The 57,671-nt window shown below is 67.9% G+C and carries 50 protein-coding genes (1 of these 50 running past the window's edge); 22 read left to right on the top strand and 28 right to left on the bottom strand.

Annotated elements, in window-relative coordinates:
- From F6Q13_RS02525 to F6Q13_RS02490, 8 genes are all read right to left on the bottom strand, one after another.
- On the bottom strand, positions 1-241 hold the start of the coding sequence (locus F6Q13_RS02525; protein ID WP_293051773.1) for a type I polyketide synthase. Its footprint begins 5,846 nt before the window's first position; only the first 241 of its 6,087 coding nucleotides appear in the window; its start codon is at positions 239-241; the stop codon falls past the left edge of the window.
- A 343-nt stretch (positions 242-584) separates the two neighbouring features.
- The gene (locus F6Q13_RS02520; RefSeq protein ID WP_293051770.1) at positions 585-1,904 is read right to left on the bottom strand and encodes a carotenoid oxygenase family protein; all 1,320 of its coding nucleotides are present in this window, start codon (positions 1,902-1,904) and stop codon (positions 585-587) included.
- Positions 1,905-2,127: 223 nt separating this feature from the next.
- Entirely contained in the window at positions 2,128-3,378 is a 1,251-nt protein-coding gene (locus F6Q13_RS02515) for a uroporphyrinogen-III synthase (protein WP_293051767.1), read from the bottom strand.
- A gap of 176 nt (positions 3,379-3,554) precedes the next feature.
- Positions 3,555-4,100, bottom strand: coding sequence for a GNAT family N-acetyltransferase (locus tag F6Q13_RS02510; protein WP_293051765.1), 546 nt, complete (start codon positions 4,098-4,100; stop codon positions 3,555-3,557).
- A 10-nt stretch (positions 4,101-4,110) separates the two neighbouring features.
- A complete protein-coding gene (locus F6Q13_RS02505) occupies positions 4,111-5,016 on the bottom strand; it encodes a 5-oxoprolinase/urea amidolyase family protein (protein ID WP_293051763.1) in 906 nt (301 codons plus the stop codon).
- A 10-nt stretch (positions 5,017-5,026) separates the two neighbouring features.
- Complete coding sequence (locus F6Q13_RS02500) at positions 5,027-5,647, bottom strand: carboxyltransferase domain-containing protein (RefSeq protein WP_293051819.1); 621 nt, start codon at positions 5,645-5,647, stop codon at positions 5,027-5,029.
- A 129-nt stretch (positions 5,648-5,776) separates the two neighbouring features.
- On the bottom strand, positions 5,777-6,766 hold the full coding sequence (locus F6Q13_RS02495) for an ABC transporter substrate-binding protein (protein ID WP_293051761.1): 990 nt from the start codon (positions 6,764-6,766) through the stop codon (positions 5,777-5,779).
- A gap of 32 nt (positions 6,767-6,798) precedes the next feature.
- A complete protein-coding gene (locus F6Q13_RS02490; protein ID WP_293051758.1) occupies positions 6,799-10,398 on the bottom strand; it encodes a hydantoinase B/oxoprolinase family protein in 3,600 nt (1,199 codons plus the stop codon).
- A 112-nt stretch (positions 10,399-10,510) separates the two neighbouring features.
- Between F6Q13_RS02490 and fadD2 the strand changes: the two genes are divergently transcribed.
- Entirely contained in the window at positions 10,511-12,190 is a 1,680-nt protein-coding gene (fadD2, locus tag F6Q13_RS02485) for a long-chain-fatty-acid--CoA ligase FadD2 (protein WP_293051755.1), read from the top strand.
- A 32-nt stretch (positions 12,191-12,222) separates the two neighbouring features.
- Here the strand turns inward: fadD2 and F6Q13_RS02480 are convergent, their stop codons facing one another.
- The 6 genes from F6Q13_RS02480 to F6Q13_RS02455 form a co-directional block, all read right to left on the bottom strand.
- Positions 12,223-12,672 (bottom strand): DinB family protein, encoded by a 450-nt coding sequence (locus F6Q13_RS02480; protein WP_293051818.1) that lies wholly within the window; start codon positions 12,670-12,672, stop codon positions 12,223-12,225.
- 50 nt (positions 12,673-12,722) lie between these two features.
- Positions 12,723-13,022 carry a hypothetical protein gene (locus tag F6Q13_RS02475; protein ID WP_293051753.1) on the bottom strand — a complete coding sequence of 100 codons (300 nt, stop codon included), beginning with the start codon at positions 13,020-13,022 and terminating at the stop codon, positions 12,723-12,725.
- Between the two features lie 1,087 nt (positions 13,023-14,109).
- On the bottom strand, positions 14,110-16,299 hold the full coding sequence (locus F6Q13_RS02470; protein ID WP_293051751.1) for an acyl-CoA dehydrogenase: 2,190 nt from the start codon (positions 16,297-16,299) through the stop codon (positions 14,110-14,112).
- 296 nt (positions 16,300-16,595) lie between these two features.
- Positions 16,596-17,027 (bottom strand): TA system VapC family ribonuclease toxin, encoded by a 432-nt coding sequence (locus F6Q13_RS02465; RefSeq protein WP_293051748.1) that lies wholly within the window; start codon positions 17,025-17,027, stop codon positions 16,596-16,598.
- Entirely contained in the window at positions 17,024-17,266 is a 243-nt protein-coding gene (locus tag F6Q13_RS02460) for a CopG family transcriptional regulator (protein ID WP_293051744.1), read from the bottom strand. Before F6Q13_RS02460 ends, F6Q13_RS02465 begins: the two co-directional genes overlap by 4 nt.
- 45 nt (positions 17,267-17,311) lie before the next feature.
- Complete coding sequence (locus tag F6Q13_RS02455) at positions 17,312-18,445, bottom strand: alpha/beta hydrolase (protein WP_293051741.1); 1,134 nt, start codon at positions 18,443-18,445, stop codon at positions 17,312-17,314.
- Positions 18,446-18,672: 227 nt separating this feature from the next.
- Here F6Q13_RS02455 and F6Q13_RS02450 point away from each other — a divergent pair, with 227 nt between their 5' ends.
- Complete coding sequence (locus F6Q13_RS02450; protein ID WP_293051738.1) at positions 18,673-19,248, top strand: VOC family protein; 576 nt, start codon at positions 18,673-18,675, stop codon at positions 19,246-19,248.
- Here the strand turns inward: F6Q13_RS02450 and F6Q13_RS02445 are convergent.
- Entirely contained in the window at positions 19,245-19,889 is a 645-nt protein-coding gene (locus tag F6Q13_RS02445; protein ID WP_293051735.1) for a TetR/AcrR family transcriptional regulator, read from the bottom strand. The two genes, F6Q13_RS02450 and F6Q13_RS02445, sit on opposite strands and share 4 nt — an antisense overlap.
- A 69-nt stretch (positions 19,890-19,958) precedes the next feature.
- On the opposite strand from F6Q13_RS02445, the gene F6Q13_RS02440 reads away from it, so the two are divergent.
- The 12 genes from F6Q13_RS02440 to eccE all read left to right on the top strand — a co-directional run bounded on the left by F6Q13_RS02440 (position 19,959) and on the right by eccE (position 35,239).
- Positions 19,959-20,849 (top strand): oxygenase MpaB family protein, encoded by an 891-nt coding sequence (locus F6Q13_RS02440; protein WP_293051817.1) that lies wholly within the window; start codon positions 19,959-19,961, stop codon positions 20,847-20,849.
- 71 nt (positions 20,850-20,920) lie between these two features.
- Positions 20,921-21,826 (top strand): class I SAM-dependent methyltransferase, encoded by a 906-nt coding sequence (locus tag F6Q13_RS02435; protein WP_293051733.1) that lies wholly within the window; start codon positions 20,921-20,923, stop codon positions 21,824-21,826.
- Between the two features lie 361 nt (positions 21,827-22,187).
- A complete protein-coding gene (gene eccA, locus F6Q13_RS02430; RefSeq protein WP_293051731.1) occupies positions 22,188-24,035 on the top strand; it encodes a type VII secretion AAA-ATPase EccA in 1,848 nt (615 codons plus the stop codon).
- Entirely contained in the window at positions 24,032-25,603 is a 1,572-nt protein-coding gene (gene eccB, locus F6Q13_RS02425) for a type VII secretion protein EccB (protein WP_293051729.1), read from the top strand. The genes eccA and eccB overlap by 4 nt, the downstream gene beginning before the upstream one ends.
- On the top strand, positions 25,600-29,544 hold the full coding sequence (gene eccCa / locus F6Q13_RS02420; protein ID WP_293051726.1) for a type VII secretion protein EccCa: 3,945 nt from the start codon (positions 25,600-25,602) through the stop codon (positions 29,542-29,544). The genes eccB and eccCa overlap by 4 nt, the downstream gene beginning before the upstream one ends.
- 24 nt (positions 29,545-29,568) lie before the next feature.
- Positions 29,569-29,877 carry a PE family protein gene (locus tag F6Q13_RS02415; RefSeq protein ID WP_293051723.1) on the top strand — a complete coding sequence of 103 codons (309 nt, stop codon included), beginning with the start codon at positions 29,569-29,571 and terminating at the stop codon, positions 29,875-29,877.
- Positions 29,878-29,905: 28 nt separating this feature from the next.
- Positions 29,906-30,199, top strand: coding sequence for a WXG100 family type VII secretion target (locus tag F6Q13_RS02410; protein ID WP_293051720.1), 294 nt, complete (start codon positions 29,906-29,908; stop codon positions 30,197-30,199).
- A 15-nt stretch (positions 30,200-30,214) separates the two neighbouring features.
- Positions 30,215-30,505, top strand: a complete 291-nt coding sequence (locus tag F6Q13_RS02405; RefSeq protein ID WP_293051717.1) for a WXG100 family type VII secretion target — start codon at positions 30,215-30,217, stop codon at positions 30,503-30,505.
- Positions 30,506-30,522: 17 nt separating this feature from the next.
- Positions 30,523-31,395 (top strand): ESX secretion-associated protein EspG, encoded by an 873-nt coding sequence (locus F6Q13_RS02400; RefSeq protein ID WP_293051714.1) that lies wholly within the window; start codon positions 30,523-30,525, stop codon positions 31,393-31,395.
- Positions 31,396-31,467: 72 nt separating this feature from the next.
- Entirely contained in the window at positions 31,468-32,862 is a 1,395-nt protein-coding gene (gene eccD, locus F6Q13_RS02395) for a type VII secretion integral membrane protein EccD (RefSeq protein WP_293051711.1), read from the top strand.
- A complete protein-coding gene (gene mycP / locus F6Q13_RS02390) occupies positions 32,859-34,256 on the top strand; it encodes a type VII secretion-associated serine protease mycosin (RefSeq protein ID WP_293051709.1) in 1,398 nt (465 codons plus the stop codon). The genes eccD and mycP overlap by 4 nt, the downstream gene beginning before the upstream one ends.
- Positions 34,253-35,239 carry a type VII secretion protein EccE gene (gene eccE, locus F6Q13_RS02385; protein ID WP_293051706.1) on the top strand — a complete coding sequence of 329 codons (987 nt, stop codon included), beginning with the start codon at positions 34,253-34,255 and terminating at the stop codon, positions 35,237-35,239. The genes mycP and eccE overlap by 4 nt, the downstream gene beginning before the upstream one ends.
- Here the strand turns inward: eccE and F6Q13_RS02380 are convergent.
- The gene (locus F6Q13_RS02380; protein ID WP_293051703.1) at positions 35,236-36,432 is read right to left on the bottom strand and encodes an alpha/beta fold hydrolase; all 1,197 of its coding nucleotides are present in this window, start codon (positions 36,430-36,432) and stop codon (positions 35,236-35,238) included. The two genes, eccE and F6Q13_RS02380, sit on opposite strands and share 4 nt — an antisense overlap.
- A 55-nt stretch (positions 36,433-36,487) precedes the next feature.
- The gene (locus tag F6Q13_RS02375) at positions 36,488-37,399 is read right to left on the bottom strand and encodes an amidohydrolase family protein (protein WP_293051700.1); all 912 of its coding nucleotides are present in this window, start codon (positions 37,397-37,399) and stop codon (positions 36,488-36,490) included.
- 82 nt (positions 37,400-37,481) lie between these two features.
- Between F6Q13_RS02375 and F6Q13_RS02370 the strand changes: the two genes are divergently transcribed.
- Positions 37,482-38,102: a methyltransferase domain-containing protein gene (locus tag F6Q13_RS02370; protein WP_293051697.1), complete on the top strand. Its 621-nt coding sequence runs from the start codon at positions 37,482-37,484 to the stop codon at positions 38,100-38,102.
- A 2-nt stretch (positions 38,103-38,104) separates the two neighbouring features.
- Here the strand turns inward: F6Q13_RS02370 and bluB are convergent, their stop codons facing one another.
- Together bluB and F6Q13_RS02360 are read right to left on the bottom strand one after the other, a co-directional pair.
- Complete coding sequence (gene bluB / locus F6Q13_RS02365; protein ID WP_293051814.1) at positions 38,105-38,707, bottom strand: 5,6-dimethylbenzimidazole synthase; 603 nt, start codon at positions 38,705-38,707, stop codon at positions 38,105-38,107.
- A gap of 84 nt (positions 38,708-38,791) precedes the next feature.
- Entirely contained in the window at positions 38,792-41,188 is a 2,397-nt protein-coding gene (locus tag F6Q13_RS02360; RefSeq protein ID WP_293051694.1) for an ATP-binding cassette domain-containing protein, read from the bottom strand.
- Between the two features lie 164 nt (positions 41,189-41,352).
- Between F6Q13_RS02360 and F6Q13_RS02355 the strand changes: the two genes are divergently transcribed.
- Complete coding sequence (locus F6Q13_RS02355) at positions 41,353-42,009, top strand: L,D-transpeptidase (protein WP_293051691.1); 657 nt, start codon at positions 41,353-41,355, stop codon at positions 42,007-42,009.
- 35 nt (positions 42,010-42,044) lie between these two features.
- Here F6Q13_RS02355 and F6Q13_RS02350 read toward each other — a convergent pair whose 3' ends face one another.
- Genes F6Q13_RS02350 through F6Q13_RS02335 form a run of 4 tightly spaced genes read right to left on the bottom strand, consistent with a single transcriptional unit; the run spans position 42,045 to position 45,610 of the window.
- Positions 42,045-42,545: a nuclear transport factor 2 family protein gene (locus tag F6Q13_RS02350; RefSeq protein ID WP_293051811.1), complete on the bottom strand. Its 501-nt coding sequence runs from the start codon at positions 42,543-42,545 to the stop codon at positions 42,045-42,047.
- A gap of 23 nt (positions 42,546-42,568) precedes the next feature.
- Positions 42,569-43,924 carry a PPE family protein gene (locus F6Q13_RS02345; protein WP_293051688.1) on the bottom strand — a complete coding sequence of 452 codons (1,356 nt, stop codon included), beginning with the start codon at positions 43,922-43,924 and terminating at the stop codon, positions 42,569-42,571.
- Entirely contained in the window at positions 43,924-45,297 is a 1,374-nt protein-coding gene (locus tag F6Q13_RS02340) for a PPE family protein (RefSeq protein WP_293051685.1), read from the bottom strand. The genes F6Q13_RS02345 and F6Q13_RS02340 overlap by 1 nt, the downstream gene beginning before the upstream one ends.
- A 13-nt stretch (positions 45,298-45,310) precedes the next feature.
- Complete coding sequence (locus F6Q13_RS02335; protein ID WP_293051682.1) at positions 45,311-45,610, bottom strand: PE family protein; 300 nt, start codon at positions 45,608-45,610, stop codon at positions 45,311-45,313.
- Between the two features lie 212 nt (positions 45,611-45,822).
- Between F6Q13_RS02335 and F6Q13_RS02330 the strand changes: the two genes are divergently transcribed.
- From F6Q13_RS02330 to F6Q13_RS02320, 3 genes are all read left to right on the top strand, one after another.
- Entirely contained in the window at positions 45,823-47,052 is a 1,230-nt protein-coding gene (locus tag F6Q13_RS02330; protein WP_293051678.1) for a hypothetical protein, read from the top strand.
- Positions 47,053-47,188: 136 nt separating this feature from the next.
- A complete protein-coding gene (locus tag F6Q13_RS02325) occupies positions 47,189-49,003 on the top strand; it encodes an Hsp70 family protein (RefSeq protein ID WP_293051808.1) in 1,815 nt (604 codons plus the stop codon).
- Positions 49,004-49,133: 130 nt separating this feature from the next.
- Positions 49,134-50,000, top strand: a complete 867-nt coding sequence (locus tag F6Q13_RS02320; RefSeq protein WP_293051675.1) for a glycoside hydrolase family 16 protein — start codon at positions 49,134-49,136, stop codon at positions 49,998-50,000.
- A 12-nt stretch (positions 50,001-50,012) separates the two neighbouring features.
- Here F6Q13_RS02320 and F6Q13_RS02315 read toward each other — a convergent pair whose 3' ends face one another.
- The gene (locus F6Q13_RS02315; RefSeq protein ID WP_293051672.1) at positions 50,013-51,584 is read right to left on the bottom strand and encodes a long-chain-fatty-acid--CoA ligase; all 1,572 of its coding nucleotides are present in this window, start codon (positions 51,582-51,584) and stop codon (positions 50,013-50,015) included.
- Between the two features lie 215 nt (positions 51,585-51,799).
- On the opposite strand from F6Q13_RS02315, the gene F6Q13_RS02310 reads away from it, so the two are divergent.
- On the top strand, positions 51,800-52,462 hold the full coding sequence (locus F6Q13_RS02310) for a hypothetical protein (RefSeq protein ID WP_293051669.1): 663 nt from the start codon (positions 51,800-51,802) through the stop codon (positions 52,460-52,462).
- A 36-nt stretch (positions 52,463-52,498) separates the two neighbouring features.
- Here F6Q13_RS02310 and ipdC read toward each other — a convergent pair whose 3' ends face one another.
- Genes ipdC through echA20 form a run of 4 tightly spaced genes read right to left on the bottom strand, consistent with a single transcriptional unit; the run spans position 52,499 to position 55,930 of the window.
- Positions 52,499-53,560, bottom strand: a complete 1,062-nt coding sequence (ipdC, locus tag F6Q13_RS02305) for a (3aS,4S,5R,7aS)-5-hydroxy-7a-methyl-1-oxo-octahydro-1H-indene-4-carboxyl-CoA dehydrogenase (RefSeq protein ID WP_293051666.1) — start codon at positions 53,558-53,560, stop codon at positions 52,499-52,501.
- Positions 53,557-54,300 carry a cholesterol ring-cleaving hydrolase subunit IpdB gene (ipdB, locus tag F6Q13_RS02300; protein WP_293051663.1) on the bottom strand — a complete coding sequence of 248 codons (744 nt, stop codon included), beginning with the start codon at positions 54,298-54,300 and terminating at the stop codon, positions 53,557-53,559. The genes ipdC and ipdB overlap by 4 nt, the downstream gene beginning before the upstream one ends.
- The gene (gene ipdA, locus F6Q13_RS02295; protein ID WP_293051660.1) at positions 54,297-55,172 is read right to left on the bottom strand and encodes a cholesterol ring-cleaving hydrolase subunit IpdA; all 876 of its coding nucleotides are present in this window, start codon (positions 55,170-55,172) and stop codon (positions 54,297-54,299) included. The genes ipdB and ipdA overlap by 4 nt, the downstream gene beginning before the upstream one ends.
- On the bottom strand, positions 55,169-55,930 hold the full coding sequence (gene echA20, locus F6Q13_RS02290; protein WP_293051657.1) for a (7aS)-7a-methyl-1,5-dioxo-2,3,5,6,7,7a-hexahydro-1H-indene-carboxyl-CoA hydrolase: 762 nt from the start codon (positions 55,928-55,930) through the stop codon (positions 55,169-55,171). The genes ipdA and echA20 overlap by 4 nt, the downstream gene beginning before the upstream one ends.
- Before the next feature lie 55 nt (positions 55,931-55,985).
- Between echA20 and F6Q13_RS02285 the strand changes: the two genes are divergently transcribed.
- Positions 55,986-56,765, top strand: a complete 780-nt coding sequence (locus tag F6Q13_RS02285) for an SDR family oxidoreductase (protein ID WP_293051654.1) — start codon at positions 55,986-55,988, stop codon at positions 56,763-56,765.
- Between the two features lie 13 nt (positions 56,766-56,778).
- Positions 56,779-57,671, top strand: an 893-nt coding sequence (locus F6Q13_RS02280) for an SDR family oxidoreductase (RefSeq protein ID WP_293051651.1), incomplete at its 3' end; no start/stop codon positions are given.

Raw genomic sequence — 57,671 nt, 5'->3', positions numbered from 1 at the left:
CGCCCTGTTGGGTGTAGCTGCGTCCCGGGGTGCGACCGGTCGGGTCCAAAAACCACGCCGGATCCCAGCGGTCACCCGGGATGTCGCCCACGCAGTCGCGACCCTGAAGCAGCGCCTCCCACAGACCGTCGGGATCTGCGATGCCGCCGGGCAGCCGGCACCCCACGCCGACGACGGCGATCGGCTCGCGGGCAAAGGACCCGGAAGCGGTCGGTGACGAGGCGGCCGCCCCGCCTGTCATCGGGACGGGCACAGTCGGGGTCGCTTCACCTCAGGGATTCGGAGCCGGGACCTGGGCGGATTGGTGTCGTCGAGGTGGCGTGGCTGCCGAACCAAACCCGCAGTCGTTCCGAAGCTTTGGGCGATCACCAGTTGAATCTGCCGAGCAGGTGCGCCGGCGCGACGGTCCACGGCGACAGCACCCGGGTGATGTAGGACGACCGGCGCAGCTGGTCGACGATGCCGATGCCCACCCTGCGTGCCGCCGGGCCCCGCGGCGCCGCCGTCGGAGGTGACTACGAGCAGCATCTGCATGTCGCCGCGGCCGAATTTCTCCGGGCGGTTCCCACTGGCACGACTGCGGCTCAGGCGGGAATCCAGGTGCCGTGGAATCCGTGCGGTACCCGCTGCGGAAGGTGTACCCGGGCGACGGGCTCACCGGTGAAGTCGGAGGCGTCGATGATCACCAGGTCGCTGCTGTCGGTGGCCGGATCGTAGACGAACAACAGATACCAGCCGGCCAGCTCATCGGTCGCCGGCACCGCCGGGGCGAACACCGCCTCGTCGGGTGCCCCGCCGCGCTCGCCGGAGCCGAACGAATGCTCCTGTGCCGTATCGCCGTCCAGGTCGTAGCGGATCAGCGCGCCGTCGCCGACGGTGACGGCGTAGCGGGCCGGCAACCCGGTCCGGCGGTCATCGACGCGGGGGAACTCCACCTTGCGGTCGTCGATCTGGCGTTCGGTGACGGTGCCCCGGGTCAGGTCGATCGTCCAGCGCCACAACGCGGCGTCAACACCGAAACTGCCACTGTTGCGCCATAACTCGGGATAGCGGACGACGTGCAGCACGATGCTATCGGCGTCGTCGTAGGCGTTGACGACGTGAAAGACGTAGCACGGCTGGACCTCGAGCCAGCGCAGCGGCCCGAACGGATCGTCGCGGCGCATCACGCCCAGGCGCGCGCCGTAGCCGTCGTCCCAGCGGTAGGGCAGGGCGCTCTCGCCGGACAGCGCCAGGTCGAGATCGAACACGACGGGCAGGTCCATGAACACCACGTGGTCGGCGGTGAGCGCGAAGTCGTGCATCATGGTCAGCGCGGGAACGTCGATGCCCTGGTTGATCGTGAGCCTGCCTGCGGCATCGGCGCGATGGTAGGTGACGTGCGGCTTGGTGAGGTTGCCGTACCCGAAGAAATGCAGTTCACCGGTTCGCGGGCAGATCTTCGGATGAGCGGTCATGGCGTCCATCAGTTTGCCGCCGAAGTCGTAGACGCCCAACGTCTCCAGCTCATTGGTGATTTCGTACGGCAGCGAGGATTCCACCAGGGCCAGCGTGCGACCGGCATGACGTACCACGTGGGTGTTGGCCGCGCTGGAACGCAGATTACGGGTGCCGTCGGGCCCGTACACCGGAAACGGGTTCTCGAAGCTCTCCGTGCGCACCCAGCGGTTGCGATACCAGGCCGCACGCCCGTCGCGCAGTCGCAATCCGTGAATCATTCCGTCGCCGGTGAACCAGTGACCGCTGCCGTGCCGCGGGTTCGGGCCGTTGCGGAGGTACCAGCCATCCAGCTCGGGTGGGATCCCCCCGTCGACGGGCAGCTCGAAGGCGGTCAGCTCGTCGGCCACCGGCAAGTAATTACCGGTGCGGAAAAACGGGATCACGGTGTCGGCAGCCTCGGTCACCAGAAACTCCTGGGCTCAGTGTCAGGGCCGGGCCGGTGGTGTGGTCGCGCCCTGATCGCCGGTGCGGGTTGTGTGGCGCGTCGCGAAGATCGGGCAAGAAACTCGGCGATGTCCAACGCTGGCGAGAATACACCGGAGCGACAGCACCGCGTCGCGTAACCCTGGGTCTGGTCGCGACGCTGCCATCGACCGCCTGGCACGAGCACTTCGGGCCGTGGGTGGCTCACGTGGGCCCGCGGCAGACGCCGACCCGCGCCGTCGCCGAAGTCACGCACGAGCCAGGCGGTTGTCCGCGGGGCGGCACCTCTGAGGCGGCCTGACCGATGGCGGCGTCCGGCTCCTCGTCGATGGCCAGGCGGTAGCCGCGCTTGACCACGGTCGCGATGATATTGTGGTCCCCTAGAGCTTTTCGCAGTCGCAAGACCGCGGTATCCACCGCATGGGCGTCGGCGCCGTGACCCGGCAGCGCGCGTAACAACTCGGCGCGGCCGAACACCACGCCCGGACGTTGGGCCAGCACCTGCAAAGTTGCCATGCCGGCGGGCGACAGCTCCTTGATGACACCGTCGACCACCACGCCCGAGCCGCGAATTTCGAGGACATGGCCGGCCGCCCGGACGGTTCGCGTGCGGTGCAACGGCAGCTCGTCGGCGATATGCTGGGCCAGTGCCCCCAACCGCATGAGTTGCGGCGACGACGTCGGAATGCCCTGCCGCATGAGCGGTTGGGCGGTCACCGGCCCCACGCACATCGCCTGGACCTCGCCACGCAACGCGTCGATGACCCGGTCCGCGATCCCTAACTCGCGAGCGCGCAGCAATGTCGCCGCCGCTGCCGGGGCCGAGGTGAAGCTGATGGCGTCGAATTGCCGCTGGGCGAGCTGGCTGAGCAGCTTGTCGAAGTCGCCGGCCGGCGCCGGCCGCCATCGGTACGCCCGGATAGCCACGACTTCAGCTCCCGCGCCGCGCAGCTCGTCGACATACTCGGGGAACGGATCGAAATGCTCAGTGACGCCGTGCAACTGCAATGCAATACGTTGTCCGTGCACCCCGGACTCGAGCAGGTGATGCAGCACCTCGCGGGAGGATTCGGATCGCGGGGTCCATTCCTCGCGTAAGCCGGTCGCGCGGACCGCAACGGTCGCTTTCGGTCCGCGCGAAAGGATCCGCGCGTGCGCAAGCGCGGTGAGCAACGGGTCGGCCAGCCCCCACCCTTCGGCGGCCGTGATCCAGCTGCGAAACCCGACCCCGGTCGTCGCGATCACGATGTCGGGTGGGCGGGCGATCAACGCCGCGGTCTGGCGGCGCAGCTCCTCATCATCAGACAATGAGACTTTCGTGATCGCCGGCGCGCTGTAGACGGTCGCCCCCTGCCGGCGCAGCAGCGCACCCAGCTCGTCGGCACGGTGCACGGACGTCACCGCGACCCGATAGCCGGCCAGTGGCCGCGAATCGGGGTCGCCGCCGTGCTCCATAGCAAGCATGCAATGCCTGAGAAGTTTCTGACGCGTTACCTGCCAATTGCCTGCGAGTTGCCCTGTCATCACAAGGCCGCAGCATCGTTTTGCGGCGGTCGGGTCAACAGTGATGTCAACAATGATACTGCTGGCCGGGTCGCAGGTGCGGTCCCCGGTGCGTGTCAGGTCTGAACTTACCAGACGTCCCCGTCGCGCCAATCGCATGTCAGCGCGGCAGAGGTGTCCAGGCTGATGCCGACCGGTAGTACGAACACCGACCCGTCGTCATCGGGCGTGCGCGTCAGCCCGCCGGGTGCCAGTACCGACGTCGGGCCGCGCCACGGCAACCAGCCGCGCACCGTGTAGAGCCGCCGCCCCCGCTCCGACGAACGCAGCGCGCCCATGGGGTATCCCCCTCGGATCACTTGCTCACACGCGTCGAGCACCGCGATCGCCAGCCCCTGGCCGCGCCAGTCCTCCCGCACCGCGACGGCTTCGACGTAGCCGCAACGTAACGCGGTGCCGCGGTGCATGAGCCGTCGCTGCACCACCGCGCCGTGGGCAATGATCGCGCCGCGATACCAGATCAGCGCATGCATCCCGCCCAGCGCGTGGTCCCAGTCGGTGTCGGAGAACTCGCCCGCGAACGCGTCGACGACCATGCGGTGAGCGCGCCGCCGGGTGTCGGCGTCGAGATCAGCGGTGTGAACCAGGCGGGCGGTGTGTACCTGGGTGTGCACACCTCCCGGTTTACCAGGCGGACTGGCTCGCGGCAGCCCAAACGAGCCGGGACCTGGGCCGTGACCAATGCAGCCGCACGTACTGTCCGGGCCGCAACTGGGCCAGTGTGTCGATGTCGTCGTCGGTGATCACACCAACTACCGGGTAGCTGCCGGTGACCGGGTGGTCTGGCCCCAGGATTACCGGTAAACCGTTGCGCGGCACTTGAATCGCCCCGCGGGTGACTCCTTCGGCGGACAATGGGCGATCCGGCCGGCAGTGCTGCAGCGGGCGTCCCGCCAGCCGCATCCCGACCCGGTCGCTGTGGTCGGAGACCAGCCAGATGGTGTGCACCAGGGCGTCGGGGTCGACGAGCCAGTCGTCCCGCGGCCCGGGCACCACCCGCAAATCCACCAACTGATCGCTGATCGCCGCCACCGGGGCCTGGTCGAGTTCGGGGTAGTCGTGGGCGGGCTCGCCGACCGGCAGGACATCGCCGGGCCGCAGCGGTCGCGGCCCGATGGCCGACATCACGTCGTAGCTGCGCGAGCCGAGCACCGGGGTGACGTCGATGCCGCCGCGCACGCCCAGGTAACTGCGCAGACCCGAACACGGAACGCCCAGCGATATCACCTCGCCGTCGCAAACATGGTGAATACTGTTGTTTCCAAAAGCAATCCCATCGACAGCAGGATCGGTGTCGGCACCGGTCACCGCGATGTCGACGTCCCCGCCCCGGACTCGGGCCGAAAAGCCGCCCAGGGTCACCTCGATGGTGGCGCGGTCGTCGGGGTTGGCCAACAGCCGGTTGGCCAGGGTGTGGGAACGGCGATCGGCCGCACCCGAGCGGGAGACTCCCAGGTGGGACAGGCCGACCCGCCCGAGGTCCTCGATCAACGCCAGCGGCCCGGTGCGCACGATCTCCAATGCCGGCATCGCGGTCCTCCTACGCGGCCCGGAATCCGACCCACATCCCCGGCGTCAGCAGCGCCGGGTCGGGCCGGTCGACATCCCACAGCACCGCGTCGGTGTGACCGAGCACGTGCCAGCGGCTCGGTGATCGCCGTGGGTAGATGCCGCTGAATTCGCCTGCCAGGGCAACTGAACCGGCCGGTATCCGCGCCCGCTCTTCGGAGCGCACCGGCACCTGCAGCCGGGGATCGCCGCCGAGCAGATAGGCGAACCCCGGAGCAAATCCGCCGAATCCCACCCGCCAGGGCGTCGCGGTGTGGGCATTGATGACCTGCGCGGCGGTCAGCCCGCTCAGCTCGGTGACCTCGGCGAGATCGGCACCGTCGTAGGCGACGTCGATCACCACGTCGACCCCGCCGATCGGCGCAGCGGACTCGGGGTTAACCAGCAGCGTACCCAGGCGCTGCCGCACGACTCTTCGGTAGCGCGGGCCGGCCAGTTTCACCAGCACCGTGCGGGGAGCCGGAATGATGTCGAGCACACCGGGCAGCGCTGCCTCGCGCAGGGCGGCCGTCCACGCTAATACCTCACCGACGCCGTCGAACTCCAGCAGCAGCGCATGGTCGCCGTAATCGCGCACAGTGGCGGCCACCATCGGGTCCATCGCAACGCTCACGACGCGACGTTAGCCCCCGGCGGCGGGGGCGGCGCGAGGTTTTCGAGCTCTGCCAGAGCTGCCTTAGCAAACGCTCAGAGGCACGCCGTGGCGGGCTGCTCCGGCCGGTTAGCCGAGCGCGGTGGCCAGCAGCGCAGGCAGCTGGTCGGCCACCACCGGATAGCTCAGTGGCGAGGCGAACGCGATCGCACCGGCCAGCTCCTTGGTGGTGAAGACGCTGCGTGCCTGTACCGCCGCCACCTCGGGCTCGGCGAGCAGCGCCTCGCGATCGTCGTCGTTGTCGGTTGTCCAGACGAGCACATCGGCAGCCTGCAGCACCGACCGGAGGTGGCTGCGCGAAATGACCGCGCGCTGCTGGTCGATCGCAAACGACGTGACGCTGTCGGCCACGACCAGGCCCATCTGGGTGAGGAACTCGGTGCGCCAGCCGGTGGTGGCCACCACATTGTCCCGGTAGAACTTGCCCTGCAGCAGTAAGACTTTCTTGCCGCGGAATTGCGGGTACTGCTGGGCGACCGTGGCGAACTTCTGGTCGATGCTCTCGATCAGGGACTTCATCTGGGCGGCCTGGAAGACCGCTTCGCCGATCACGTCGGCCTGCACCTTCCACGGCTCGAAGAACGCGTCACCGTCCGACTGCGCGACAGTCGGGGCGATCGCCGACAGTTTCTGGTAGGTGTCGGCGTCCACTCCGGCATTGGTCGCCACGATCAGGTCAGGTTGGAGTCCGGCGATCCGGTCGACCTGGATTCCGTTGTCCAGGCTCAACACGACCGGTTTGGCGTCGCCCAGTCGAGACTGGGCCCATGGCCACACCGCGAACGGTTCGTCGCCGAACCACGCGGTCACCGCTATCGGTACGACGCCGACGGCGAGCAGGTCGTCCTGCTCGGTATAGCCCGCGCTGACGACCCGCTTGGGTGGGGCGGGAATGGTGGTGGCACCGAAGATGCTCCTGACCGTCACCGGCCCACCACCCGGATTGCCGGGGGCGGGCCGGTGTGCCGCGCAGGCCGGGATCCCGGCGGCAAGCAGTGCGGCCGCGCCCAGAAATCCGCGCCGACTCTGCCGACCCGGGGCACGGTCAGTCGCCCGCATAGCGTGATTGTGGCGCATCGAGTGCGGCGGCATCACGCGGATGTGCCGTAACCCCCGCCGCCGGGGGTTTCGATCACCAGGGCGTCGCCGGGCCGCACCGCGGTCGAGTCGCAGCCCGCCAACTCGTCAATGCTGCCGTCGGCGCGTTGCACCCAATTGCGTCCCAGCTGTCCGGGTGAGCCGCCGGCCATGCCGTAGGGCGCGATGCGGCGGTGCCCCGACAGGATGGTCGCGGTCATCGGCTGCCTGAACTCGATCCGGCGCCGTGCGCCGTCGCCCCCGCGCCACCGTCCGGCCCCGCCGCTGCCACGGCGGATGGCGAACTCCCGCAACAGCACGGGGAATCGCCACTCCAGCACTTCGGGATCGGTGAGCCGGGAGTTGGTCATGTGCGTCTGCACGACCGACGCGCCGTCGAACCCGTCACCGGCCCCCGAGCCCGATCCGATCGTTTCGTAGTACTGGTGCCGCTCGTTGCCGAACGTGACGTTGTTCATCGTTCCGGAGCCTTCGGCCTGCACCCGCAGCGCCGCCAACAGTGCGCCGGTGATCGCCTGCGAGGTTTCGACATTTCCGGCCACGACGGCGGCCGGGTAGGTCGGCGCCAGCATGGACCCCTGCGGGACCACGATGTGCAGCGGGCGCAGGCACCCGTCGTTGAGCGGGATGTCGTCGGCGACCAGCGTCCGGAACACGTAGAGCACCGCGGCCCGCACCACCGAGGTCGGCGCGTTGAAGTTGGAATCCAGCTGGGCCGAGGTTCCGGTGAAGTCGATGACGGCGCTGCGGTCTGCGCGGTCGACGGTGACCCGAACGGCGATCGTTGCACCGCAATCCATCTGGTAGCGGTATTCGCCGTCCTCGAGCTTGTCGATGACGCGGCGAACGGCGGCTTCGGCGTTGTCCTGCACATGGCGCATGTAGGCCGAGACGACGTCGAGCCCGAAGTGGTCGATCATCGCGTTGACCTCGTCGACACCCTTCTGGTTGGCGGCGATCTGGGCGCGCAGGTCGGCGAGGTTGGTGTCGGGGTCGCGCGAGCGTCCTTCGGTGAGCAGCTGCCGCGTCGCGGCTTCCCGGAACGTCCCATCCTCGGCCAGCAGCCAATTGTCGAACAGCACGCCTTCCTCGTCGATGTGGTGACTGTCGGCGGGCATGGAGCCCGGCGTGGATCCGCCGATTTCGGCATGATGCCCGCGAGACGCCACGAAGAACAGGAGCTGTTGGCCGGCGCGGTCGAAGACCGGGGTCACCACGGTGATGTCCGGCAAATGCGTGCCACCGTGGTAGGGGTCGTTGACGGCGTACACGTCGCCGGGCTTTATCGCACCGCAGCGCCGGCGGAGCACTTCATGGACAGTGCCGCCCATCGAGCCCAGATGCACCGGGATGTGCGGCGCATTGGCGACCAGATTTCCGCCCGAGTCGAAAAGCGCACAGGAAAAGTCCAGTCGCTCGCGGATATTCACTGACTGCGCGGTGGCTTGCAACCTGATGCCCATCTGTTCGGCGACCGCCATGAACAGGTTGTTGAAGATCTCCAAGAACACCGGGTCGGCCGCGGTGCCGGCGTCCGGCGGGGCAGGGGCGATCACCCGCTCGACGATCAGGTGCCCGGTGGGAGTCGTCACCGCCTGCCAGCCGTCGTCGACGACGGTGGTGGCGTTGGCTTCGGCGATGATCGCCGGGCCGGTCACGACCTCTCCGGGCCGCATCCGCTCCCGCTGGTACAGCGGCGCGTCGCGCCAGGAGCCGGCCGAAAACATCGGCACGGTTGCCGCCGGGCCGCCGTGTTCGCCGAGCTCCGCCATCTGTTCGCCCAGGTGCGACAGATCGGGTTGCTCGGCAAGCCCGGTCGCCTCGACCGAAATCGCGTCGGCGATCAGCGGACGGTCCAACAGGAACGAATACATCGCCCGGTGGCCGGCCTCGAATGTGTTGATCATCGCTGTCAGGTCCGCCGCCCCGGCGAAATCGACTCCGATCGTGGTGTCGGTGCCCTCGTACCGCAGCTGCACCCGTCGCGCCACCCGGATCCGCCCGGCCGGAATCCCCTGGGCGGCCAACTCTGCGCGCGCGGTCTGCTCCAGCTCATCGGCGAGGGCGGACAACGTGTCCAGGGCGGCGCGATCGAGCACAACCTGCACGGCCCGCTCGCGCATCACGGTGGTGTCGGCCAGGCCGATCCCCAGCGCCGAGAGCACCCCGGCCAGCGGCGGGACGAGCACGGTGCGAATGCCCAGCGCGTCGGCGACCGCGCAGGCGTGCTGGCCGCCTGCTCCGCCGAATGTGGTCAGTGCGTACCGGGTGACGTCGCGCCCCTTCTGCACGGAGATCTTCCTGACGGCGGTGGCCATGTTGGCAACCGCGATCTGCACGAATCCCGCGGCGACCTGTTCGGGTGTGCGGTCGTCACCGGTGCGGGCCCGGATGTCGGCGGCCAGGTCGGCAAAGCCGCGCCGCACCACCTCGGTGTCCAGCGGCTGGTTGCCGTCGGGGCCGAACACGGCGGGAAAGTACGCGGGCTGGATGCGGCCCAGCATCACGTTGGCGTCGGTGACGGTGAGCGGCCCGCCGCCGCGGTAGCAGGCCGGACCGGGATCGGCCCCCGCCGAGTCCGGACCGACCCGGTACCGGCTTCCGTCGAAGTGCAGGATCGACCCACCGCCGGCGGCCACCGTGTGGATGGCGAGCATCGGGGCCCGTAACCGGACCCCGGCCACCTCGGTGGTGAACACCCGCTCGTAGGTCCCGGCTCCGGCATAGTGCGACACGTCGGTGGAAGTGCCGCCCATGTCGAAGCCGATCACGTGGTCGAATCCGGCCAGTGCCGACATCCGCGCCATACCGACGATCCCGCCGGCCGGTCCGGACAGGATCGCGTCCTTGGCGCGCAAGTGCCCGGCCTCGGCCAGGCCGCCGTTAGACTGCATGAACATCAGCCGCACCCCGCTCAGCTGGTCTGCCACCTGGTTGACGTAGCGGCGCAGCACCGGGGACAGGTAGGCGTCGACGACCGCGGTGTCGCCCCGCGGAACCAGCTTCATCAGCGGACTGACCTCCGAGGACAGCGAGACCTGGTCGAACCCGATCTGCGCGGCGAGCTCGCCGATCTGCCGCTCGTGCGCCGGGTACAGGTAGCTGTGCAGGCACACCACCGCGACCGCGCCGATACCCTCGTCGCGGGCTTGCTGCAGCGGACCGCGCAATGCCTGCAGGTCGGGTGCCCGCAACACCTCGCCCTCGGCGGTGACCCGCTCGTCGACCTCGACGACCCGCTCGTAGAGCATCTCCGGTGTCACGATGTGTCGGTCGAAAATCCGCGGCCGGTTCTGGTAGCCGATCCGCAGCGCGTCACCGAAACCTCGGGTGATTACCAGCAGCGTGCGCTCACCTTTGCGTTCCAGCAGGGCATTGGTTGCCACCGTGGTGCCCATCCGGACCGCGTCGAGTCGTGCAGATTCGTCGTCGCCGAGCAGGGTGCGGATCCCGGCCACCGCGGCGTCGCGGTAGCGAGCGGGATTCTCCGACAGCAGTTTGTGCGTCAGCAGACGTCCGTCCGGCCGGCGGGCCACGATGTCGGTGAAGGTGCCACCCCGGTCGATCCAGAATTGCCAGCCCGGCCGGCTCATCGGGCGGACTCTGCGGGCCGAGGCTCCAGGGTCACCGGAGGCGCCATGGTTTTATCGTAATTCTGGTCAATTTTGCCGTCGGTGAGCGATCTGGGTCACCTATTGTGAGGCCATGCCCAAGTTGACTGACCTGCCCTCGAACGCGGCGGCCAAACTCCGGCAATACGCCGAACGCGGGGCGGCCGAACTGCACTACCTGCGCAAGATCCTCGAATCCGGCGCGGTGGGATTGCAGCCGCCGCAGCACTATGCCGCGATGGTGGCTGACGCCATGAAATGGGGTGAGATCGGCATGCTGCCGGCGCTCAATGCCCGCCGCAGCCCCAACGGGGTGGCGATCATCGACGACGACGGTACGCTGACGTACCGCGAGCTTGACGACGCAGTCAACGCGGTGGCCCACGGTTTGCTGGACAAGGGTGTACGCGGCGGTGACGGCGTGGCGATCCTGGCCCGCAACCACCGGTGGTTTTGCATCGCAAACTTCGGCTGCGCCCGGGTGGGCGCCCGCATCATCCTGCTCAACAGTGAGTTCTCCGGTCCGCAGATCAAGGAGGTCGCCGAACGCGAAAACGCCAAGCTGATCATCTACGACGACGAATACACCGACGCCGTCAGTAAGGCCGAACCGCCGCTGGGTAAGCTGCGGGCGCTCGGCACCAATCCCGACGCCGACCAGCCCTCGGGCAGTTCCGACGAGACGCTGGCCGACCTGATCGCGCGCAGCAGCGGCGTGCCCGCGCCCAAGGCGACCAGGCACGCGTCGATCATCATCTTGACCAGCGGTACCACCGGCACCCCCAAGGGCGCTAATCGGGGTACGCCCCCGACGTTGGCCCCGATCGGCGGCATCTTGTCGCACGTGCCGTTCAAGGCGGGTGAGGTGACATCGCTGCCGTCCCCGATGTTTCACGCGCTGGGCTACCTGCACGCCACCCTGGCGATGTTCCTCGGCTCGACACTGGTGCTGCACCGGCGGTTCAAGGCGGCCACCGTTCTCGACGACATCGAAAAGCACAAGGTGACCGCGGTTGTCGTCGTCCCGGTGATGTTGTCGCGCATGCTCGACGCGCTGGAGAAGATGCAAACCAAGCCGGATCTGTCCAGCCTGCGGATCGTGTTCGTGTCGGGTTCGCAGCTCGGCGCCGAACTTGCCGTGCGAGCGCTCAAAGACCTCGGTCCGGTCGTCTACAACATGTACGGCTCGACCGAGATCGCGTTCGCCACCATCGCCGGGCCCAAGGATCTGCAGCTCAACCCGTCGACGGTGGGACCGAGGGTCGCCGGGGTGAAGGTCAAGATCTTCGACGACAACGGCAACGAGCTCCCGCGCGGACAGGTCGGGCGGATCTTCGTCGGCACGACGTTCCCGTTCGGCGGCTACACCGGCGGCGGGGGCAAGCAGATCATCGACGGCTTGTTGTCGTCCGGGGACGTGGGCTACTTCGACGAGCACGACTTGCTCTACGTCAGCGGTCGCGACGACGAGATGATCGTGTCCGGCGGCGAGAACGTCTTCCCCGCCGAAGTCGAAGATCTGATCAGCGGGCATCCCGACGTGGTGGAAGCCGCCGCGATCGGCGTCGACGACAAGGAGTGGGGTGCGCGGCTGCGGGCGTTCGTGGTCAAGAAACCCGACGCCGACATCGACGAGGAAACCATCAAGCGCTACGTCCGCGACCATCTCGCTCGCTACAAGGTCCCGCGTGACGTGGTGTTCCTCGACGAGTTGCCGCGCAATCCGACCGGCAAGATCCTCAAACGCGAGCTGCGCAAAGTGGAACTGACGTAGGTCCTCGCGGCTCCTTGCCGCCGCGACCAGCCTTATCCGCCGAACCCGGTCACGCCGTCGAGTTGTTCGCGCAGGATGTCGAGGTGGCCGGCGTGGCGTGCGGTCTCCTCGATCATGTGCACATAGATCCACCGCAGCGCCACCTGTCCGAGGCGCACGTGCGGCACAGTGTGGTCGAGCGGAAAACGCGCCGCGATACGCCGCGACTGCGTGCACTGCGCCCGGTATTCGGCGACCAGCGTCTCCAGCGACTCCTCGGGGAGAAACTCGAACTCCCAGCAGCGATCATGGCGGCGAAGGTTGTCATCGGCGCGCTGCTGCAGCAGTTGATCGAACCAGCCGTATTCGGCCCACCGCAGGTGTTTGACCAACCCGCCCACCGTCGTCTGCGAAGTGACCAGACGACGGCGGGCATCGGCATCGGAGAGACCCGAGACCTTCTGCACGACAATGTCTCGGTAGTCGTCGAGGAACGCCTCCAGTGTGGCGCGCTCGTCGATTGGCCCTAGCTCGCGGCGATGTGCTGGTGGAGTCAGCGTCGGTCCCGAATGTGGCGCGTGACCTGGGCAGAGAGCTTCGGATCGGCCAGCAGCTCTTCGATGAGTGCGCTGAGGACCTCTTGCCCGGTGACCCGGGCGACACCGAGGCGGTCGGCGGCTTCGCGTTGCCAGATGTCGAGGGCCCGGTGGGTGGCGGGTGAGAGGTCGACGGTCCGGCGTGTTTTTTGGCCACGGGTGCGCTGCACGAGTTTACGGCGGACGTTGAGACGCTCCGTCGGGACGACCGCGTCGGGCGGTGCTGAGCCGGTCGGCTGGGCCGACCCAGCAGGCACCCTCGGAGCGGACTTGTCGCGGAACGATCCTGCGCTGGATTGCATGCGAATGCTCGACCCTCCTGTTGGCGTATTTCAGTACATCAGGACTTGCGCACGTGCGTCAATGTGGAGACCACCGGATCGGGCGTGCGGTTCCCGGACTCGGCCGATCGGTGACTAACGATACACTTTAAAAGTTGCTGTACAGCAGGTTATATCGAAAATAGGATGCCTTATTACGAGGTGCATACTTTTGGCTTCTACCCGAGAAAGAAGCCCGCAAGGAACGGGCAGGGCACCACTATGCCATCTCCGGAAGACATTAGGTAATGAGCTACGGATCTACTGGGACAAGTAGCGAGTTATTCGGCTTCTAGCTGCTCATTCGATGATAAAGATCATGACAGGATTCAGTATCAGCCGACATCAGTAAAGCATGAATTAAGTAACTAAATGAAATCATGTTATTGCCAGACTATCGCTATTTCGGCTAGGACGTCGAATACATTCACAGGGCCATGGCAGACTCTTTTACGAGATTTGCTAGAAAATAAATTGTATTGTTTCGGTTGTCGGTTATCAGCAAATCAAGGAGCAACCAATGTTGAAGTTGCTCTCGTCGGCCGGTCGCCTGGCAACTAATGCTGTTGGAGCCACCATGGTGGCCGGTGCGATGTTGGTCGGTGCCGCTCCCGCGGCAAATGCAGCGCCGTTATCCCACATCCCGTTAGGTCACCACCTGATCCGTCGTCACGGCCCGATGGGTCATCATGACCACTTCGGGCGTGGTGATCACTTCGGGCGCGGTGATCACTTCGGGCGTGGTGACTACTTCGGGCGCGGTGACTACTTCGGGCGCGGAGGCCCGTTCCCTGGACGCCCGCCGTTTCCTCCGGGCCCGCCGTTTCCTCCGGGCCCGCCGTTTCCCCCGGGCCCGCCGTTTCCCCCACCGCCTGGCCCGTGACGCTGAGTCCACGAGGGAAGCACCGGCTGGCCTCGCCGATAGGCAGGCGAGGCCAGCCGGCCTCCAAGCCGATTCACGAAGACAATTCACGCCGATCTGACACCAGGCAGGCGTGAATTTTTGCGTGCGGAGGCGCTAACCCTACGGATCGCGAGGCAGACCGAGCAGCCGCTCGGCGATGATGTTGAGCTGTATTTCCGAGGTGCCGCCGTAGATCGTGGTGGCGCGGCTGGCCAGCAGGTACTGGTTCCACTTGCCCGGCAGCTGCTCGGGGTCGCCGATCGCAGCTTCGGTGCCGAACGTGGACACGGCGAACTCCGCGTAGCCCTGCGTGGTGCGCATCGACAACAGCTTGGAGATCGCCGCCGACGGCATCGCGTCCCCGCCGGCCAGAGTCAGCAGCGTCGAGCGCATATTGAGCAGCTTGGTGGCGTGGCCTTCGGCGATCAACTGTCCGGCCCGGTTCTGGGCAACCTGGTCGAATTGGCCGTCACGCATGAATTCGACGAGCTGGTCGAGGCTGGCCAAAAACGGTGACTCGCTGCTGCCGATCGACACCCGCTCCGCGGTCAGGGTGTTGCGGCTGACCTCCCAGCCCCGGTTCACCTCGCCCAGCACCATCTCGTCGGGCACGAACACGTCGTCGATGAACACAGTGTTGAACATCGCGCCACCGGTGAGTTCGCGCAGCGGCTTGACCTGCACGCCTTCGCTGTGCATGTCCAGCAGAAAATAGGTGATGCCGTTGTGCTTCGGTGCCGACGGGTCGGTACGGGCCAGCAGGGCTCCCCAGTGGGAGAGCTGCGCGGCGGTCGTCCAGATCTTCTGTCCGGTGATCCGCCAGCCGCCCTCGGCTCTGGTCGCCTTGGTGGTCAACCCGGCCAGATCGGATCCGGCGCCGGGCTCGGAAAACAGTTGGCACCAAAAGATCTCGCCTCGGAAGGTCGCCGGCAGAAAACGCTGCTTCTGCTCCTCGGTGCCGAATGCGACGATCGACGGGACGATCCAGGCCGCGATACCGATCTGCGGGCGCTTGACTCGCCCGGTGCTGAATTCCTGGGCGATGATGATCTGCTCCACCGGGCCGGCCGACCGCCCCCACGGCTTCGGCAGATACGGCAGCACCCAGCCACCCTCGGCGATTGCCGCGGTGCGCTGCTCACGCGGCATTGCCTTGAGCGCGGCGACCTCCGCGCGGATTTCGGCGCGCAGTTGCTCAGTGTCGGGGTCCAGGTCGATGTCGAGTTGGCGCATCCCGGTGCTGGTCGCACTATCGAGCACCCGCTGCGGGTAGTCGCTGCGACGACCGAAGGACGCGGCCAGCATCAGCGCGCGGCGGTAGTAGACGTTCGTGTCGTGTTCCCAGGTGTAGCCGATGCCGCCGTGCACCTGGATGCAGTCCTGCGTGCAGCGTTGAGCAGCCGCCGGCGCCAAGGTCGCGGCCACCGCGGCGGCGAACTCGACTCCCGACCCGTTACCGGCGCGGGCCTCGTCGATCGCGCGCGCGGCATCCCACACCGCCGCGGTGGCGCGCTCGGTGTCGGCGATCATTTCCGCGCACCTGTGCTTGACCGCCTGGAACTGGCCGATCGGCCTTCCGAATTGTTCGCGGATCTTGGCGTATTGCGCCGCGGTGTCGGTGGCCCATCGGGCGACTCCGACGGCCTCAGCGGACAGCAAGGTCGAGATCAGGGCGTGCGCGACAGGCATGCTGAGGTTGCTCAGTACGGCGTCGTCGCTGACTTCGATGGCATTGGCCCGCACGTGGGCGACCGGTCGCAGCGGATCCACGCTCTGGACCGGCTCGATCTCGACGTGATCGGCGCGCAGCACGACCCACTCGTCGCCGCTGTCGATCGCCACCGGCAGCACCAGGATGGAGGCCTGAGCGGCGGCGGGCACCGCGCGCACCTCGCCCCGGATCACCAGGTTGTCGGGGTCGTGCCGGGTTGCCGTTAAGCCCGAAACCGGCGCGTAGGCGGCGATGGCCTTGCCGGACGTCAGCTCGGCGAGCACCTTGGCGTCGGGATCATGCGCGGCGATCAGTGCGCTGGCGATCGCCGACGGCACGAACGGGCCCGGCACCGCGCCGTAGCCGAACTCGGCGAGCACAATCGCCAGCTCAAGGATGCCGAAGCCCTGTCCACCGACGGATTCAGCAAGGTGTACCCCCTGCAGGCCTTGTTCTGCCGCAGCCTGCCAGTACGGTGGAGGATTGTCGATGGGGGTCTCTAGCGCGGCGTGTAAGACCTCCGATGGCGCCACCCGCGCCACAAAGGACCGCACCGAATCGGCCAAGTCTTGATGCTCAGGGGTGATCGCGATCGGCATTGGTCGCCTTCCTAGCGTGTGCAGGGTCGTTTCCCCCTCAATCTAATAACCGGTCGGTTGGTTGACGACAGGGGTCGGCACTCGCGTGTGCGGCGAGCGTCAAGCCGTCGCGTACCGGCACGAGGTGGATTTCCTGCCGATCTGGCGCCGTTCCCAGTGGTAACGGGCCTTGACACCGTTCCCGCGCGGGATGCACGCCTGCCGATGGCTCATCACGACGCGCAAGCCCGGCCCGACACGGCCCGCACGCGGGCGGGGAACGCCCGACACGGCCCGCACGCGGGCGGGGAACGAAATCAGATCAGCGCCAGGTTATCGGCGCCGGCGTGGCGGACCGCGTCGATGGGAATGGATTGGTCGAGAGTCGCGAACCGGCCGCCGTGGGCGGTTGCCAGGGCGAGGAGATATGCGTCGGTGACCTGGCGATGCCCGTGCAACCGCGAGTAGTCGATCAGTTCGTTGTCGAGCAGGCTGACTGAACAGGGCCAGTATTGGTGGTAGTCGGTCGCCGCAGCGCGGGCCAGTCTGCCGATTGCCTGAGCGGGCGGCACCGGGCTGGGGTAGCGCGGCTGGCTGACGATGCGCACGAAGCCGTTTTGGGTGATTGCACACGATGCCCAGCCGTGCCCGATCTCGGCACCGATCCACCTGCGGACACGCGAGTGGTCGACGTGGTCGCTGTCGAGCAGTGCGATGAGAACACCCACGTCGAGCAGCGCCCGCGTCACACGGCCTCCTCGTCACGCAGCCGGTCGATCAGCGCACTAGATACCGCGGGACCCCGATGGTCGAAGGGTTCGAACCCGTAGAAGCTCGCTCCTGGCGTGCGCAAATCAAGGTCGTTCCGTTGTGTGAGAGCCTGGCGGGCAAGATCGGACAGAACCTCACCTGCGGTGCGGTTCTCACGGCGCGCGCGCTCCTTCACCGCGAGCAGTACGTCATCATCCAACGACAGCGTGGTGCGCATGCATCTGATGTTAGCGCATCACGCCGAGCCGGCTCTGGGATCATCTCAGCGCCATCGCGCGGCGATCCACTTGGCAATCGTGTCGGCCTGCTCGCTGCGTGCCCCGGGGGTGGTGAAGTAGTGGTCGGTGTCGATGGCGCAGAGCGACTTGTCCACTGTCCCCAACGCTTCGTAGATCCGTCGGGCGTCGGACGGAAACACCCCGGTGTCGGCTTCGGCGTTGATCACCAGTGCCGGGCAGGTAATGCGCGCCAGGTGGGGCTCGGCCCGGGTCTGCGCGGTCCGCAGGCTCCACATCGAAAGCCAGTTGCGCAGCGTGCAGGCTGCCGCGATCCCGTGTGCTGAGCGGTTGGCACTGGCCGGTACGCCCGCGTAACACATGTTCGGGATACGCTTGGTCGGCTCGATCGTCGGGTCAACCATGCGCGGATCCGCCCAGGTACGCATCACCGTGAAGGGACGGTCGGAAAAACCTGCTGCGCGAACCCGTTTCAGTTCGCTCTCGACCCAGTCGGTGATGGCTTCGTTGCGTGCGATCTGCGCAGACCGGTAGCGCCTGAGGAACTCCTCGGAGAACGGGGGACCGTTGGTTGCGTTGAACAGGTCCAGATCAGGATTGGTTGGCAAAGGATCGTTTTCGTCGATGACCGCGGCGTCCATCCACGCAGTCAAGACGTCGGGGCGCCCGGGATGCGCAGCGCTGGCGATGTAGCCGTCGGCTGGGAGCAGGTCGGTCAGCCCGGCAGCCGGTCGCATACCCGGCAGTGGCGTCACGTTCGGCTCGACTGCCTGTGACTGGTACGCCGCCATCAGCGAGCCACCGCCGGAATTACCCAGCAAAACTACGGCTTCCACGCGTTGTATTTCGTAGAGCCAGCGGACACCTACGCCGATGTCGACCAGGGCGTGGTCGAGCAGGAAACTGCTCTCGAATCCCCGAAATCGGGTGTTCCAGCCCAGAAATCCGATGCCGCGGGTGGCGAGGTAATCCGCGAGATAGTGCTCGGAGAAGTCGATTTGGTAATGGGTGGCGATCACGGCCACCTTCGGCCTGCGACCCACGCCGCGGTGATAGAGCCCCTGGCAGGGATGCCCGCCCGCACCGGCGCGACGCGCGGTCGGTGACGGCAACCCGATGAACTCACGGATTACCCCCGGCGTGCCGGTCTTGGGAGTCACCTCACCGATCCCCCGGTGATCTGACCCGGCCGAAGATTCCGGCCGGCGGGCCACCGCGCGTCGACAACCTGCTGCGCTGCCCGGGCCGCCCGGACGCGGTAGCCACGGCCACGCCCCGCTCCTTCACCCCTGCACCGCTGGAAGAGAATCCCACCTGATGCTAGATTCTGATCCGGATCTCCGCCAGGAAACAGCGATACGCGATGCCCACGGACGGGAGGCGGGCGATGATCAAGCCGCACAATCCCAACACCGAATTCGAGCTTGGCGGGATCAACCACGTCGCCCTGGTCTGCTCGGACATGGCGCGCACCGTCGACTTCTACTCGGGCGTTCTGGGCATGCCGTTGGTGAAATCTCTCGATCTGCCCGGCGGGGCCGGTCAGCATTTCTTCTTCGACGCCGGCAACGGGGACTGCGTCGCGTTCTTCTGGTTCGCCGACGCACCGGATCGGGTGCCGGGTATCTCCTCACCGGCCGCGCTCCCGGGTATCGGCGAAATCACCAGCGCGGTTAGCACGATGAACCACCTCGCCTTCCACGTCCCGCCCGACAAGTTCGACGCTTACCGGCAGCGACTCAAGGACAAGGGAGTTCGGGTCGGTCCGGTGCTTAACCACGACGAGAGCGAGCGGCAGGTCTCGGCCACCGTACACCCGGGCGTCTACGTGCGATCGTTCTATTTTCAAGACCCCGACGGTATAACGCTTGAGTTCGCCTGCTGGACTAAGGAATTCAGTGACGCCGACGCGCATGTCGTGCCGAAGACCGCGGCCGACCGGCGCCAGCCGGTCGGACACTAGTCGTCCCGGTACAGCATTGGGTCGCCGAGATGGTCCAGCAGCGACGCAAGCTGTTCCACAAGTTGCTCGGCGGTTAGCCGCACCGCGCCGGCCAGCCAGGCGCTCAGGGTCTGCCCGACCCCACCTACCACGAAATATGCTGTGGCCCTGATTCGCTCGTTGGGCTGCATGCGCAGCACAGCGCCCGCCTGCTGGCCGGATAGCATGGCGAACAGTGCACCGGACTCCTCGCGCTTGCGAATCAGCACCGGGCTGGCCGGCGGTGAGCTGAACAACAGACGGCCGACCCGGGGATCGCCGTCGATGGCCCGCACAATGCTGGCCATCGCGGCGCGCGTTTGCTCCTCGGGGGACGCCCCGGCCACTGCGGCCTGAGTGGTGGCGGCCAGTTCGGCGATCACCCAGTCGAAGACCGCGCCGACGAATTCGTCCTTGTTGGCGAAGCTTTCGTAGAAGTAGCGCGCGGCCACGCCGGCTCGCCGACAGATGCCCCGGACGGTCAGCCCGGCGACCGGATCGGCGCCGAGCATATCCAGACCGGCGGACATCAGCCGACCCCTGCGGTCAGCCAGCCGGTCGGCGGGCTCGACACCCCGGTAGGGCCGTGCGCTGGTCTGGGTTGCCAATCCCACGGGCACCATCTTGACACCCGGCGCCGCGGGCGACAATATCAGGAAACGGGTGTTCTCAGAATGTGCGGGCAGGTGGCGATGACCGTTCAACACGTCGAGCGTGCGGTCAGTGATCCTCCGATCCCCGGGACGGCGCGCCGTCGGCCCCGGCGGGCCGTGGGGATCGAGGACACGTTGATGGGCCTGGCGCTGCTGCTCGGCCCGGCCAATGTGATCATGCAGTTGGCCTTGCCCGGCGTCGGTTACGGCGTGCTGGAGAGCCGCGTCGAAGGCGGCCGGCTGGACCGGCATCCGATCAAGCGGGCCCGCACCACGTTCACTTACCTGGCGGTGGCGATGGCGGGCACCGCCCCCCAGCAGGCGGCGTTCCGCCGGGCGGTGAACCGGGTGCATGCCCAGGTCTATTCGACCGCCGACAGCCCGGTCACCTATAACGCGTTCGACCCGGAACTGCAGCTGTGGGTGGCGGCCTGCCTCTACAAGGGCGGCGTCGACTTTTATCGCGTGTTCGTCGGCGAGATGGACGACGACGCCGCCGAACGGCACTATCGCGAGGGCATGGTCCTTGGCACCATGTTGCAGGTGCCGCCGCAGATGTGGCCGGCCGACCGCAGGGCCTTCGACGAGTACTGGCAGAAGTCACTGGACCGAGTTCACATCGACGATGCGGTTCGCGACTATCTCTACCCGATCGCGGCGGGCCGGGTACCGGGGCTGAGGTTGCCCGCGTGGTTGCAACGGTGGGCCGATAAGCCCGGACTCCTGATTACCACCGGGTTTCTGCCACAACGGTTTCGCAACGAGATGCACTTGCGGTGGGACGCTGCCAGGCAACGGCGTTTCAACCGGCTTATCGCCGTGCTGCGCACGGTCAACAACCTGATGCCGCGCTGTGTCCGGCAGTTCCCGTTCAACGTGTTGCTGTGGGATGTGGACCGGCGGATCAGGACCGGCCGCCCGTTGGTGTGAGGCTCAGCCGCGCGGGCGGATGTGGCGCACCGAGGCGAACCGGGCAAAATCGCGAAGGTAGTCTCGGTTTGGTGCGTACCGACGGTGACAGCTGGGACATCACGACGAGTGTCGGTGCGACCGCGTTGAACGTGGCCCTCGCCCGGGCGCTGGAGGCGAAAAAGCCCGACCCGCTGGCGGTCGATCCGTTCGCCGAGGTGTTTTGTCGGGCCGTGGGCGGCACCGCGGCCGATGTGCTGGACGGCAAGGCTCCCACACACCATCTGACGACCAGCGATTTCGGCCGGCATTTCGTCAACTACCAGGGTGCCCGCACGCGGTATTTCGACACCTACTTCGCCAGGGCCGCCGACGCGGGAGTGCGCCAGATCGTCATTCTGGCTGCCGGACTGGATTCGCGCGCCTACCGGCTGACCTGGCCCGACGCCACGACGATCTTCGAGTTGGACCGTCCGCAGGTCCTCGACTTCAAACGCGAGGTGCTCGCGAAGCAGGGTGCTACAGCCAGGGCCGAACGCCGCGAGATCGCGGTTGACTTGCGAGAGGACTGGCCGCACGCGTTGCGGGACGGCGGATTCGACCCGGCCCGGCCGTCGGCCTGGATCGCCGAAGGTCTGTTGATTTATCTCCCGGCTGTGGCGCAGGAGGAATTGTTCGTCGGCATCGACTCGTTGTCCTGCCCGGGCAGCCATGCTGCGATCGAGGATGGCGCTCCGATGCCGCCCGACGAGTTCGTGGCGGCCGTCGAGGCCGAACGGGCAGCCAACGCCGCGGGCGACCCGCGGATGTTCTTCCAGCTGGTCTACAACGAGCAGTGCGCGCCGGCCGAGCAGTGGTTCGCCGCGCACGGCTGGACCGCGGTCGCAACCCCATTGGGGGATTACCTGCGCGAACTCGGCCGCCCGGTGCCCGGACCGGATAGCGAAGCCGGACCGATGATCGCCCGTAACACGCTGGTCAGCGCCGTCAAAGCCTAGGCGAGCGCGGGCCGGCGTCGGTGTGCGGTGGAACCGCGGCGCCGTCGAGACCGACTCTTTGTCATGGTCGGCTCGGGGAAAGGCGGCACAAAGACCGGCATAAAGACATTCGTTTCCCGTTTTCGCAGACGCGGACCCGTGTTAGCATCCGTCGAAGCCGTACCGCAAATGATTTGCATCACGGGCGGAGTAGCAGTCGATGAAGAGACAGTCATGACGACGCAGGGACAGCGGCCGGATTTCGGCCACCGGGTAACCGGCCTCGGACTTCCGGTCACCTCCGGCGCCTCGACACTTAGCTTAAGCAATGCTAACTTCACTGAAGTTAGCTTAGGCAACACTACCTCTGGCGAGGGGAGGCATGCGGGTGGACAGCGCTGATTCCGGCCTGCTCGTGACCCGGCCCGCGACCATCCGGGTGGACGACGATGTCGTCAGCCGATTCGCCACCTGCTGCCGGGCTCTGGGCCTGGCCGTCTACGACCGTCGACGCCCCGCCGACCCGGCTGCTGCCCGGTCCGGGTTCGCCGCGCTCACGCGTATCGCCTACGACCAGTGCGATGCGTGGACCGGGCTGGCCGCCGCCGGCGAGGTGTCCACCACCGTGCTGGAGGCGATCTGGCGCACCGCGCCGACTGCGGGCGTGCTGCAGCGCCACGTGGAGCTGGCACCGGGCGCGCTGGGTTTCCACTACGACACCGGTCTGTATCTGCGGTTCCGGGCAACCGATCCCGACGATTTCTGCCTCGCGTTCGCGGCGGCACTGGTCGCCGGGGAGCGTTACGCCGACGCACATAAGCTGCTCGTCGAGGTCAGCGAACGCCGGCCGGGCTGGCGCCACGCCCGCTGGGTTGAGGTCGCGCTCCACTATCGCGCCCAGCGTTGGTCGGACGTCGTCAAGCTGCTGTCTCCGATCGTCAACGAACCCGGTCTCGACGAGTACTTCGCGCACGCCGCCAAGATCACTTTGGGCATCGCGCTGGCCCGGCTGGGCATGTTCGCCGCAGCATTGTCCTACCTCGAGGAGCCTGACGGGCCTGTCGCCGTCGCCGCGGTGGACGGCGCGCTGGCTAAAGCGCTGGCGCTGCGCGCGGACGGCGACGAGGACACCGCCCGGGAGGTGTTGCAGGACCTTTATGCCGCCAATCCGGAGAACACCCACATCGAAGAGGCGCTGTCGGATAGCAGCTTCGGCATCCAGACCACGACCGCCGATCGCATAGACGCGCGGAGCGATCCGTGGGATCCCGGGACCGAGCCCGCGCCTGGTGATTTCGTGGATCCCGGCGCTCAGGAGCGCAAGGCCTCGCTGCTGGCGGAGGCCGAGAAAGAGCTGGGCGAATTCATCGGTTTGGAGAAGGTCAAAGACCAGGTGGCGCGACTGAAAAGTGCGGTCGCGATGGAGTTGGTGCGTAAAGCGCGCGGCCTGGAAGTGGCCCAACGCACCCACCACTTGGTCTTCACGGGGCCGCCTGGGACCGGCAAGACCACCATTGCCCGCGTCATCGCGAAAATCTATTGCGGTTTGGGCCTGCTCAAGAAGGAGAACATCAAGGAAGTCCACCGGGCCGATTTGATCGGGCAGCACATCGGAGAGACCGAGGCCAAGACCAATGCGATCATCGACAGTGCACTGGACGGAGTGCTGTTCCTCGACGAGGCCTATGCGCTTGTTGCCACCGGTGCCAAAAATGATTTCGGCCTGGTGGCCATCGACACCTTGCTGGCCCGCATGGAAAACGACCGGGACCGGTTGGTGGTCATCATCGCCGGCTACCGCGCCGACCTGGACAAGTTCCTCGACACCAACCAGGGCCTGCGCTCGCGTTTCACTCGGACCATCGACTTCCCGTCCTACAAACCCAGTGAGTTGATCGAGATCGCTAACTTCATGGCCGCCAAGCGGGACAGTGTTTTCGAACCGGCCGCGCTCGACGACCTGGAACGGCTATTCGGGCAGTTGGCCGACGTGACCAAGCCCGACTTCAACGGGATCGAACGCCGCGGGCTCGACATCGCCGGCAACGGCCGGTTCGTCCGCAACGTGGTGGAAAAGTCCGAGGAAGAACGCGAGTTCCGGTTGGATCACTCTGTCCACGCGCAGATCGGCGACTTCAGCGACGAGGAGTTGATGACGATTACCGCCGGTGACGTGGCCAACACCGTGCCGGCCCTGCTGGCCGGGCTGGGTCTGGAACTGCCGGCATGACCGATCCGGAACCCGGCCAGGACCGGCGCTCGTTCTCCTCCCGCACCCCGGTCAACGACAATCCGCAGGCGGTGGCCTATCGCCGCGGCTTCGTCACCCGCCATCAGGTCAGCGGCTGGCGGTTTGTGATGCGCCGGATCGCTGCCGGGGTGGCCCTGCACGACACCCGGATGCTCGTCGAGCCGTTGCGCACCCAGGCCCGCGCGGTGTTGATGGGGGCGCTGATCTTGGCCACGGCGCTGGTGGGCTGCCTGGTGTTCACACTGATACAGCCCAACCCCTCGGCGGCCCACGACACCGTGTTGGCCGACCGGTCCACCGCCGCGCTCTACGTGCGGCTGGGCGAGCGGTTGCACCCGGTGCTCAACTTGACTTCGGCCCGGCTGATCGTCGGCCGGCCCGTCGATCCCACCACCGTCAAAAGCCGTGAACTGGATCAATTTCCGCGCGGCAATCTCCTCGGCATTCCGGGCGCGCCGGAGCGGATGGTGCAAAACACCGCCAAGGACGCCGACTGGACGGTGTGCGACGCGGCCGGCGGCCCGTCTGCCGGCGTCACGCTGATCGCGGGCCCGCCCGACAGCAGCGGTGCCCGGGCCGGCCGGCTCGGTCGGCAGGACGCGGTGCTGGCCGAAGATCCGACCGGCGTCTGGCTGCTGTGGGACGGCAGGCGCAGCCGGATCGACCTGGCCGACCGCGCCGTCACCGGGGCGCTGGGCTTCGGTATCGACACGCCCGCGCCGCGACCTATTGCCGCCGGCCTTCTCAACGCGATTCCCGAAGCCGCGGCGCTGACCGTGCCGGTCGTCCCCGGTGCAGGCGAGCCGCCGCAGTTCGGCCTGCCCGTGGCCGCGCCGGTCGGCTCGGTGGTCGCCGCGCACGCCCTGACCGAAAAGTCTGCCGACGCCGTGCAGTACTACGCGGTGTTGTCCGATGGCCTGCAACCGATCTCACCGGTGCTCGCCGCGCTGCTGCGCAACGCCGACTCCTATGGTTTGGATCAGCCGCCGCAGCTGCGCGCCGATCAGGTCGCCCGGCTGCCGGTGTCGCGCACGCTGGACACCGGCCGCTATCCCGAGCAGCGGGTCCACCTCGTCGATGTCGCCCGCAACCCGGTCACGTGCGCCTACTGGCGCAAGCCGGCGGGTTCGGCCGGCAGCTCGCTGACCCTATTGTCCGGCCCGGTGCTTCCAGTGCCCGACCGCATCCACCCCGAAGACCTGGTCGGGGCCGGCGTCGACGGTGTCGCCACCCGCGTCGCGTTGCCGCCCGGCACCGGCTATTTCGTCCAGACCGTCGGCCAGGATGCCGCGTCGGGGGCCGGCGGGTCGCTGTATTGGATCGCCGACACCGGGGTGCGCTACGGCATCGACAACGAGGCCACCACTTCTACTGGACGTCCCAAAACTGTTGAGGCACTGGGGCTAAACCCGCCACCGACTGCGATTCCCTGGTCGATGCTGGCGCAGTTCGCCCCGGGCCCGACGCTGTCGCGGGCCGACGCGCTGCTCGCCCACGACGGCCTGGCGCCCGACGCCCGACCCGGGAACGGCGGTGAGAGCCGATGAGTCGCCTGATCTTCGAAACCCGTCGTCGGCTGCCCCCGCCGGTGACACGCAAGGGCACCATCACCATCGAGGCGCCGCCTGAGCTGCCGAGGGTGATACCGCCGCCCTTTTTGCAGCGGGCCCTGCCCGTGGTCATCGTCGTGCTCATCGTCGGGATGATCATCGCCATCGTCGCCGCGGGCATGCGGCTGTTCTCACCGGCGATGCTGTTTTTTCCGTTCGTCATCCTGCTGGCCGCCACCGGGCTGTACCGCGGCGGCGACAAGAAAGCCCGCACCGTGGAGGTCGACGCCGAGCGCGCCGATTACCTGCGTTACCTGTCGGTGGTGCGGGACAACATCCGGGCGCACGCCGCCGACCAGCGTGCCGCCGCGCAGTGGTCGCATCCGGCGCCGGCCGAGTTGGTCGCCATACCCGGCTCGCGCCGTCAGTGGGAACGCGACCCGCACGACGCCGACTTCTTGGCGGTGCGGGTGGGACTGCACTCGGCTGAGCTGGACACCGCTCTGCGGGTCAGCGACACCGTCGCCGAAATCGATCTGGAACCGGTGTGTCACAGCGCATTACGAAGCCTGTTGGAGATCGGGCGCACGGTGCGCGACCTGCCGAGCGCCATCGACCTGGGCAGGGTCTCCCGCATCACCGTGCTCGGCGAGCCCGCCGAGGTGCGCGCCGCGCTGCGGGCCTGGATCGCGCAGGCCGTGACCTGGCATGACCCGACCGTCCTGGGTGTCGCGGTGGCCTCAGCGGACCTGGAGACCCCGGAGTGGTCCTGGTTGAAGTGGTTACCGCATGTGGACATTCCCGGCCGGCTCGACGGAGTGGGCCCGGCCCGATACTTGACCGCCCACGCCGACGAGCTGGCCGCGCTGCTCGGGCCGGCGCTGAGCGATCGGCCGGCGTTCACCGGGGCGCCCGGCGAGACGTTGCGGCACCTGCTCGTCGTCGTCGACGAACCGGACTACGACCTGGCCGGCTCCCCGCTGCCCCTGGGGCGCGCCGGAGTCACCGTCGTGCAACGCTCGGCGACACCGCCGCACCGCGAACAGTACCCGGACCCCGAACAACCGATCCTGCGCATCACCGGCGGCGTCATCGACCGCTGGCAAACCGGTGGATGGCAGCGCTACATCGACACCGCCGACCAGTTCGGGGCCGACGACGCCGCCCACCTCGCACGCCGACTGTCACGCTGGGACTCCGACCCGACGCACAACGGCTCGCAGTCGGCAGCCATTCGCGGTGCCAGCTTCACCACCTTGCTGGGCATTGCGGATGCGTCGCGACTCGACGTCCCGGCGCTGTGGGCGCCGCGACGGCGCGAGGACGAGTTACGGGTCCCGATCGGGGTCACCGCCACCGGGGAGCCGCTGATCTTCGACCTCAAGGACGAGGCCGAGGGCGGCATGGGCCCACACGGGCTGATGATCGGCATGACGGGCTCGGGAAAATCTCAGACCCTGATGTCGATTCTGTTGGCACTGCTGGTAACCCACCCGGCGGATCGGTTGATCGTGATCTACGCCGACTTCAAAGGTGAGGCGGGCGCCGACAGCTTCCGCAACTTCCCGCAGGTCGTCGCGGTGATCTCGAACATGGCCGAGAAGAAGTCGCTGGCGGAGCGGTTCGCCGATACCTTGCGCGGTGAGGTGGCCCGCCGTGAGGTGCTGCTACGCGAAGCCGGCCGGAAGATCCAGGGCAGCGCGTTCAACTCGGTGACCGAATACGAGAACGCGATCGCGGCCGGACACGAACTGGCGCCGATCCCGACGCTGTTCGTGGTCGCCGACGAGTTCACCCTGATGCTGGCCGATCACCCCGAGTACGCCGAACTGTTCGACTACGTCGCTCGCAAAGGCCGCTCGTTTCGCATCCATATCCTGTTCGCATCCCAGACGCTGGATGTCGGCAAGATCAAGGACATCGACAAGAACACCTCCTACCGGATCGGCCTGAAGGTGGCCAGTCCCGCGGTGTCGCGCCAGATCATCGGGGTGGACGACGCCTATCACATCGAATCCGGTAAAGAACACAAAGGCGTGGGTTTTTTGGTGCCGGCCCCCGGGGCGGCTCCGATCAAGTTCCGCAGTACCTACGTCGACGGGATCTACGATCCCCCGCGAACAGCGAAAAAGCTGAGAATGCAGTCATTTTCGGAGCCGAAGCTGTTCACCGCGGGCTGGGTGGAGCCGGATCAGGACACCGTCGTGGTCGACGGCGAGCAGGACGAGCCGACGAACCCGCCGCGCAAACTGATCGCCACGATCGGTGACCAGCTGGCGCGATACGGCCCGCGGGCCCCGCAGCTGTGGCTTCCGCCGCTGGACGAACCGATCCCGCTGGCCACAGTGCTGGCGCGCGCCGCGCTACCGCCCCAGCAATTACGCTGGCCGCTGGGCGAAATCGACAAGCCGTTCGAGATGCGCCGCGACCCGCTGGTGTTCGATGCCCGCTCGGCAGCCGGCAACATGGCAATACACGGTGGCGCCAAGTCCGGTAAATCTACTGCCCTGCAAACCTTTATCCTATCGGCGGCCCAACTGCACTCACCGCGCGAAGTGAGTTTCTACTGCCTGGACTACGGCGGCGGGCAGCTGCGGGTGCTGCAAGATCTGGCCCATGTCGGCAGCGTCGCGACGCCGCTGGAACCCGAGCGCATCCGCCGCACCTTCGGCGAACTCGAACAGTTGCTGCACCGCCGTCAGCAGCGGCAGCTGCCCCGGGACGGCCGGCACGACGACGGTTTCGGCGAGGTGTTTTTGGTCATCGACAACCTCTATGCGTTCAGCCGGGACAACACCGATCAATTCAGCACCCGCAATCCATTGCTGACCAGGGTCACCGAACTTGTCAACATCGGCCTGGCCTACGGCATCCACGTCGTCATCACCACCCCGAGCTGGCTGGAGGTGCCGTTGGCGATGCGTGACGGTCTCGGACTGCGGTTGGAGCTTAGGCTGCACGATGCCCGCGACAGCAACGTCCGGGTGGTCGGTGCGCTGCGCCGGCCGGCGGAGTCGGTTCCGGCCAACCAGCCCGGCCGCGGATTGACCATGGCCGCCCAGCACTTCCTGTTCGCCCAACCCGACCTGAGCCAGGTGGCGGCGATCACCGCCCGCCATGCCGGTCTGGCGGCGCCGCCGGTGCGATTGCTGCCCACCAACCTGGCGCCGGCTGCGCTGGGAGCGCTGTACCCCGGGCCCGACCGGGTGGTCATCGGTCAGCGCGAAGAGGACCTGGCGCCCGTCGAACTCGACTTCGCCGCGGACCCGCTGCTGATGGTGCTCGGCGACACCAAGTCCGGCAAGACGACGCTGCTGCGCCACATCATCCGAACGATCCGGCAAAACTCCAGCCCCGACCGGGTGGCGTTCACCGTGCTGGACCGCCGGCTGCACCTGGTCGACGAGCCGCTGTTCCCCGACAACGAATACATCGCGAACCTCGACCGCGTCATCCCGGCGATGCTGGGCCTGTCGGCGCTGATCGAGAAGCGCCGACCGCCGGCGGAGCTCGCGCCATCGGAGCTTTCCCGGTGGTCCTATGCCGGTCACACCCACTACCTGATCGTCGACGACGTCGACCAGATACCGGACACTCCGGCGATGATCGGGCCCTTCGTAGGACAACGGCCGTGGACCCCGCTGGTCGGACTGTTGGGACAGGCCGGCGACCTGGGCCTGCGGGTGATCGTCACGGCGCGGGCGAGCGGATCTGCCCACGCGCTGATGACCAGCCCGCTGCTGCGCCGGATGAACGATTTGCAGGCGACCACGTTGATGCTGTCCGGCAACCCTGCCGATGGCGGCAAGATCCGAGGTCGGCGATTCGACCGGTTGCCACCCGGGCGGGCCATTCTGTCGGACGGCAGTGACAGACCTAGCTATGTGCAGTTGGTCAATCCGTTGGTCGACCAGAGCGTGACCGTCGATGGTGGATGAGTTTCGGCGAAAGGAGTATCTGCCATGACTCTGCGAGTTGTGCCGGAGGGCCTGGCCGCGGCCAGCGCTGCGGTGGAAGCGATCACCACGCGGCTGGCGGCGGCGCAAGCCCAAGCGGCGCCCGTGATCACCGCGGTGGTCCCGCCGGCAGCCGACCCGGTCTCGCTGCAGACCGCGGCCGGATTCAGCGCCCAGGGCAGCGAACATGTCGCCGTCGCCGCCGAGGGTGTCGAGGAGCTCGGCCGCTCCGGCGTCGGAGTTGCCGAATCCGGCACCAGCTACGGCATCGGCGACGCGACGGCGGCGTCGGCTTACCTGGCCGGCGGACTGTGACGATAAATCGAGTGGGAAGGAAACCGGGATGAGTCTGTTGGATGCCCATATCGCGCAGTTGGTGGCTGCGCAGTCGGCCTTTGCGGCCAAGGCGGGTCTGTTGCGCTCCACGATCAGCCAGGCCGAGCAGGAGGCGGTCGCGGCCCAGGCATTTCACGTCGGCGAGTCGGCGGCGGCGTTTCAGGCAGCGCATGCGCGCTTCGTGGAGGTGGCCGCGCGGATCAACACCTTGCTCGACATCGCCCAGGCCAATTTAGGGGAGGCCGCTGCCACGTATGTGGCCGCCGATGCGGCTGCCGCGTCGGAGTACACCGGATTCTGAAGTAAGGAACAGATGATGTCGCAGATTGTGTACAACTACCCGGCGATGCTGGCCCATGCCGCGGATATGAGCGGGTACGCGGCGACCATGCAGGGGCTGGGCGCCGATATCGCCAGTGAGCAGGCGGCGCTGTCGGGCGCCTGGCAGGGCGACACCGCAATGACCTATCAGGCCTGGCAGACCCAGTGGAACCAGGCGATGAGCGATCTGGTGCGGGCCTATCACGCGATGGCGGGCACCCACGAGAACAACACGGTGTCGATGCTGGCCCGCGACCAAGCCGAAGCCGCCAAATGGGGCGGCTGAGGTCGGCGGTAGGTTGAATGGCCGCTGAGCCCAATGCCGTCGAGCTGACCGTCGAGCAGGCGTGGTTTATCGCCGAGACCGTCGGCGCCGGAACGTTGCCGTGGGTACTGGCAATCACCATGCCCTACACCGATGCCCGGCAGCGCGGCGCGTTCGTCGATCGGCAGACCGCCGAGCTGAGCGCGATGGGCCTGATGTCGGCGCCCGGTGTGATCAACCCCGCGGTGGCCGACTGGGTGCGGGTGGTGTGCTTCCCGGACCGCTGGCTGGACCTGCGCTACGTCGGACCCGTAGCGGCCTCGGGCGCCGCCGAGATGCTGCGCGGCGTCGTGGCGCGGCGCGGGGAGAAAACTGTCGTCGCACTGCGCAACGTGCAGCTGGTCACGTTCACCGCGATGGAGATCGATCACCCGCGGGCGCTGGTGCCGGTCCTCGGTGTCGGCCTGGCGGGGCGGTCGCCGGCGCAGTTCGAGGAGTTCAGCATGCCCGCGCGCGTCGGCGCCCGGGCCGACGAGCGGTTGCGCGCCGGCACCCCACTCGCCGAAGTCTGTGATTACCTCGGGATTCCGCGATCAGCCCGACCCGTCGTGGAGTCGGTGTTCACCGGCCCGCGCAGCTACGTCGAAATCGTCGCCGGCTGTCGTCACGACGGGCGGCAGATGACCACCGACGTCGGGATGAGCATCGTGGACAGCACGGCCGGGCGAGTGCTGGTCCACCCGTCCCGCGCCTTTGACGGCGAATGGGTTTCCACGTTTTGCCCCGGAACGCCGTTCGCGATCGCCGTCGCCGTCCAACAGCTCACGGCGATCCTTCCCGGCGGCCAATGGTTCCCCGCACGAGGGCTGTCCCGAGATTTCGGTGCCGATTTGAGTGCCCGGGCCAACTAGCACTGAGCCACAAAACTGAGCCACAAAGGAGAACAGAGAACCCATGTCCCATCAGCGCCGGAGGACCCGGTGATGTCCAGCGCCGTCATGCCGATCGTCCGGGTAGCCGTCCTCGCCGAGAGCCGGCTGACCGAGATGGCCCTGCCCGCCGACCTACCACTGCGCGAAATCCTGCCCGCCGTGCGACGATTAGCGGTCTCCGCCGATAGCGGCGACGCCGAGGCCACCGTGCGGTTCAGCCTGGCACCGATCGGCGGGGCACCGTTCAGCCTGGACGCCAGCCTGGACACCGTCGGGGTCGTCGACGGTGACCTGCTCGCCCTGCGGCCCGTCCCCGCCGGGCCGGCCGCGCCCGGCATCGTCGAGGACATCGCCGACGCTGCGGTGATCTTCTCGGCATCGCGGTTGACGCCGTGGGGGATTACGCACGTCCGGCGCGGGGCCCTCGCCGCACTCATCGGATTGGTGATCGCGGCAACTGGTTTGGCGGTCACCTACCGGGCGGTGACCGGTTCGCCGGCCGGACTGGTCGCGCTCGGCGTGCTCGCGGTGCTCGCCGCACTGGCCGGACTGGTGGCCCGCTCTCCGATCGTGGGCCTGGCGTTGTCGATCACCGCACTGGCGCCGATCGCGGCCGCGTTGAGCTTGGCGGTACCCGCCGGCGACGGGGCGGCCCGGGTGGTGCTGGCCAGCGCGGGCGTCACGGCGTGGTCACTGGTCAGCATCATCACGGCCCGCGGCGAGCGCTATCGCGATGTCGGATTCTTCACCGCCACAGCGGTGTGCGGAGCAGGTGTGCTGCTCGCCGCGGCCATCGACTCGCTGTGGCAGCTGCCGATCCGCACGGTGGGCTGCGTGCTGATCGCCGTGGCGCTGGTGGTCACCGTGGCAGCCGCCCCGCTCGCGGCGTTGGCGGCGCGCTTCCCGCTGCCGGTCATTCCCGCACCGGGCGACCCTGCCCCGGCGCCGCCGCCGGTGCGGGTGCTGGCGGACCTGCCGCGACGGGTGCGGATCAGTGAAGCACACCAAAGCGGGTTCATCGCGGCCGCCGTGCTGCTCAGCGTGCTCGGCTCGGTGGCGATCGCGTCGCGGCCCGAAACGCTCTCGGCGTGGGGCTGGTACCTGGTGAGTGCCGTCGGTGCGGCGACGGCACTGCGGGCCCGGCTGTGGGACGCCGCCGCCTGCAAGGCGTGGCTGTTGGCCCAGCCGTATCTGACCGCCGGCGCGCTGTCGGTGCTCTACGCCGCTACCGGACGTCCGCTGGCGGCGTTGGTCGCGGTGCTGGTGCTCGCCCTGATAGTGGCAGCCTGGGTGCTGGCAGCGTTGAATCCGCCGATCGCCGACCCGCAGAGTTACTCGCTGCCGCTGCGCCGGCTGCTGGGTTTGGTCGCGTCGGGCATCGACGCGTCGCTGATCCCGGTGCTGGCCTATCTGGTAGGGCTCTTCTCCTGGGTGCTCGACCGATGATGCGGGTCGGGGGCGCGAGTAGATCAGCCTGTCTGGCAGCGGTGTTGCTGGCCGCTGTGTGGGTTGGTCCGCCGGCTGGGGCGATCAGCCCCCCGTCGGTGGATCCGGGCGTCGAGCCGCCGGACGGCACCCCCGGCCCGGTGCGGCCGATGGAGCAGACCGCCGAGTGCACCACCTCGGGCATCATCGCCGGCACGGATCCCGCCACGCCCACACCCGACCAGGTAGCGATGGACCTGCCCGCGGCGTGGCGGACCTCCCGCGGCGACGGCCAGCTGGTGGCGGTCCTCGACACCGGGGTGCGGCCGGGACCGCGGCTGCCCGACGTGGCACCGGGCGGCGACTACGTGGAATCCAGCGACGGACTGACCGACTGCGACGGGCACGGAACCCTGGTCGCCGGCATTATCGCCGGCCGGCCCGGCGACGGTGGTTTCAGCGGAGTCGCCCCGGGAGCACGGCTGGTGTCCTTGCGCGTCACCTCCGCGAAGTTCTCGCCCCGAACACCCGGCGGTGACCCGACCGTGGCGCGGGCGTCCACCGAGGTGACAGCACTGGCCCGGGCGATCGTGCACGCCGCCGACCTGGGTGCCCGGGTGATCAACATCTCGGTGGTGACCTGCCTGCCCGCCGACCGAACCGTCGATCAGGCCGCGCTGGGAGCAGCGCTGCGCTACGCCGCCGTGGACAAAGACGCGGTGATCGTCGCTGCCGCCGGCGACAGCGGGCCGACCGGCACGACGGCCAGCGGAGCGTCGTGCGAGTCCAACCCGCTCACCGATCCGGGTCGTCCCCGCGATCCGCGGAACTGGGCCGCTGTGACCTCGGTGTCCATCCCGTCGTGGTGGCAGCCCTATGTGCTTTCGGTGGCCTCGCTGGCGCCCGACGGGCAACCGTCGACGTTCGACATGGCCGGCCCCTGGGTGGGCATTGCCGCGCCCGGCGAGAACATCGTGTCGGTGAGCAACCGCGACGACGGCGGGCTTGCCGACGGGCTGCCCAACCAGCGTCGGCAACTGGTCGCGTGCAGCGGCACCGGCTACGCGGCCGGGTATGTGTCCGGTGCCGTGGCGCTGGTGCGCAGCAAGTATCCCGAGTTGACCGCCGAACAGGTCGTGCACCGTCTCACCGCGACCGCCCACGCCGGCGCGCGGGTGCCGTCCAACGTCGTCGGCGCCGGCACGCTCGACGGCGTCGCGGCGCTCACATGGGAACTCCCCGTCGGCGGCGCACCTGCTGCGGCACCGGCGAAACCGGTCGCCGCCCCGCCGGAACCGACCGCAAAAGACCACACCCCGCAGCTCGTCGCCTCCGTCGGGACCGCGGGTCTGCTCGCTGCGGTTGCGGTCGTCGCCGCGATCCGGGTGCGCCGACGAAAGGATCCCGCTGCATGAAGTCGCCCCGCGCGTTGTCGTTGCCGACCGGACGAGCCACGCTGGTGCTGCTCGCCGTCGTACCTGCGGCCATGGCCCACCCGTGGCATTCTCCGCGCGAGCGTTGGGTGCTCGGCATCGCCATCGCCGCGGTCGTCGTGTCACTGGCCCGCTGGCGGGGACTGTTTGCGACCACGATCCTGCGTCGCAGGATCGCGATGGTATTTCGCAACCGGCGCGGACGCCCGGCCCACGGCTCCGGTATGGACGTCCGCACGACCGCGCTGCTGCGCATCACCCCGGCCGACAACCAACCCGACCTGCTGCCGTTGCCGCTGATCGCGCGATACCTGGACCGCTACGGCATTCACGCCTATGCGCTGCGCGTCACCAGCCACGACACCGACTCCGCGAGCCAACGCCAGACCTGGATCGGCATAACCCTATCCGCCGTCGACAACCTCGTTGCGCTGCGTGCCCGCGCGCCCCGGCTACCGTTGCACGAGACCGCGGAAGTCGCCGCGCGTCGCCTTGCCGACCACCTGCGCGAAACCGGCTGGACCACCGTCCTCGTCGGGCCCGACGAGGTGCCGCCATTGGCGCAGGGCCGGGAATCGTGGCGTGGCATTCGCGCCGGAAGCGACGACTACTGGGCGGCATATCAGGTCGGCGTCGACGCGGGACTGCCCGAGACGCTCTCGGCCATCGAAGCGTATCCGGCGCGCGCCCGTTGGACGGTGCTGGAGATCGCCGACGACGGGGCCGGTCCGACCCTGGCCGTCGGATGCGCATTCCGCACCGCGACCGCTGCGACCGCTGAGTCAGCCCCACTGGCCGGGCTGAGCCCGCACTCCGGAAACCACGGGCCGGCGCTGACGGCATTGCATCCGGGCTCTGCTCGGCGACTCGACGGCCACCGCGCCTTTCCCGTCGACCTGCTGGCGCGGCTGCGCTGGGCCAGCACGGCCCGGCAGCCGCATTCGGTGGCCGTGACTTCAGGTTAGCCGAACATGAACCCGTGCAAGAAGCGGGTCATCCGGCGCAGGTACTCGAGCTTGCTGATGTGCATGAGGTGACTGCCCGGGAACCAGTGCAGCGCACAATGATCCCAATGCCGCCATAGCATTTCAGACTGTTCCGGCGGTGCGAAGCGGTCGCCCAGACCGGTGATGATCAGCCTGCGGTCCGTCGTCGGCAGCGGACGGTAATTCAACGGGCAGTGGTACGACAGCGCCGCCGCCAATTCGTCGCGGCCGATTTCGGCGATTCGTAGCCCCAGCGAAACGAGCTCGCTTGCGGGGAACCAATCGTCGAACATCGCTATCGGTGTGACCGCGGGGCAGTTTGGGATGACGGCATCGAGCCGGTCGTCGGCCGAGGCTATCAACGCCGAGGTGTAGCCGCCCAGGGATATCCCGGTCAGGGCTATGCGTTCGACACCAGTGTGGCGCAGATAGTGCAGAAGCGAGCGGAAGTCGTGCACGGCCTGTGCTGTTGCTTCGGCGAATCCGGACAACCCGTGTGCGAAGTAACCGTATCCGCTGAACGGTGAGTATCTTTCGGATCGTCGGCCGTGAAACGGCAAGCTGTAGAGCACAACGTCGTAGCCGGACCGGTAATACCAGGGCAACGTGAAGAATAACCCGTTGAGCAGGTAGGACGATGCCATGAAGCCGTGGATGACGCATAACGTGGGGCGTGGGCCGTCGTCGTGCCGCCAATGCTGAGCCCATACGACGTTGTTGCGGCGCAGCGAGCGCCAGCGTTTGCGCATGGCCGGATTGACCGCTTCGAAGCTGCTGGCGAAGGAGATGGTTTCGACGTTGCCGTGCGCTCGCCGCTCGGCGACGGAGCCGGCGGGTCGCGACGAGACCTGCGGTAAACTCGTAGGCGGCGGAAAGGACTTCGCCGCCGAGCCCGCCTCGGCCAGCTCGGCGTAGAAATTTAAGTTGTCACGTTCCCGATGGGATTCACTGCGGCGCAACGCAGTAGCCAGAACCGGGGGTGTCATTGTCGCGGCCAGCACCGTGGCGACCGCCGTCCGCAGTCCGATATCGCTCAGCGCGGAAACATCGACGAACGCGCGCTGCCGGCGCGACAGCGCCGACCGGTGCGGCAGTCCGGCGGCGCCGGCGTCGGCGCCCCGCAGTTCGGGCAGCGGAATCGGCTGATCCGCCGGGGTAGTGTCAGACGTCATCGCCGATTCGCCTCTCGGGTCGCGGTCCTACTCACCCGAGAGTAGCCTCACGGTGTCAGCGACGTTGGTCGAACAGCGTCACTGCGTTGTGGTAGAAGACGCCCCGCAGCCACTCGTCGTCGATGCCCGGCAATCGGGTTAGAGCGAGCATCGCGTCGGCATAACGGTGGGGAATGTTGGGAAAGTCGCTCCCGAAGAGGATCCGGTGCCCCAACCGCCGCAGTCGGGCCAGCTGCGACACCGGGAACGGCATCACCGCTTCGGTGAACGGTGTGAACGCCATCGTGGTATCCAGCCGCACCTCCGCCGAGTTCTCGCAGATGTCGAGAAACTCGGCGTACTCCGGCATCCCCAGGTGCGCGACAATCAACCGCAGGCGTGGAAAACGGCGCAGCAGAGCCCGTATCGGTCCGGGTCCGGTGTGGTCGCCGGGCACCGGCCCCGACCCGCAGTGGATCACCACCGGAACGGCGGCGTCTTGGAGGGTTCCCCAAACCCTTTCGAGCAGTGGATCGTTAGGGTCGTAACGACCCACCTGGACGTGCGCCTTGAAGACACGGGCCCCGCGGCGGATTGCCGCCTCGACGTAATCACCGGCGTCAGGTTCGGGATAGAATGTCGCGGTGGCAAGGCAATCCGGGTTGGCTCTGGCGAACTCGGCCGACCAGCGGTTGAGCCAGGCGGCCATCTGCGGCTTGTGCGGGTAGACCAGCGCGGTGAAGCTCAGCAGACCGAACTGCCGCAGGAGCTGCAGGCGCCGGGATTCGTCCGCGCGGTAGGTGATCGGCCAGTGCCGGCCGACCAGGGGACCGGCCGAGTCGAAGTAATGCCAGACCTTGTCCAGCACCGATTTCGGCATGAAATGGGTGTGGACGTCGATCACGCCGGGCAACCCGAGCGCAGACCAGATCTGCCGGACCGCCGCGACCTCGTCGGGGTCGACCTGTCGCGTGTTGTCGTCGGCCATCGATCATCCTTGCAGTCGTCCGGGAACCACCTGGGTTTTGTCTATATCAGCCCGCGCGCGGATCGTTGATCGGAGGACCAGCATGTGGGACCCGCACGTCTACCTGACATTCGCCGATCAGCGCGCGCGCCCGTTTTACGAGCTGCTGTCGCGGATCTTTGTTGATCGGCCACGGCGCGTGGTTGACCTCGGCTGCGGTCCCGGTAACCTGACCGCGCAGCTCGCCCGGCGCTGGCCGGATGCCGTGATCGAGGCGTTGGACAGTTCGCCGCAGATGGTGGCGGCGGCCCGAGAGCGCGGCGTCGATGCCACCGTCGGCGACCTGCGCGACTGGGAGCCGCGGAGCGACACCGACGTAGTGCTCAGCAACGCCGCCGTGCAGTGGGTGCCCGAACATGCCGAGCTGCTGGTGCGCTGGGCCGGTCAGCTGACGGCCGGGGCGTGGATCGGCGTGCAGATGCCCGGCGCCTTCGACGCACCGACCTACCTGCATCAGCTCACCGGCGAGCATCCGGTGCTGGATTGGATCAGCGGAACCGCGTTGTTGCCGGTGCGGGCGCGGCTCGACGACGCGGCCTGGCAGCAGTTCCGCCAGGACCTGGTCCCGCTGCTGGCGGATGTCTACCCGGCACGGCCGGACGGGACCACGCTGTACCCGTTCCGGCAGGTGTTCGTCGTCGCGCAGGTGGGCAGGTCGAGCTGAGCTCACCGGGTCGGCTGGCTGGAGAGCTTCGCGTCCCAGCCGTTCTCCGCCACAAACTCGGCCAGGGGGCGGGGGCATGCCCAGCCGTCCAATTCCAGCGCCGGGCGGTCGGGAAAATCGGGGACCGGGCCCAGGCACAGGATCGCCACCGGCTCGGCCCCGGGGGGCATGCCCAACAGCGCGGCCAGTTCCTGCGGGTCGAACAGCGATACCCATCCCATGCCTAAACCTTCGGATCGCGCCGCAAGCCAAAGGTTTTGGATTGCGCACGATACCGACGCCAGATCCATCTGCGGCAGCGTGCGCCGTCCGAAGACGTGCGCGTCGCGGCCGTCGCACAGCGCGACGACCAGCAGTTCCGCACAATCGAGGATGCCTTCGACCTTCAGCGCGAGAAATTCTTGGGCCCGCCGGCCGAGGGCGTGGGCGGTGAGTCGGCGTTCTCGATCGACCAGGGCATGGATGCGTCGTCGGAGCGCGGCGTCGGTGATGCGGATGAACCGCCAGGGCTGCATCAGGCCCACGCTGGGTGCCGCGTGCGCGGCGTGCAGCAGGCGCGCCAGAACCTCGGCGGGCACCGCGCTGTCCGGTATGAACCGGCGCATGTCCCGACGTTCGCTGATCACGCGGTAGACGGCCGCCCGTTCCAGCGGGCTGAACGCGGTCACCGGCTCATCGTAGGGGGACCGTCACCGGGTGTGCCCGCGCAACCGCAGCCGGAAGCGGACGACGGCGGTGGCCGCTGCGGCCTGCAGCACCAGCATCCCCGTGTCCAGCAGCCAGTAGCGCGGGGAATGCAGCCAGAACCGGTCGCCGGGCGCCATCGGATAAACGGCCCGCAGGTCGATCGTCGACGCCGAGGCTGCAAAACCCCACCGCGCCGGCAGCAGCCAGGAGACCTGGTCGAGACCGATGCGTCCGGTCACTTGGATCAAACCGCCGGCCAGCACCATCGACGCCATGACCGTCACCACCAGCATCGGCAGGATTTGTTCGCTGGAGTGCGCCAGCGACGACAACGCCAGTCCCACCGTCGCCGACACGAGCGCGGTCAGGGCCAGCGTCACATAGAGCTCGGCGGTGGCCGCCGCGGTGCCGCCGCCGAAGAGGACCGAGCCGTGGGTCGGCGCACCTTTGCCGAGGACTACGATCGCGGTGAGGATGCCGGTTTGGATCAGTGCTGCGGCGCTGTAGACGACGATCTTGGCGAGCAGGTAGGCCGAGGCCGACAGGCCCGCGGCCCGTTCCCGGCGGAAGATGGCGCGTTCGCCGACCAGGTCGCGGATGGTCAGCGCGGTCCCCAGGAACACCGCGGCGAGGTTGAGCAGGACCAGGATGGAGTTGGGTTCGTCGGGCTGCGCCCCTCGCGGGTTGGCGTACCCGAGCCCGGTATGGCCGGGGACCGCCATCGACAGCGCGCCGAGCACGAACGGCAGTGCCGCCAGGAACGCGAAGTAGCCGCGATCGGCGACGATGAGCCGGGTTTGCCGGCGGGTGAGCGTGCGGACCTGCCGCCATAGGCTGGTGCGGGGCGGGGTGCCCAGCGGTGCCGTGTCCGGCCTCGGCGAGACTCGGGCAACCGCCGGGTGCCGGGCCAGAAAGTCCCGGTGCGCGCCGGCCGGGTCGGTGCTGACCCGGGTGAAGATGTCGGCCCACTCGGTGGTCCCCATCGCCGGCCCGATGTCGGTGGGCGGGCCGGCGAACGCGATCGTGCCGCCGGGTGCCAGCAGCAGAATCTGGTCGCAGATGTCGATGAAACTCAGCGAGTGCGTGACCACGATCACCACCCGGCCGGCGTCGGCGAGCCGGCGCAGCATCAGCATCACCTGCTGGTCCAGTGCCGGGTCCAGGCCCGAGGTCGGTTCGTCGAGGATCAGCAGCGACGGGCCGGTCAGCAGTTCCATCGCCACCGACGCGCGCTTGCGCTGCCCGCCGGAGAGCTTGTCGACCCGGGTTCTCCGGTGCGGGGTGAGCTCCAATTCGTCGAGGACCCGCGCGACGACCGCACGATGGTCGCCGGCCGTGGTGTCGGGCGGCAACCGCAACTCGGCGGCGTAGCTCAAGGCTTGTTCGACCGTGAGCTGATGGTGCACGACATCGTCCTGGGGCACCATCCCGATCCGGGAGCGCATCGAGGCGTAGGCGGCGTGCACGTCGTGGCCGTCGAAGCTCACGACGCCGGCGGTCGGCGCTGTCAGCCCGGCGATGACCTGGACCAGCGTGGATTTGCCTGCACCCGACGGACCGATCACCGCGGTCAGCGTGCCCGGTGTGGCGGAGAACGAGACGTCCTGCAACAGCCGATGACCGTCGACGGTCAGCGCCAGGCCGTGCGCGGTGAGTCCGCTGGCCATCGCCGATGGGGTCCGGGGCACCAGGGTGTGACCCGCCACCATCAGGTCGGTGTTGCCGAGCGTGACGACGTCGCCGTCGTGCAGCCGGGCGCTGTCGACCAGTGTGCCGTTGACGAACGTGCCGTTGCTGCTGTTGTTGTCGCGGATCTCCAGGCCCGTCGGGGTCGATCCCAGCGTTGCGTGCACCCGGGACACCAGCGGGTCCGCGACGACGATGCCGTTGGTTTTCGCGCGGCCCACCGTCGTCGACTGTCGGACGGGTGCCGATTGCGGTGGCCACGACGGATGCGGCGTCGGCGCTGACGGGAGCCGGGTTGTCGGGTTGGTGTCGCCCCGGGGGGAGTCGGGCACGGTCCGGGCAGTGCGCTGCTGTCGCGGTGTCGCGGATTCGGCGACCCGGAACGTCAACTGCGGTCCGTGCGGACCGCCCAGCGTGATGCTTCGACGGTCGTGGATGGGCAGCACGGCGGCGCGGGCGCCGTCGGCGAAGACACCGTTCTGGCTTTTGTCCACGACGACCCAGCCGGTGTCGTCGAACCGCAGGATGGCGTGCACGCGCGAGATCAATGCGAGGTCGGCGGGGTGCCCGTCGTGCACACAGATGTCGCAGTCACGGTCCCGACCGACGGTCACATCACGCCCGGGCGGAAACGTGTACACCGCCGAGCCGAGCCGCACCGTCAACGGCGGCGCGCCAAGCAGGGCGAGTCTGCGCGGTTGGCTTGGTTTCATCGGTCGCTCTCGGGTAGCCGTGATGGGCTTTAGGCAACGGTCGCGATGATATAGGTCGTTGCTGTGCCGGGTCGGCGGCGAAGGCCCGGTTGTGTCCCACGGTGACCGGATAGAAGCTAAACCTTTACTTGACCCTGCGATCGAGCGGCCTCGACGATGAAAGAGTGCGCCGACTGTTGGGATTGCTGTGCGCTGCGCTGTGCGCGGCTGTCGTGATGCTGGCAGGCGCACCGCGCGGCGGCGCGGTCGGCAGCCCGTGGTTCGCGAGATCGGTGGGCAACGCCGCGCAGGTGGTTTCCGTTGTGGGCACGGGCGGCTCGACCGCCACGATGGACGTCTACCAGCGTTCCGCGTCGGGCTGGCGGGCGATCGGGGTGGGCATCCCGACACATATCGGGTCGGCGGGACTCGCGCCCAAGGCCAAGAGCGGCTATCCGGCCACTCCGATGGGTGTCTATTCCCTGGACTCCGCGTTCGGCACTGCACCTAATCCCGGCGGCGGACTGCCGTACGTCCAGGTCGGGCCCAACCACTGGTGGAACGGTGACGACACCAGCCCCACCTTCAACACCATGCAGGTATGCCGAAAAGACCAGTGCCCCTTCGACACCTCCGCGAGCGAAAACCTTCACATCCCGCAGTACAAGCACGCGGTGGTGATGGGTGTCAACAAGGCGCGTGTTCCCGGTGACGGCGCCGCGTTTTTTTTCCACACCACCGACGGCGGGCCCACCGCCGGCTGCGTGGCAATCGACGACGCCACGCTGGTGCAGATCATCCGATGGCTGCAGCCCGGCGCGGTGATCGCGATCGCGAAGTAAGCGGCCCCCAGCGTCGATGCCCAACCACGCGGCGCTCAGGCCAGCGCTCGGCCCGGCTTTACCGTGAAATTCATTCCCGCCAACGACATCGTCGCCTCGTAGGTGCGGTCGTATCCGGTGGCGCTGATCTTCCACCCGTCGGCGGTGCGCCGGTAGCGGTCGCGGTAGAACGCCGCGCCGATGAGCATGAAGTTCGACTCGGGCACGATGACGCGGTCCTGAAGGTACCAGATACCCGTCGCCTCGGCGCCGCTCACCGCGATCTCCGGGTGGGTGACCCGGTGCTCGGTGATGATGCCCGGCCCCAGCGCCGAGCGCATGTACTCCACCAGTTCGGTGCGGTTGGTGAAATGCAGCTCCGCGCCCAGCGACGCGTCGTAGTCGCCGACGACGTCCTCGGTCAGGGTGGCGGCGAACTGATCCCACTGCTTGGTATCCAGCCCGCGCAGGTAGCGATATTTGACGAGTTCGATGGCGGCTATCTCGGCCAGCGGATGCGCGTCGCTGTGGGGAGTCATCACGTCATTGCAGCACACCGGGTATAGTCCGGACACTCGATCTATCCACCGACCGGTGTACGGCCGGTAAGGGCCCTGGTGGGCAGGTCTTGGTTGGAGGTCGAGCTCGGCTGGTAATTTCCGGTTCGCTGGGGCATGCGCGCCGGGGCGAGGCGCGGCATGCCCGTGGTCAGGATGGGGCTGGGCAGGTGGGTGCCGGCTTGTGCGGCGGCGGGGGAAACGATGCCGGCCTGGGCCAGCGGGGCGGTAGCGGTCCAGCTGGGTGGCACCGACAGCGGCCCGACCAAATCGGCGCGACCGATGTTGGCGTGCGCCCCGGTGAGGACGGCTTTGCCGCCGGGGTACATGGCCATGGGCCCGAAGGCTGCCGGCTCGAGGGTATGTGCGGCCGCCATGTTTGCCATCTGCCCGAGGATCCCGGGGTCGACTGCGCCCGAGGTCATCAGAGTGTTTTGCACGAAGTCTTGAACCGCGTAGATCACCAGGAAGTCGAATGCGTGGAAGTCGGCGAGGAAGATCTCCGGGGTAAGAGCCCCGTTGGACAATAACGAGCCCATCCAGTTCGAATTCACAAAGTCCGATACCGCTGAATTGTTCTGCCCGGCGACGACATTGTTCAAGAACCCGGCGAGCCCGTTACCGCCGGTGGCGTTAGCCGGACTGAAGACGTTGAGCCCGAGGGAGTTGACCAGTGCGCTCAGTGCCGAGGTGGTTCCGCTGGCGCCGGTCGATCCGGTGGCCAGCGCGCTCAAGGTGTTGGGCAGGCTGGTCAGCAGTTGCGAGAGGTTGGTGGGGGTGGTGCCCGCGGCGGCGGCGGTGGCCTTCGTGCTCGCCGCGGCCTGGTGGGCCAACCCGGTGTCGGTGGTGACGGTCGGGGGGGTGCTCAGCGGGGCCAGTCGGGTGGCGGCCGCGGACTGGGCGGCGTAGCCATACATGGCGGCGGCGTCTTGGGCCCACATTTCAGCGTAGTGGGCCTCGGTGGCTGCGATCGCCGCGCTGTTTTGGCCCAGCACGTTGGTGGCGATCAGCGATGCCAGCTGGGCCCGGTTGGCGGCGACTGCTGCCGGGGGCACGGTGGCGGCGAACGCGGTCTCGTAAGCGTTGACGGCCGCGCTGGCCTGGGCGGCCGCGTGGGCGGCGTGGCCGGCGGTGGCCTGCAGCCACGACGTGTAGGGGGCGGCCGCGGCGGTCATCGCGGTTGCCGCGGGGCCCTGCCAGTCGCTGCCGGTCAGCCGGGACAGCACCCCGGCGCAGATCCCGGCGGCCGAGTCCAGCCCCTTGGCCAGATCCGCCCAGGCCGCCGCGGCCGCCAGCAGCGACTGCGGACCCGGACCGGCATACATCAGCGCGGAGTTGACCTCCGGAGGCAACACCCCGAAATCGAAACCACCGGCCATCACCTCACCGTCCCGGGGGGCTCGGCCACGCCGTAGGGCGCCTCACGCGCGGGCGGCATCACGGTGAGGCGAAAGCCGTACCGTGGAGCGGGGCTGGGATGGGAAGCAGGGGCGCTGCTCATGCGCGTGGCGCCGGGCATTGACATCGCCGGCAATCCCATCGGCCCGATCGCGATGTTGGGCATCGACGCCGAGGGGCTCGACACCGCGGCGGCCAGGCGGATCCCGCCGCCCGGTGCGGTTGTGACCCAGCTGCGCGGCGTCGACAGCGCCCCGACCAGGGTGGCCTTGCCGACGCTGGCGCTGACCTCGGCAGCGGCGCCGTGTTCTGCGACCAACGTGCCCAGCGTGCCCAGAGCCGGGGTGAAGCTGGCCGCTTCCGACGTGATCGGGCCTAACGAGCCGGCACCAGCAGCTGGTAGATGGCTGAGGCTTCGTCCGGTGATCGTGCCGAGGGCGAACAGGTCTCCGATGCTGGGCAGGAAATACTCCGGGTTGAACGGATAGCCGGCGAAGATCTCGTTGCTGAACCAACTGGAGTTCAACACGTTGGCGACCGGGTTGGGAACCGAGCCCGACAGCGTATTGATCAAACCGGCCAGTCCGGTGGTGCTGGTCCCCGAGCCGGGGGCGAAGACGTTGAGCCCGAGGGAGTTGACCAGTGCGCTCAGTGCCGAGGTGGTTCCGCTGGCGCCGGTCGATCCGGTGGCCAGCGCGCTCAAGGTGTTGGGCAGGCTGGTCAGCAGTTGCGAGAGGTTGGTGGGGGTGGTGCCCGCGGCGGCGGCGGTGGCCTTCGTGCTCGCCGCGGCCTGGTGGGCCAACCCGGTGTCGGTGGTGACGGTCGGGGGGGTGCTCAGCGGGGCCAGTCGGGTGGCGGCCGCGGACTGGGCGGCGTAGCCATACATGGCGGCGGCGTCTTGGGCCCACATTTCGGCGTAGTGGGCTTCGGTGGCTGCGATCGCCGCGCTGTTTTGGCCCAGCACGTTGGTGGCGATCAGCGATGCCAGTTGGGCCCGGTTGGCGGCGATTGCTGCCGGGGGCACGGTGGCGGCGAACGCGGTCTCGTAGGCGTTGACGGCCGCGCTGGCCTGGGCGGCCGCGTGGGCGGCGTGGCCGGCGGTGGCCTGCAGCCACGACGTGTAGGGGGCGGCCGCGGCGGTCATCGCGGTTGCCGCGGGGCCCTGCCAGTCGCTGCCGGTCAGCCGGGACAGCACCCCGGCGCAGATCCCGGCGGCCGAGTCCAGCCCCTTGGCCAGATCCGCCCAGGCCGCCGCGGCCGCCAGCAGCGACTGCGGACCCGGACCGGCATACATCAGCGCGGAGTTGACCTCCGGAGGCAACACCCCGAAATCGAAATCCCCCACACCGGACATGACCGCCTCCGAACTAGGCGGCGACCACGGCGTTGGCGGCTTCGGTCAACGCGTAGGAGCCGGCGCTGGTCCGCAAGGTGTTGACGAACAGCGACAAAATCTCCTCGGCCTGCGAGCTGAGCGACTGGTACAGGTGGCCGTAGGCGGCGAACTGGGTCGCGGTCAGCACCGACACCGGATCGGCGGCGGCCGGAACCACTCCGGTCGTCGGAGCCGCAGCCGCTGCGTTTTCCGTGAGCATCGCCGAAGCGCTCCCGGCCAAATGCCCTGCTGCGGCGTCCAGCAGCTCCGATTGCACGGTGACAAACGACACGGCACTCCTTCCTCATGGACGTCTTTGTTGGTATCTCGGTGGCACCGACGGGCCCGTTGCGGCGAGCCGTCCGCGTTCCGACGAGCTAATGATAATGACTATCATTACCAATTACCAGCACCTGGCGGACAACGACCAAATTCGGCCTGACACCACTACTCGGCCGCACAACACCCGCTGCCAGGGTTGACAACCGGATCTATGTTGTGGCTGTGCGCACATCGCGGTACGCCCGGCTGTCCCGGCCACAGCTCGCGGTCCTGGTCCCCGAACTTCTGCTGATCGGGCACATGATCGACCGCGCCGGCATGGCCTGGTGCGTCGAGGCTTTCGGTCGCGAGGAGATGCTGCAGATCGCCGTCGAGGAGTGGGCCGGCGCCAGCCCGATTTACGCCAAGCGGATGCAGCGGGCGCTGAACTACGAGGGCGACGACGTGCCGACGATCTTCAAGGGTCTGCAGCTCGACATCGGCGCGCCGCCGCAGTTCATGGACTTCCGTTTCCGCGTGCACGACCGCCGGCACGGCGAATTCTGGCTCGACCACTGCGGTGCGTTGCTCGATGTGGAGCCGATGGGCCAGGACTACGTCTTCGGCATGTGCCACACCATCGAGGACCCGACGTTCGACGCCACCGCGGTAGCCACCAACCCCCGTGCGCAGGTGCGTCCCATCCACCGGCCGCCGCGCGTGCCGCCCGACCGGCATCCCCACTGTGCGTGGACGGTGAGCATCGACGAGTCCCACCCGCCGGCCGAAGAGATCCCGGCGCTGGATCTGGTCCGCCAAACCCGGGCTGCGACATGGGAACTCGGCTCCATCGATCGAGCCGACGAGGGGCTTGCCGACTACTCGGGCCCGCTGCTTTCCGATGTCGACTTCGGCGCCTTCTCGCATTCGGCGCTGGTGCGCATGGCCGACGAGGTGTGTCTGCAGATGCACCTGCTGTACCTGTCGTTCGCGATCGCGGTGCGGGCCCGGGCGGGCTGCGACGCCGATCTGGCCGCGACGGTGGGTACCCGCCAGCTGATCGGCCTGGCCGGCCTGGGCGCCGAACGTATCCACCGGGCGCTGGCGTTGCCCGGCGGTATCGACGGCGTGTCGAGGGTGTTGGAGCTGCATCCGCTGCTCAACCCCGCTGGATACGTGCGGGCCGAGATCGCGGTCGGTCGGCTGGTGGTGCACCGGTCGCCGGCTCACGACGACGGGGCCTGGATCGCCCTGTGCTCGCCGGAGTCGCTGGCGCCGCTGCAGGCGATCGCCACGGCGGTGGACCCGCGTGTTGCGGTCAGGGCTGGCGGGACGCGCACCGACTGGACCGCCGAGCTGGTCGTCACCGACACCACGGCGGCCGAATTCCCGGAGGTGGCGGTGGCCAAGGCCAGCGGGGGATCAACGTTCCAATTCCAGCCGCGCCGCTCGCTGCCCCTTACGGTGGTGTAGGCCCGGCCGTCCGGATGCGACCGTCGGCCATGGCGATGCGGCCGCGTGCTGCGGTGTGTCCGAGCTGGATTTTCAGCCGGGGCGGCTAGGGTGAGCCACGGCCGCCGACCGATCTCAATGCAAGGTGTTCGCTGTGATGCACGACCGGCTGGGGTTGTCTATCGGGACCACCAATTTCGTGGCGGTGCGCAACGGGAATCCGCCGGTGACGCGCCGCGCTGTCTTGACCCTGTTCCCGCATCGCTCGCCGCAAATCGGTCTGCCCGCCGAAAACGCCGCACTCACCGAAACCGGCACGGTGCTGAGCGGGTTCGTCGAACGGATCGGCGGCTCGGTGGCACTGATCTCGGCCGACGGGACGGCCCACGAGGCGGATCTGCTGCTGGTGGAGGCGCTCGACGCGATGGTGGCGGTGGCCGGCGCGACCACCTCGACGGCGGAGATCGCGATCTCCGTGCCCGCCCACTGGGGGTCCAAAGAGGTGCAGGCGCTGCGCAACGGGCTGCGCACACACGCCGGGTTTGTGCGCAGCGGGTTGGAACCGCGACTGGTGTCCGATGCTGTCGCCGCACTGACGGCGCTCAACGCCGAGGCGAGCCTCCCCACCGACGGTGTGGTGGCTTTGGTTGATCTGGGCGGTGCCGGCACGAGCATCACCCTGGCCGACGCCGGATCGGGTTTCCGGCCGATCGAGGAAACGCTGCGCTACCCGGACTTCTCCGGTACCCACATCGACCAAGCGCTGCTGGTTGACGTCTTGGACGACATCGGGCACATCAGCACCGTCGACGCGGCCGGCACTGCGGCCGTGGGGCAATTCGGTCCGCTGCGGGAGGAATGCCGGCGGGCCAAAGAGCGGTTGTCCACCGACACCGTCACCGAGTTGATCGCCGATCTCGCGGGGCAGCGCGCGGCTATCCAGGTGACCCGCGTCAGGTTGGAAAGCCTGATCGAACAGCGGCTCAGCGGTCTGCTCGCGGCATTTGATGATCTGCTGGCGCGCAACGGGCTTGCCCACGGTGACCTCGCCGCGGTGGCGACAGCCGGCGGCGGAGCCAGTGTGCCGGTGGTCACCCGGGTGCTTGCGGCACATACGCGAGTGCCTCTGGTCACCGCCGAGCATCCCGCGCTGTGCATGGCGATCGGTGCCGCGATGTTCGCCACCCGGGAGCCCGTCGAGGACGACCAGCACGACGCGGCACCGGCGACAGCGATAGCCGCGGCGGCGGGCGCCACGACGAGCGTCATCGGGTTACCCGTCGGTGACGAATCCCTCGACGGGACCGGATCCTCGACACTGCGGGAGTTGGCCTGGTCGCAGGTCGAGGACACCGATGACGAGCCGCTGCCTTTCCTCGACGAGCCCTACGACGACCAGGGCACGCCACCGTCGGCGCACTACCCCTCGACGACACCGGCGCGACCGCGGGGCAGATTCCGCCTGCCGCTCTTGCTCGCCGGGCTCGCCGCCCTGATCGCGATGGTGGGCGGGCTGGCATACACGCTGACGAGCACCACCGGCCATCGGGCGCCGTCGGCGCCCTCCACCAGTAGTCCGGCGCCTGCACCGCCGGTCACCTCAGCACCACCCACTCCGAGCCCGCCGCCGGTGAGCGCCTCGAGCCCCGTTCCGCCGCCGGTAGCTACCAGTGTCCAGCCGGCACCCACCAGCACCGAGCCGCCGCCGACCACCACGACGACCACCACCACGACTCCGACGACGACCACGACGACCACCACGACGACCACGACGACCACGACGACCACCACGCCGACCACCACGCCGACCACGACTCCGACCACGAATCCACGGCCGACCACCCCGACAACGGTGCCGATGACCACCGAATACCTGAGAATCCCGTTGGTGCCGGTCCCGATACCGATTCAGGTGCCGCAGCATGCGCCGGTGCCGCAAAACCCGTTGTTGGGCCCGGCGGGTGGCTTTTAACCGCCGCGAGACGCTCAGCGTGTCCAGTCGGGGATTCCGGCTGCGTTTTGCGACCTCGACGTGATTTCATAGCACCGTTTGCGAAAGCGGCCGGTGCCGAAGCACCCGTCGTTCTTGTCGTCGTGACCGATTGGTGGTGCCTGCGGTGAATCGTCGGAGCGTGATGTTGATGCTGGGCGTCGGTGCGGTGGCGGCCGCGGTTCGGCTGCCCACGGCCGGAGCCCGGCCGTCCCGGGGATCTGCGCCCGCCGCGCCGCCCGGTGCGGCAGCCGGGGGCTTCCTTTTCTACGACGAGTTCGACGGCCCGGCCGGCTCGGCCCCCAACCCGGCGAAGTGGACGGTGGCCAACCACCGGACGCCGATCAAGAACCCGGTGGGGTATGACCGACCCGAGTACTGGTACCAGTACCGGGACAGCCGGCGCAACGTGTTCCTCGACGGCAATTCCAACCTGGTTATTCGCGCCACCAGAGAGGCCGATACCTATTTCGGCGCCCTGGTCAGCGGCAACTGGCGGGGAGGCATCGGGACGACCTGGGAGGCGCGGATCAAGCTCAACTGCCTCACCGCGGGATGCTGGCCCGCCTGGTGGTTGTCCAACGACGACCCCGGCCGCGAGGGCGAAGTCGACATCCTCGAGTGGTACGGCAACGGGCAATGGCCTTCCGGAACCACTGTGCACGCAAACCCGATCGGCACGGCGTTCGAGACCCATCCGATCGCGGTGGACGGCAACTGGCACACGTGGCGGGTCACCTGGGATCACAATGGGATGTATTTCTGGGAAGATTACGTCAACGGCTCGGAACCGTACTTCACGGTTGCAGCCACCGGTATCGAAAACCTCGACGAGCCCATCCGCGAGTGGCCGTTCAACGAGCCCGGCTACACGCTGTTCCCGGTCCTCAACCTTGCGGTCGGCGGTTCCGGTGGCGGCGACCCCGCGACGGGCGGCTACCCCGCCGACATGCTCGTCGACTGGGTGCGCGTTTTTTGATACCGCAACAGGCTAGACGGTGGCCCGGTCCCGACCATGCCAATACTGCTGGCGCAGCTCCCTTTTGAGGATCTTGCCGGTTGGGTTGCGCGGCAGCTCCTGCCTGATGTCCACGTTCTTCGGGCACTTGTAGTGTGCGAGTCGCTCCCGTGACCATGCGATCAGCTCGGCCTCGGTGGCGGTCCCCGTCAGGGTGACGACGGCCTTGACGGCTTCACCCCATCGCTCGTCGGGAACACCGAACACCGCGACTTCGGCGACTGCCGGATGTTCGGCGAGCACCCGTTCGACCTCCAGAGAATAGATGTTCTCGCCACCGGAGATGATCATGTCCTTGAGCCGGTCTTCGACATAGATGTAGCCGTCCGCGTCGACACGGCCGATGTCGCCGGTGCGGAACCACCCGTCCGCGGTGACCGCCTCGGCCGTCGCCTCCGGCCTGTTCAGATAGCACTTCATCAATTGGGGTGTGCGGAACCAGAGTTCGCCAGGCTGACCGGTGGGCACCTCGGTGAGGCGGTCCGGGTCGACGACCCGCATCTCGGCGGCCGGTATCAGGGTGCCCGCGCTGAGCAGCCGCTCGGGGTGCTGCTCGTCGCGGTGTGCTTCGGGCAGCAGATGGCTTATCACCCCGCAGAGTTCGGTGAGCCCGTACACCTGGATGAAGTCGGTGTGCGGCCAGGCTTGCAGCGCGGCCCGAAGCAGCGGCAGCGGCATCGGCGAGGCGCCATAGGAAAACGTTTTGAGCCGGCCGAAAAGCTCCACGGCATCGGGCCCGGACTCGAGCACTTTGGCCAGGACCGCCGGCACCAGAAAAGTCCGGTTGGCACCGTGCAGAATCGCCGTGGCCAGCGACGCACCGTCGACGTCGCGGGTCATGACGCTCGCCACGCCGTCGTGGATGCCGAACTGGACATACGACGAGCCGCCCACATGGAACAACGGCATCGCCACCAGGTTCTTGTCACCTTCGTCGAACACCCACCCCTCGTGGGCATTGATCGTGTGGGCAAGCAGATTGGCCTGGGTGAGCGCGACTCCTTTCGGACGGCCGGTAGTGCCCGAGGAGTACATCACGATGCACACGTCGTCGGGTTGCACATCGGCGCTGCGCCCCACGGGCGTGGCGGCCGCGAGCAGTGCCTCGTACTCGTCGTCCTCGCGTCCGTCGGGGGTGACCTCGACGATGTGTTCGACGGTGGTCAGCCTGTCGCGGATCCTGTCGATGGCCGGCCTCAGCTCGCGGCCAACGACCAACAGCTTCGCGCCGGAGTCGTTGATCACGTAGTCGAGTTCGTCGCCGGCAAGGCGGAAGTTGATGATCGCGTTGGCCGCGCCGATCGACGCCGCGGCCATCGTCAACTCCACGCAGGCCGGGTGGTTCTTGTCCAGGAACGCGACCACGTCGCCGCGCCGGACCGACTGGGCGGTGAGCGCTCCGGCGAGCCGCCGCACCCGGTCGTTCCATTCCCCCCAGGTCCACGTTCGGTCGAGGTAGCGGAAGGCCTGCGCGCTCGGCCTGGTAGTCGCCCAGTGCGTCAACCGGTCATCGAGGAATCGAGGTTGTGGCGGCTGCTCGGTCATGAACCGAGAGTGCCATTGTTGCCCGGTCCGGGGAAGCAGGGGGTGCCGGTTTAGCCCCCGGCGCAACCCCGAGGATCGTCGTCACCGACCCCTGCCGGTCGTCGGGTAACCAGAGTAAGTAGCTGCCATCGATCAGACCCTGGAGTAGGCGGGCGTCAAGCCCGAGTAGTTACAATCTCGTGATTATTTCTCGATTTGCTCGTAAGGTGCTCAAGGTGGGTCGACATCGACTACCCGGCAGTCGGCGACAATCACCCGTCGGCATCGCTGCGGGCGCCGCCCTGGCTGCCGGGTGCCTCGCGGTCGGCGGTGCCGGCGGCCACGCCACCATCGCCGGCCCAGTCGCTGACCACGCTGCCCCGGCGTTGGTACGGGCCCAGGCGGCAGCCGAGAAGGGGCTGTCGTGGGTCCCGGCGGGGGCACGGCCTGGCAGGAGTCCCGGTTGGGGCGGCGTGGCGGCGTCGCGGTGGCGGCTGGTCCATCCAGACAGCCCGCAGGTGTTGCCGGCGGGGGTGGCCCCCGAGCGGGGTCTGCAGGTCAAGACGATCTTGGCCGCGCGCAGCATCAGCGCAGCGTTTCCCGAGATCCACCAGATCGGTGGCGTTCGACCGGACGCGCTGAAGTGGCATCCCAACGGTTTGGCGCTGGACGTGATGATCCCGGACCCGGGCACCGCCGCAGGTATCGCGCTGGGGGACCACGTTGTGGCGTTCGCACTGGAGAATGCGCAGCGATTCGGGGTGCAAGATGTGATCTGGCGGGGCACCTACTACACCCCCAACGGCCCCCAAGGACGTGGGTATGGTCACTATGACCACGTCCACATCACCACCACCGGTGGCGGCTATCCCACCGGGCGGGAAGTGTACATCCGCTGAGCACGCACGCCGTCGCGCGCGCGTTCCGCGCGTGGCTCACATCTGCACCAGCGCCGAGGCCGCTTGCAGCCGATTGATCGCGTCACGCACGATCGTGTCGATCAACTCCGCACACGACGGCAGATCCTCCAGGATGCCGGCCACCTGCCCCGAGGCGAGCACGCCGGCGTCGGGGTTGCCGTCAACCAGCCCGGCTTTCAACAGCATCGGGGTGTTGGCGGCCATCAGCACCTGTGACCAGGTGAGTTCCCGGCCGTGCCGCATGGCCAGCCCGTCGCGGATCATCGAGTGCCAGGTCATGCCCGACATCTTCTTGAACTTAGCGGCGTTCACCACCGCAACAGCCAAAGCTCCGGCTCGGGAACGCTTTTCCAATTTGTCTACCAGTCCGCTGCGCAGCACCCGGTGCGGCATGCCGTCGACTCGGGTGGTGACCACCGTGCCGTCCAGTCCGGCGTCGAGATAGCGGCGCTTGACCGCGTCGGGCACCGACGAATCCGACGTCAGCAGAAACCGGGTACCCATCGCGACGCCGGCAGCACCGTAGGACAACGCCGCCGCAAGTCCGCGCCCGTCGAAGAATCCGCCGGCGGCTATCACCGGGATGTCCACTGCGTCCAGCACCGACGGCAGCAGCAGTGTCGTCGCGACCGGACCGGTGTGGCCACCGCCCTCACCCCCCTGAACGATCACGGCGTCCGCGCCCCACGACGCCACCTTGCGGGCATGTTTGGCCGCGCCCACCGACGGGATCACCACCACGCCGGCGTCTTTCAAACGCGCAACCAGCTGTTGCCTGGGTGCCAACGCGAACGACGCGACTCTGACGCCTTCGCGGATGATCAGGTCCACCCGGTCGGCGGCGTCGGCGGCGTCGGCGCGGATGTTAACCCCGAACGGCCTGTCGGTTGCGGCCTTGACCTTCGCGATCGCGCTTGCCAACTCGTCGAGCGTCATCGTGGCCGACGCCAAAATCCCCAGACCACCCGCCTTGGCGGTGGCCGTCACCAACCGGGCGCCGGCCACCCAACCCATCCCGGTCTGCACCACCGGATGCTCGACGCCGACCAGGTCGGTCAGCGGCGTGCGCAGTCTCACGATCGGACCTCGGCGTCGCGCAATGACTTCGGGTCGATCACCTCGCGGATCAGCCGCAGCTCGTCGGTAGAGGGCAGCCTGGTCTCCTCGGCCTCGTCCACTCCGTAGACGTCGAAGGACGTGGCGTCACGGATTTGGTCAGGTGAGACTCCCGGGTGCCGGCTCAGGGCCCGCATCGTGCGGCCGGGCCCACCGAAATCAAACACCCCCAGGTTGGACACCACCCGGTAGACATCGACGAACCGGAACGCCGGGTTGTCCGGGTCGACCTTGTCGTGCCCGATTCCGCAGACCACGTCGACCGTGTCGCAGAATACCCGCGGCGAGTGGTTGCCGACCCAATAACTGGTGGTGTGGTTGACGGTGTTGCCGGGCGCGCCGCGCACCCCGAACATCTGCCGGGTCGGCCGCTGCAGCGGCCCCAACGCCGAAATGTTCTGGTTGCCGTAGCGGTCAATCTGGTTGGCGCCCATCACCACATGCCGGCGTCCCCAGGTCAGCGTCTCAAACACCCGGCCGAACGGCATCCACCCCTCGACGGCGGCGCCGTCACCCAAGGCGGGAGTATCGGCCAGCAGCCGTGCCTCCCCGTCGGTGAGCAGGATCTCGGGGGAGAAGGTCAACCGGGCCAGCCGGGCGCCGATCGAAGCGACCGTGGTCATCGGACTGATCATGACCTCGCCGGCGTCGCGGAACAACTCCGCACACGCCACCACACAGACTTCGGCGCGGGTGATCATGACGACGATCCGAACGTGCGCACCGCCTCCTGGTACTGGGCCTCGCTGCCGGACAGATAGGTCGTGGCGAACCGCTGCCAGCCCTCCGGTGTGGCTGCGGCCTCGGCGTAGTGGCGCTGGAACTTTTCGTCGCGCCCGTAATCCGGTGCTGCGGTGGTAAAGTGCGCACCGCCGGGTGCCTCGACCACTGCGTCGACCATCATCCGGTTCACCAACAGCGCCTGCGGCGGCACCGCCTTGACCAGTTCTTCGGTCGGAACCAGTCGCTCCGCGGACACGAAACGTTTCTCGGCGGCCATCAGATACAGGTCGTCGAAATAGGGGTCGATGCCGGTATAGGCGGCATTGCCCTGCGCGTCAGCGAGATTCATGTGTACGAAGGCGGCATCTAGGCGCAGCGGCGGCATGGCGATCAGCGTCTCGTACTTGCCGTCGGTGGGATACGGCGAGGTGACGGTCTTGAGTTCGCCGTCGAAGAAATCCGGCACCGAGCTGCCCAGCCCGGCGCGGATCGGCAAAAACGGCAAGCGCTGCGCGGCCGCCTGCAGTCCGCAGCGCAGCATTCCCTCGTCCATCTCCCGTGCTTCGATCGCGCCGCTGGTGCGCGCGCGGGCGAACCACGGGTCGTAGAAAGGCGGCGAGTCCAGCGATACGAATCCGTAATACGCCCGGCGAACCTTACCTGCTGAACACAGCAGGCCCAGATCAGGACCGCCGTAGGTCACCACGGTCAGGTCGCTGATATCCGAACGCCAGATCGCCCGCACGAACGCCATCGGCTTGCGCCGCGAACCCCAGCCGCCGATTCCGATGGTCATGCCGCTGCGCAACTGCGCAATCGCGTCGTCAATCGTGGTTCGCTTGTCCGTCATTCCTTCTTACCCGCTTTGGCGGTCCCCGCGAAGGCGTCGCGGTGCTCGTCGGAAACGCCGGCGAGGTTGAGCTCGAAAGTAAAACCTTGTTCCATGCGGTAACTCGCGTTAACTCGTTGCAGGTCAATGAAGTTCAATGCTTCTTTGGCTGCCCTGATCACACGGGTGTCCTTGGCTGCTATGTCGCGGGCCACCCGCAGCGCCGCCTCGTCCAACCGGTCCCGCGGCACCACCTCGTGTACGGACCCGAACCGGTGCAAGGTGGCGGCGTCCACGGTGGCGGCGGTGAAGAACAGTCGCCGCATCATGTGCTGGGGCACCAGCCGGGACAGATGCGTGGCCGCGCCCAGGGCGCCGCGTTCGACCTCGGGCAGACCGAAGGTGGCGTCGTCGGAGGCCACGATGACGTCGGCGTTGCCGACCAGGCCGATCCCCCCGCCCAGGCAGAACCCGTTGACGGCGGCGATGACCGGGATCGCGCACTCGTAGACCGCGCGGAATGCCGCAAAGCAGCCTCGGTTGGCGTCGACCAGCGCGGTGAATCCCGGGCTGCGCTGCATCTCCTTGATGTCCACCCCGGCGTTGAAGCCGCGGCCCTCGGCCCGCAGGATCACCACGTGGTTGGCCGCAGTGTCGCCCGCGGCGGTCAGCGCGTCGGCAAGTTCGAACCAGCCGCGTGACGGGATGGCGTTGACCGGCGGAAAGTCGACGGTGACCGCAACGATGCCCGGTTCGACGGCACGCGAGGTGATCGGCATGTGCACTTCCTGGGACCAATGACCTGAGCAAGCACTTGCTTGGTACGCTAGCACAGTGACGCACTCCGAGGGATCCCGGCCCATCAATTTGGGGCTGGCCGGGCGCGTGGTCTTGGTGACCGGCGGAGTTCGCGGGGTTGGGGCCGGCATCAGCTCGGTGTTCGCCGAGCAGGGCGCGACGGTCATCGCCTGCGCCCGGCGCCTCGTGGATGACCTGCCCTATGAGTTCCATGTCTGTGATGTGCGCGACGACGACGCGGTCGCCACGATGGTGGACGCCATCGTGGCGCGTCACGGGCGGATCGACGTTGTGGTGAACAATGCCGGTGGCTCGCCTTATGTCCTTGCCGCCGAAGCGACCCCGAACTTCAACCGCAAAATAGTCGAACTCAACCTGCTTGCCGCGCTTACCGTCTCGCAGCGGGCCAACATCTATATGCAGACTCAGTCCGAGGGCGGATCGGTCGTCAACATCTCCAGTGTCAGCGGCCGGCGTCCCACCCCGGGCACCGCCGCCTACGGCGCCGCCAAGGCTGGGTTGGAAAACCTCACTGCCACGCTGGCGGTGGAGTGGGCACCCAAGGTCAGGGTGAATGCCCTGGTGGCGGGAATGGTGGAAACCGAGCAGTCGGCGTTGTTTTACGGCGACGCGGATTCGCTCGCCAGGGTGGCGGCGACCGTACCGTTGGGCCGGCTCGCGAAGCCGTCCGAAATCGGTTGGGCCGCAGCGTTTTTAGCGTCAGATATGGCGTCGTACATCAGCGGTGCCACGCTGGAGGTCCATGGCGGCGGCGAACCGCCGCCGTATCTTGCCGCCTCCGGCGCCAACAAGTGAAGGGGCAACGGATATGGGTTTGGTCGACGGTCGAGTGGTCATCGTGACCGGAGCCGGCGGCGGGATCGGACGCGCGCACGCACTCGCCTACGCTGCCGAGGGCGCGCGCGTTGTGGTCAACGACATCGGGGTGGGCTTGGACGGCTCCTCTGCCGGCGGGGGCAGCGCGGCGCAGGAGGTGGTCGACGAGATCACCGCGGCCGGGGGCGACGCCGTCGCCAACGGCGCTGACGTCGCGGACTGGAATCAGGCAGCCGACCTCATCGCGACCGCGGTGGAGACGTTCGGCGGTCTGGACGTCCTGGTCAACAACGCCGGGATCGTGCGCGACCGGATGATCGCCAACACCAGCGAGGAGGAGTTCGACACGGTTGTGGCCGTGCACCTCAAGGGGCACTTCGCCACGATGCGGCACGCCGCATCCTATTGGCGCGGCCTGTCCAAGCGGGGCAAATCCGTCGACGCACGGATCATCAACACCAGCTCCGGTGCGGGTTTGCAGGGCAGCGTCGGGCAGGGAAACTACAGCGCCGCCAAGGCCGGCATCGCGGCGCTGACGCTCGTCGGTGCCGCCGAACTGGCGCGCTACGGCGTAACTGTCAACGCGATCGCGCCGTCAGCGCGCACCCGGATGACCGAAACCGTTTTCGCGGACAGGATGGCCAAACCCGACGAGGGGTTCGATGCGATGGCGCCGGAGAACGTTTCGCCCCTGGTGGTGTGGCTTGGCAGCGCTGAGTCGGGTGCTGTCACCGGCAGGGTTTTCGAGGTCGAGGGCGGCCTGATCCGGGTTGCCGAGGGCTGGGCCCACGGCCCGCAGGTCGACAAGGGCGCGCGGTGGGATCCCGCCGAACTCGGACCGGTGGTTACCGATCTGCTCGCCAAGGCGCGGCCACCGGTGCCGGT

It is taken from the genome of Mycobacterium sp. (assembly GCF_008709575.1).
In the GTDB taxonomy this organism is placed as follows: Bacteria; Actinomycetota; Actinomycetes; order Mycobacteriales; family Mycobacteriaceae; genus Mycobacterium.
The sequence above is the reverse complement of the archived record's forward strand: the minus strand, read 5'-3'. Positions and strand labels throughout refer to the sequence as shown.

What these genes read in the sequence shown, in the direction of transcription:
- F6Q13_RS02515 (WP_293051767.1), bottom strand. Translation starts at nt 3,378, where the DNA reads ATGGAGCACGGCGGCGACCCCGATTCGCGGCCACTGGCCGGCTATCGG.
- F6Q13_RS02505 (WP_293051763.1), bottom strand. Translation starts at nt 5,016, where the DNA reads ATGCCGGCATTGGAGATCGTGCGCACCGGGCCGCTGGCGTTGATCGAG.
- F6Q13_RS02500 (WP_293051819.1), bottom strand. Translation starts at nt 5,647, where the DNA reads ATGGTGGCCGCCACTGTGCGCGATTACGGCGACCATGCGCTGCTGCTG.
- F6Q13_RS02495 (WP_293051761.1), bottom strand. Translation starts at nt 6,766, where the DNA reads ATGCGGGCGACTGACCGTGCCCCGGGTCGGCAGAGTCGGCGCGGATTT.
- F6Q13_RS02490 (WP_293051758.1), bottom strand. Translation starts at nt 10,398, where the DNA reads ATGAGCCGGCCGGGCTGGCAATTCTGGATCGACCGGGGTGGCACCTTC.
- fadD2 (WP_293051755.1), top strand. Translation starts at nt 10,511, where the DNA reads ATGCCCAAGTTGACTGACCTGCCCTCGAACGCGGCGGCCAAACTCCGG.
- F6Q13_RS02470 (WP_293051751.1), bottom strand. Translation starts at nt 16,299, where the DNA reads ATGCCGATCGCGATCACCCCTGAGCATCAAGACTTGGCCGATTCGGTG.
- F6Q13_RS02460 (WP_293051744.1), bottom strand. Translation starts at nt 17,266, where the DNA reads ATGCGCACCACGCTGTCGTTGGATGATGACGTACTGCTCGCGGTGAAG.
- F6Q13_RS02450 (WP_293051738.1), top strand. Translation starts at nt 18,673, where the DNA reads ATGATCAAGCCGCACAATCCCAACACCGAATTCGAGCTTGGCGGGATC.
- F6Q13_RS02445 (WP_293051735.1), bottom strand. Translation starts at nt 19,889, where the DNA reads ATGGTGCCCGTGGGATTGGCAACCCAGACCAGCGCACGGCCCTACCGG.
- F6Q13_RS02440 (WP_293051817.1), top strand. Translation starts at nt 19,959, where the DNA reads ATGACCGTTCAACACGTCGAGCGTGCGGTCAGTGATCCTCCGATCCCC.
- eccA (WP_293051731.1), top strand. Translation starts at nt 22,188, where the DNA reads ATGCGGGTGGACAGCGCTGATTCCGGCCTGCTCGTGACCCGGCCCGCG.
- eccB (WP_293051729.1), top strand. Translation starts at nt 24,032, where the DNA reads ATGACCGATCCGGAACCCGGCCAGGACCGGCGCTCGTTCTCCTCCCGC.
- eccCa (WP_293051726.1), top strand. Translation starts at nt 25,600, where the DNA reads ATGAGTCGCCTGATCTTCGAAACCCGTCGTCGGCTGCCCCCGCCGGTG.
- F6Q13_RS02415 (WP_293051723.1), top strand. Translation starts at nt 29,569, where the DNA reads ATGACTCTGCGAGTTGTGCCGGAGGGCCTGGCCGCGGCCAGCGCTGCG.
- F6Q13_RS02410 (WP_293051720.1), top strand. Translation starts at nt 29,906, where the DNA reads ATGAGTCTGTTGGATGCCCATATCGCGCAGTTGGTGGCTGCGCAGTCG.
- F6Q13_RS02405 (WP_293051717.1), top strand. Translation starts at nt 30,215, where the DNA reads ATGTCGCAGATTGTGTACAACTACCCGGCGATGCTGGCCCATGCCGCG.
- F6Q13_RS02400 (WP_293051714.1), top strand. Translation starts at nt 30,523, where the DNA reads ATGGCCGCTGAGCCCAATGCCGTCGAGCTGACCGTCGAGCAGGCGTGG.
- eccD (WP_293051711.1), top strand. Translation starts at nt 31,468, where the DNA reads ATGTCCAGCGCCGTCATGCCGATCGTCCGGGTAGCCGTCCTCGCCGAG.
- mycP (WP_293051709.1), top strand. Translation starts at nt 32,859, where the DNA reads ATGATGCGGGTCGGGGGCGCGAGTAGATCAGCCTGTCTGGCAGCGGTG.
- eccE (WP_293051706.1), top strand. Translation starts at nt 34,253, where the DNA reads ATGAAGTCGCCCCGCGCGTTGTCGTTGCCGACCGGACGAGCCACGCTG.
- F6Q13_RS02380 (WP_293051703.1), bottom strand. Translation starts at nt 36,432, where the DNA reads ATGACGTCTGACACTACCCCGGCGGATCAGCCGATTCCGCTGCCCGAA.
- F6Q13_RS02375 (WP_293051700.1), bottom strand. Translation starts at nt 37,399, where the DNA reads ATGGCCGACGACAACACGCGACAGGTCGACCCCGACGAGGTCGCGGCG.
- F6Q13_RS02370 (WP_293051697.1), top strand. Translation starts at nt 37,482, where the DNA reads ATGTGGGACCCGCACGTCTACCTGACATTCGCCGATCAGCGCGCGCGC.
- bluB (WP_293051814.1), bottom strand. Translation starts at nt 38,707, where the DNA reads ATGCGCCGGTTCATACCGGACAGCGCGGTGCCCGCCGAGGTTCTGGCG.
- F6Q13_RS02360 (WP_293051694.1), bottom strand. Translation starts at nt 41,188, where the DNA reads ATGAAACCAAGCCAACCGCGCAGACTCGCCCTGCTTGGCGCGCCGCCG.
- F6Q13_RS02345 (WP_293051688.1), bottom strand. Translation starts at nt 43,924, where the DNA reads ATGGCCGGTGGTTTCGATTTCGGGGTGTTGCCTCCGGAGGTCAACTCC.
- F6Q13_RS02340 (WP_293051685.1), bottom strand. Translation starts at nt 45,297, where the DNA reads ATGTCCGGTGTGGGGGATTTCGATTTCGGGGTGTTGCCTCCGGAGGTC.
- F6Q13_RS02325 (WP_293051808.1), top strand. Translation starts at nt 47,189, where the DNA reads ATGCACGACCGGCTGGGGTTGTCTATCGGGACCACCAATTTCGTGGCG.
- F6Q13_RS02315 (WP_293051672.1), bottom strand. Translation starts at nt 51,584, where the DNA reads ATGACCGAGCAGCCGCCACAACCTCGATTCCTCGATGACCGGTTGACG.
- ipdB (WP_293051663.1), bottom strand. Translation starts at nt 54,300, where the DNA reads ATGATCACCCGCGCCGAAGTCTGTGTGGTGGCGTGTGCGGAGTTGTTC.
- ipdA (WP_293051660.1), bottom strand. Translation starts at nt 55,172, where the DNA reads ATGACGGACAAGCGAACCACGATTGACGACGCGATTGCGCAGTTGCGC.
- echA20 (WP_293051657.1), bottom strand. Translation starts at nt 55,930, where the DNA reads ATGCCGATCACCTCGCGTGCCGTCGAACCGGGCATCGTTGCGGTCACC.